The organism is Chryseobacterium viscerum (assembly GCF_002899945.2).
Classification (GTDB): domain Bacteria; phylum Bacteroidota; class Bacteroidia; order Flavobacteriales; family Weeksellaceae; genus Chryseobacterium; species Chryseobacterium viscerum.
Window position 1 is genome coordinate 115344 of the sequence record NZ_PPEG02000006.1, and the last position, 57671, is coordinate 173014.

At 36.1% G+C, this 57671-nt stretch carries 49 protein-coding genes and 1 tRNA gene (1 of these 50 only partly in view); 27 read left to right on the forward strand and 23 right to left on the reverse strand.

Going from position 1 to position 57671, the window contains the following annotated elements; genetic code table 11:
• The 11 genes from C1634_RS14995 to C1634_RS15045 form a co-directional block, all read left to right on the forward strand.
• Positions 1 to 683: the 3' portion of a hypothetical protein gene (locus C1634_RS14995; protein WP_228410086.1), read on the forward strand. The gene continues 160 nt to the left of window position 1, outside the view; 683 of the gene's 843 nt are visible here — the last part of the coding sequence; its start codon lies off the left edge, out of view; its stop codon occupies positions 681 to 683.
• Between the two features lie 141 nt (positions 684 to 824).
• Positions 825 to 2228 carry an MFS transporter gene (locus C1634_RS15000; protein ID WP_103232761.1) on the forward strand — a complete coding sequence of 468 codons (1404 nt, stop codon included), beginning with the start codon at positions 825 to 827 and terminating at the stop codon, positions 2226 to 2228.
• A 126-nt stretch (positions 2229 to 2354) separates the two neighbouring features.
• The gene (locus C1634_RS15005) at positions 2355 to 3230 is read left to right on the forward strand and encodes a pirin family protein (RefSeq protein WP_103232762.1); all 876 of its coding nucleotides are present in this window, start codon (positions 2355 to 2357) and stop codon (positions 3228 to 3230) included.
• 150 nt (positions 3231 to 3380) lie between these two features.
• Entirely contained in the window at positions 3381 to 3692 is a 312-nt protein-coding gene (locus tag C1634_RS15010; protein ID WP_103232763.1) for a GNAT family N-acetyltransferase, read from the forward strand.
• Between the two features lie 56 nt (positions 3693 to 3748).
• A complete protein-coding gene (locus C1634_RS15015) occupies positions 3749 to 4648 on the forward strand; it encodes a pirin family protein (protein WP_109738700.1) in 900 nt (299 codons plus the stop codon).
• 14 nt (positions 4649 to 4662) lie between these two features.
• Positions 4663 to 5202, forward strand: a complete 540-nt coding sequence (locus tag C1634_RS15020) for an NADPH-dependent FMN reductase (protein ID WP_109738701.1) — start codon at positions 4663 to 4665, stop codon at positions 5200 to 5202.
• On the forward strand, positions 5195 to 5773 hold the full coding sequence (locus tag C1634_RS15025; protein WP_103232766.1) for a TMEM175 family protein: 579 nt from the start codon (positions 5195 to 5197) through the stop codon (positions 5771 to 5773). The genes C1634_RS15020 and C1634_RS15025 overlap by 8 nt, the downstream gene beginning before the upstream one ends.
• Position 5774: 1 nt before the next feature.
• Positions 5775 to 5993, forward strand: a complete 219-nt coding sequence (locus C1634_RS15030; protein WP_103232767.1) for a (4Fe-4S)-binding protein — start codon at positions 5775 to 5777, stop codon at positions 5991 to 5993.
• Positions 5993 to 6388 (forward strand): OsmC family protein, encoded by a 396-nt coding sequence (locus tag C1634_RS15035; RefSeq protein WP_109738702.1) that lies wholly within the window; start codon positions 5993 to 5995, stop codon positions 6386 to 6388. The genes C1634_RS15030 and C1634_RS15035 overlap by 1 nt, the downstream gene beginning before the upstream one ends.
• A gap of 1 nt (position 6389) precedes the next feature.
• Positions 6390 to 6677, forward strand: a complete 288-nt coding sequence (locus C1634_RS15040; protein WP_185145137.1) for a GNAT family N-acetyltransferase — start codon at positions 6390 to 6392, stop codon at positions 6675 to 6677.
• 216 nt (positions 6678 to 6893) lie between these two features.
• Positions 6894 to 8453, forward strand: a complete 1560-nt coding sequence (locus C1634_RS15045; protein WP_109738703.1) for a sodium:solute symporter — start codon at positions 6894 to 6896, stop codon at positions 8451 to 8453.
• A gap of 69 nt (positions 8454 to 8522) precedes the next feature.
• Here the strand turns inward: C1634_RS15045 and C1634_RS15050 are convergent, their stop codons facing one another.
• Positions 8523 to 10760 (reverse strand): reprolysin-like metallopeptidase, encoded by a 2238-nt coding sequence (locus tag C1634_RS15050; RefSeq protein WP_103234045.1) that lies wholly within the window; start codon positions 10758 to 10760, stop codon positions 8523 to 8525.
• A 554-nt stretch (positions 10761 to 11314) separates the two neighbouring features.
• On the opposite strand from C1634_RS15050, the gene C1634_RS15055 reads away from it, so the two are divergent.
• Together C1634_RS15055 and C1634_RS15060 are read left to right on the forward strand one after the other, a co-directional pair.
• A complete protein-coding gene (locus C1634_RS15055) occupies positions 11315 to 12169 on the forward strand; it encodes a transketolase (RefSeq protein WP_262509920.1) in 855 nt (284 codons plus the stop codon).
• A 97-nt stretch (positions 12170 to 12266) separates the two neighbouring features.
• Positions 12267 to 13211, forward strand: a complete 945-nt coding sequence (locus C1634_RS15060; protein WP_103234047.1) for a transketolase family protein — start codon at positions 12267 to 12269, stop codon at positions 13209 to 13211.
• Between the two features lie 201 nt (positions 13212 to 13412).
• On the opposite strand, the gene C1634_RS15065 is transcribed toward C1634_RS15060, so the two are convergent.
• The 5 genes from C1634_RS15065 to C1634_RS15085 all read right to left on the reverse strand — a co-directional run bounded on the left by C1634_RS15065 (position 13413) and on the right by C1634_RS15085 (position 16134).
• Positions 13413 to 13928 carry a hypothetical protein gene (locus C1634_RS15065; protein ID WP_228410087.1) on the reverse strand — a complete coding sequence of 172 codons (516 nt, stop codon included), beginning with the start codon at positions 13926 to 13928 and terminating at the stop codon, positions 13413 to 13415.
• Positions 13906 to 14385 carry a hypothetical protein gene (locus tag C1634_RS15070; RefSeq protein WP_103235276.1) on the reverse strand — a complete coding sequence of 160 codons (480 nt, stop codon included), beginning with the start codon at positions 14383 to 14385 and terminating at the stop codon, positions 13906 to 13908. The genes C1634_RS15065 and C1634_RS15070 overlap by 23 nt, the downstream gene beginning before the upstream one ends.
• 73 nt (positions 14386 to 14458) lie before the next feature.
• Positions 14459 to 15010, reverse strand: a complete 552-nt coding sequence (locus C1634_RS15075; protein ID WP_123921470.1) for a hypothetical protein — start codon at positions 15008 to 15010, stop codon at positions 14459 to 14461.
• Positions 15011 to 15024: 14 nt separating this feature from the next.
• On the reverse strand, positions 15025 to 15561 hold the full coding sequence (locus C1634_RS15080) for a DMP19 family protein (RefSeq protein WP_103235274.1): 537 nt from the start codon (positions 15559 to 15561) through the stop codon (positions 15025 to 15027).
• A 39-nt stretch (positions 15562 to 15600) separates the two neighbouring features.
• Positions 15601 to 16134: a DUF4303 domain-containing protein gene (locus tag C1634_RS15085; protein WP_103235273.1), complete on the reverse strand. Its 534-nt coding sequence runs from the start codon at positions 16132 to 16134 to the stop codon at positions 15601 to 15603.
• Between the two features lie 810 nt (positions 16135 to 16944).
• Here C1634_RS15085 and C1634_RS15090 point away from each other — a divergent pair.
• From C1634_RS15090 to gwsS, 5 genes are all read left to right on the forward strand, one after another.
• Complete coding sequence (locus C1634_RS15090) at positions 16945 to 17145, forward strand: grasp-with-spasm system A modified peptide (RefSeq protein WP_103235272.1); 201 nt, start codon at positions 16945 to 16947, stop codon at positions 17143 to 17145.
• Positions 17146 to 17204: 59 nt separating this feature from the next.
• Positions 17205 to 18095, forward strand: a complete 891-nt coding sequence (locus C1634_RS15095) for a hypothetical protein (protein WP_109738704.1) — start codon at positions 17205 to 17207, stop codon at positions 18093 to 18095.
• A 37-nt stretch (positions 18096 to 18132) separates the two neighbouring features.
• Positions 18133 to 19035, forward strand: coding sequence for a grasp-with-spasm system ATP-grasp peptide maturase (gwsG, locus tag C1634_RS15100; RefSeq protein WP_103231615.1), 903 nt, complete (start codon positions 18133 to 18135; stop codon positions 19033 to 19035).
• Between the two features lie 264 nt (positions 19036 to 19299).
• Positions 19300 to 20112 (forward strand): GLPGLI family protein, encoded by an 813-nt coding sequence (locus C1634_RS15105; RefSeq protein WP_109738705.1) that lies wholly within the window; start codon positions 19300 to 19302, stop codon positions 20110 to 20112.
• A 49-nt stretch (positions 20113 to 20161) separates the two neighbouring features.
• The gene (gwsS, locus tag C1634_RS15110; RefSeq protein ID WP_103231617.1) at positions 20162 to 21232 is read left to right on the forward strand and encodes a grasp-with-spasm system SPASM domain peptide maturase; all 1071 of its coding nucleotides are present in this window, start codon (positions 20162 to 20164) and stop codon (positions 21230 to 21232) included.
• 78 nt (positions 21233 to 21310) lie between these two features.
• On the opposite strand, the gene C1634_RS15115 is transcribed toward gwsS, so the two are convergent.
• The 3 genes from C1634_RS15115 to C1634_RS15125 all read right to left on the reverse strand — a co-directional run bounded on the left by C1634_RS15115 (position 21311) and on the right by C1634_RS15125 (position 27153).
• A complete protein-coding gene (locus C1634_RS15115) occupies positions 21311 to 21688 on the reverse strand; it encodes a hypothetical protein (protein ID WP_103231618.1) in 378 nt (125 codons plus the stop codon).
• A 69-nt stretch (positions 21689 to 21757) separates the two neighbouring features.
• Positions 21758 to 22228, reverse strand: coding sequence for an Lrp/AsnC family transcriptional regulator (locus C1634_RS15120; RefSeq protein WP_034696982.1), 471 nt, complete (start codon positions 22226 to 22228; stop codon positions 21758 to 21760).
• 134 nt (positions 22229 to 22362) lie between these two features.
• On the reverse strand, positions 22363 to 27153 hold the full coding sequence (locus tag C1634_RS15125) for a translocation/assembly module TamB domain-containing protein (protein ID WP_109738706.1): 4791 nt from the start codon (positions 27151 to 27153) through the stop codon (positions 22363 to 22365).
• A gap of 4 nt (positions 27154 to 27157) precedes the next feature.
• On the opposite strand from C1634_RS15125, the gene tsaD reads away from it, so the two are divergent.
• The 3 genes from tsaD to C1634_RS15140 are packed head-to-tail and all read left to right on the forward strand — an operon-like array spanning position 27158 to position 29258.
• Complete coding sequence (gene tsaD, locus C1634_RS15130) at positions 27158 to 28174, forward strand: tRNA (adenosine(37)-N6)-threonylcarbamoyltransferase complex transferase subunit TsaD (protein ID WP_109738707.1); 1017 nt, start codon at positions 27158 to 27160, stop codon at positions 28172 to 28174.
• Positions 28171 to 28566, forward strand: a complete 396-nt coding sequence (locus C1634_RS15135; RefSeq protein WP_103231621.1) for a hypothetical protein — start codon at positions 28171 to 28173, stop codon at positions 28564 to 28566. Before tsaD ends, C1634_RS15135 begins: the two co-directional genes overlap by 4 nt.
• Positions 28563 to 29258, forward strand: coding sequence for an RsmE family RNA methyltransferase (locus C1634_RS15140; protein ID WP_109738708.1), 696 nt, complete (start codon positions 28563 to 28565; stop codon positions 29256 to 29258). The genes C1634_RS15135 and C1634_RS15140 overlap by 4 nt, the downstream gene beginning before the upstream one ends.
• A 74-nt stretch (positions 29259 to 29332) precedes the next feature.
• Here the strand turns inward: C1634_RS15140 and C1634_RS15145 are convergent, their stop codons facing one another.
• The gene (locus tag C1634_RS15145; RefSeq protein WP_103231623.1) at positions 29333 to 30013 is read right to left on the reverse strand and encodes a TrmH family RNA methyltransferase; all 681 of its coding nucleotides are present in this window, start codon (positions 30011 to 30013) and stop codon (positions 29333 to 29335) included.
• A 162-nt stretch (positions 30014 to 30175) separates the two neighbouring features.
• Between C1634_RS15145 and C1634_RS15150 the strand changes: the two genes are divergently transcribed.
• The 4 genes from C1634_RS15150 (at position 30176) to C1634_RS15165 (ending at position 32856) form a co-directional block, all read left to right on the forward strand.
• The gene (locus C1634_RS15150; protein ID WP_103231624.1) at positions 30176 to 31192 is read left to right on the forward strand and encodes an asparaginase; all 1017 of its coding nucleotides are present in this window, start codon (positions 30176 to 30178) and stop codon (positions 31190 to 31192) included.
• A 55-nt stretch (positions 31193 to 31247) separates the two neighbouring features.
• Positions 31248 to 31334: transfer RNA gene (locus C1634_RS15155), tRNA-Ser, on the forward strand.
• Positions 31335 to 31566: 232 nt separating this feature from the next.
• On the forward strand, positions 31567 to 31983 hold the full coding sequence (locus C1634_RS15160; RefSeq protein ID WP_103231625.1) for a hypothetical protein: 417 nt from the start codon (positions 31567 to 31569) through the stop codon (positions 31981 to 31983).
• A 138-nt stretch (positions 31984 to 32121) separates the two neighbouring features.
• Positions 32122 to 32856 carry a hypothetical protein gene (locus C1634_RS15165; protein ID WP_109738709.1) on the forward strand — a complete coding sequence of 245 codons (735 nt, stop codon included), beginning with the start codon at positions 32122 to 32124 and terminating at the stop codon, positions 32854 to 32856.
• Positions 32857 to 32925: 69 nt separating this feature from the next.
• Here the strand turns inward: C1634_RS15165 and C1634_RS15170 are convergent, their stop codons facing one another.
• A complete protein-coding gene (locus tag C1634_RS15170) occupies positions 32926 to 35397 on the reverse strand; it encodes a TonB-dependent receptor (protein WP_103231627.1) in 2472 nt (823 codons plus the stop codon).
• 452 nt (positions 35398 to 35849) lie between these two features.
• On the opposite strand from C1634_RS15170, the gene C1634_RS15175 reads away from it, so the two are divergent.
• Complete coding sequence (locus C1634_RS15175; protein WP_165835335.1) at positions 35850 to 36641, forward strand: DUF2490 domain-containing protein; 792 nt, start codon at positions 35850 to 35852, stop codon at positions 36639 to 36641.
• A gap of 118 nt (positions 36642 to 36759) precedes the next feature.
• Here the strand turns inward: C1634_RS15175 and C1634_RS15180 are convergent, their stop codons facing one another.
• Complete coding sequence (locus C1634_RS15180) at positions 36760 to 37455, reverse strand: hypothetical protein (protein ID WP_103231629.1); 696 nt, start codon at positions 37453 to 37455, stop codon at positions 36760 to 36762.
• 256 nt (positions 37456 to 37711) lie between these two features.
• Complete coding sequence (locus C1634_RS15185; protein ID WP_103231630.1) at positions 37712 to 39244, reverse strand: M20/M25/M40 family metallo-hydrolase; 1533 nt, start codon at positions 39242 to 39244, stop codon at positions 37712 to 37714.
• Positions 39245 to 39418: 174 nt separating this feature from the next.
• On the opposite strand from C1634_RS15185, the gene C1634_RS15190 reads away from it, so the two are divergent.
• The gene (locus tag C1634_RS15190; RefSeq protein WP_103231631.1) at positions 39419 to 40006 is read left to right on the forward strand and encodes an FMN-dependent NADH-azoreductase; all 588 of its coding nucleotides are present in this window, start codon (positions 39419 to 39421) and stop codon (positions 40004 to 40006) included.
• Between the two features lie 300 nt (positions 40007 to 40306).
• Here C1634_RS15190 and map read toward each other — a convergent pair whose 3' ends face one another.
• The 10 genes from map to C1634_RS15245 form a co-directional block, all read right to left on the reverse strand.
• Complete coding sequence (map, locus tag C1634_RS15195; protein WP_109738710.1) at positions 40307 to 41071, reverse strand: type I methionyl aminopeptidase; 765 nt, start codon at positions 41069 to 41071, stop codon at positions 40307 to 40309.
• A 735-nt stretch (positions 41072 to 41806) separates the two neighbouring features.
• Entirely contained in the window at positions 41807 to 42199 is a 393-nt protein-coding gene (locus tag C1634_RS15200; RefSeq protein WP_103231633.1) for a hypothetical protein, read from the reverse strand.
• 42 nt (positions 42200 to 42241) lie between these two features.
• Positions 42242 to 42751, reverse strand: a complete 510-nt coding sequence (locus C1634_RS15205) for a hypothetical protein (protein WP_109738711.1) — start codon at positions 42749 to 42751, stop codon at positions 42242 to 42244.
• A gap of 477 nt (positions 42752 to 43228) precedes the next feature.
• Positions 43229 to 46870 (reverse strand): DUF6443 domain-containing protein, encoded by a 3642-nt coding sequence (locus C1634_RS15215; protein WP_103231636.1) that lies wholly within the window; start codon positions 46868 to 46870, stop codon positions 43229 to 43231.
• 69 nt (positions 46871 to 46939) lie between these two features.
• Positions 46940 to 49387 carry a hypothetical protein gene (locus C1634_RS15220; protein WP_103231637.1) on the reverse strand — a complete coding sequence of 816 codons (2448 nt, stop codon included), beginning with the start codon at positions 49385 to 49387 and terminating at the stop codon, positions 46940 to 46942.
• Positions 49388 to 49397: 10 nt separating this feature from the next.
• Entirely contained in the window at positions 49398 to 51017 is a 1620-nt protein-coding gene (locus C1634_RS15225) for a T9SS type A sorting domain-containing protein (protein WP_109738712.1), read from the reverse strand.
• 274 nt (positions 51018 to 51291) lie between these two features.
• Positions 51292 to 52749 carry a TolC family protein gene (locus C1634_RS15230; RefSeq protein ID WP_109738713.1) on the reverse strand — a complete coding sequence of 486 codons (1458 nt, stop codon included), beginning with the start codon at positions 52747 to 52749 and terminating at the stop codon, positions 51292 to 51294.
• Positions 52721 to 55912, reverse strand: coding sequence for an efflux RND transporter permease subunit (locus C1634_RS15235; RefSeq protein ID WP_103232167.1), 3192 nt, complete (start codon positions 55910 to 55912; stop codon positions 52721 to 52723). The genes C1634_RS15230 and C1634_RS15235 overlap by 29 nt, the downstream gene beginning before the upstream one ends.
• A 21-nt stretch (positions 55913 to 55933) precedes the next feature.
• The gene (locus C1634_RS15240) at positions 55934 to 57016 is read right to left on the reverse strand and encodes an efflux RND transporter periplasmic adaptor subunit (protein WP_103232185.1); all 1083 of its coding nucleotides are present in this window, start codon (positions 57014 to 57016) and stop codon (positions 55934 to 55936) included.
• A 148-nt stretch (positions 57017 to 57164) separates the two neighbouring features.
• Positions 57165 to 57551 carry a hypothetical protein gene (locus C1634_RS15245; RefSeq protein ID WP_103232168.1) on the reverse strand — a complete coding sequence of 129 codons (387 nt, stop codon included), beginning with the start codon at positions 57549 to 57551 and terminating at the stop codon, positions 57165 to 57167.
• Between the last annotated feature and the right edge of the window lie 120 nt (positions 57552 to 57671).

The following is a 57671-nucleotide window of genomic DNA, read 5'->3' on the forward strand; positions in this document are numbered from 1 at the left end:
AAGATGACTACTATCAACAATTCTACTGGCTTGTAAAAGCAGAGCAGCTGAAAACGTATCCTCACCTTAAAGATATAAAACCAATCGTTTTATATGAGTTTGTAAAATATGTAAACCCTCAGAATCCAACCAAAAAATTGGACGGTAGAGCCAAAGAACTAAGGGCTACAGCAGAATTATCATTAAATCAATATTTTAAAAATAAAAAATTTGAAAACAATTCTGTTTTAATGTACAACCTTGAAACGTATGTAGATCCTTCAAAAGGTCAGTATTATACAAAGGTAGATCCTGAAAAAATCAAGGAGCTTGTACCGAAAGAACTATTTGCTTTCAACTCTGTCAACAGAAATGTTGGGGAAGAAAAAACATATTACCTTTGGATCGATAAGAAAAAAGACGATCTAAACATTGTAGATATCATTCCTAACGAAAAAGAAGATAAAGCTTTCTACGCTAGACTGAAACAATATCTTCCAAGCTATAAGTTTTCAAAATATGTTCCTTCTGTAAAAAAAGGAAACAAATCTGACAAAACGGATATCGATTATTATTACATCATGCCGTTTGAACAAAACACTGATAACATTGAATATAAAACAAAGGATTTCAAAACTTTCATCTTAAGCCAGTATAGAAAAGCCGGTGACGAATGGAAAGGAGTAGAAAAACCTAGAAAATAAATCAAAAAGTCCTGTGAAATCTCGCAGGACTTTTTTAATTTTATATGGATTTCCTGATCTAAAGATCAAACCGCTTAAAGCAAGCAATTTCTTCACATAAAAATAAGTCTGGAAGTTTTTTGACTGCCCAGCCTATACCCAATGACAGAAGTAAGCACACAAAAGACATCCATAAAGAAAATACTTCCCCTGATTCTCGCTACTGCTATTTTCATGCAGATGCTGGATTCCACAATTCTTAATACTTCCCTGCCTTCTATTGCAAAAGACCTGAAAGAATCTCCGCTCAATATGCAGAACGCCATTATCAGCTATGTTCTGACCTTAGCGGTTTTTATGCCTGCAAGCGGATTTCTTGCAGACCGGTTCGGGACAAAAAAAATATTCATCTTTTCATTGATATTGTTCAGCTTAGGTTCTCTGTTTTGTTCCTTGTCTCAAAATCTTACCCACCTGGTTATTTCAAGGGTTATCCAGGGAGTTGGAGGAAGTTTGATGACCCCTGTCGGAAAGCTGGCACTGATCAAAACGTTTGATAAAAGCGAATTGCTCAAGGCCATGAATTTTGCTATTATCCCAGCTCTTATTGGTCCCGTACTGGGTCCATTAGTCGGAGGTTATATGGTAGATTATCTTTCCTGGCACTGGATATTTTTGATTAATATTCCTATTGGCATTTTGGGAATTATTTTGGGGTTAAAATTTATGCCCAATTATAAATCTGACGATGTAGATTTTGATTTAAAAGGCTTTTTAATTTTTGCAGCCGCCTCTCTCCTGCTTTCCATTTCGTTGGAACTTTTTGGAGATATGCAGAATATTTCCCCCGTTTTACTTGTATTTATCATGGGCTTCCTGTTCCTGTACTATTATTATAAACATGCGAAAAGAGGAGGAAATCCTATATTTCCATTAAATCTGTTTCAGGTAAGAACTTTCCGTGTAGGTATTGTAGGAAATCTTGCCACCAGATTAGGCATCAGCTCTGTTCCGCTACTCCTTCCACTCATGATTCAGATTGCGTACAAACAATCTGCCGTAACTTCAGGCTGGATCATTGCTCCCATGGCTTTAACAGCTATCTTCGGGAAATCATCTGTTATTAAAATTTTAGATAAATATGGCTATCGTCAGACTTTAATGGTAAATACGTTCATTATTGGTACCCTGATCTGTCTGCTCGCTATTCCTGATATACACACTTCTTTATATTGGTTTGTGCCAATTATCGCTGTACTAGGTTTTTTCAACTCTATCCAATTTACCTCTATGAACACTATTTCTATTGCCGACCTCCGGAATTTCCAGACGAGCAGTGGAAACTCATTAATTTCGGTGAATCAACAGCTGGCCATCGGATTTGGAATAGCATTCGGGTTGATTGTTTTAAAACTATTTGAAAATACAGACCTGATCAAAGGTGAAATTCACAATGCATTCCGGTACACATTTCTCACCGTAGGAATATTGACGATTATATCTGGGTTTGTTTTCAGAAGACTCCATATTTCGGATGGAAAAAACATGAAGTCGAAGGAAGAATAGTCCGGTAAAATCACAATTCCGAACATCTGCCTTTTCACTCTTCATCCTACCTACGAACTTATCACAGATCAATGCTTTTCGTTGATAACTATGATATTTTTGCTTATATAAAAAATCAACAATGTGATGGCAACTAAAAAAGTAGAAATCGTAGTATCTCCACGACCTGCACATTTTGTAGGCGATGGTTTCAGGGTTCATAATTTTATTCCGGGAGTGCCTGGTTTAGAAATGAAAAGAATGGATCCGTTCATTATGCTGGATTACAATTCGAAATTTCATTTCAATGGATCAGAAATACCAAGAGGTGTGGGAGTTCATCCACACAGAGGTTTTGAAACAGTAACCATAGCTTATAGCGGAAAAGTAGAACACCATGACAGTGCCGGTGGCGGTGGCGTTATCGGAGAGGGTGATGTTCAATGGATGACTGCAGCAAAAGGTGTTCTTCATAAAGAGTATCATGAAACAGAATGGGCAAAAGAAGGAGGAATTTTTCAGATGGTTCAGCTTTGGGTGAATCTTCCGGCAAAAGATAAAATGAGCTGTCCAAAATATCAGGCTATTGAAAACTCTGCAATGGAAAGAGTCGATTTAGGGGAGAATGGTTTTATAGAAGTAATTGCCGGAGAGTATAGCGGTCATAAAGGTCCTGCTTCTACTTTCACTCCACTTCATATGATGAATGCAAAGCTTAAAGCAGGAGGAAAAGCCGAATTTAATTTTCCATCTCACTTCAATACTGCCGCTTTGGTTATTGAAGGAGGTATCATCGTCAACGGCGAGGAAAATGTGAAAACTGATCATTTGGCACTGTTTAAAAATGAGGGCGAAATTTTCACCATAGAAGCAAAAGAAGATTCTATTATTTTGATCATCAGCGGTGAGCCTATCAACGAACCCATCTTTCCTCATGGCCCTTTTGTAATGAATTCCAGAGAAGAAATCATGCAGGCCTTCGAAGATTTCAATACCGGAAAATTTGGATATCTGGAAGATTAAAAGATTTAAATTTATCTTAATCATTGATTATTCCTTTTTTTATTAACTTTATATGATGGCAAACCTTATAGGTTTTAGAAACCTATAAGGTTTAACTGTCATAATGAGCAAATCCTGTTAAAAAAACAGAACGCTCTTAATACAAAATACATGAAAGCAGAATTTGAAAATATTCCTCTTGTAAAAGCGGAAAAAAGATTTGAAATAGAATTCAACGGGCATTACGCATTCATCGATTATCGTGAGACTACCCACCAGATTGCTTTGGTACACACAGAAGCAGAGCCTGAATTGGCAGGAACCGGTGCAGCCGCTGCCGTAGTTGAGAAAACACTGAATTATATTGAAGAAAGTGGAAAAAAGCTTCTTCCATTCTGTCCTTACGTTTTTGCTTTTATCAAGAAGCATCCTGAATGGAAACGTATCGTGGATGAGAAATTTGAAGGATATGACAAACTTTAACCCTTCAGCAAAACCACCTATTTATTTAATAACATTTTAAAAAGTATCACATCATCATGTCAAATATCGGACTTATCATTGAAGAAAAAGCAGCAGATATCGGAAACTTTCTGGTAGGAAGGCTTCTTCCTTTCCGTGAAAAAAGAGCTGTTGGACCATTCGTTTTTATTGATCATATGGGCCCTTCGGAATTAAAGGATTATCAAAACCTTGATGTTCCGCCTCATCCGCATATCGGTTTATCTACGTTAACGTATCTGTTGGAGGGTTCTATTTTCCACAGAGACAGTATCGGAAGTGCTCTTGAAATAAAACCGGGTGCTGTGAACTGGATGACAGCCGGAAAAGGCGTTGTACATTCAGAAAGAACGCCTGAATATTTAAGACACAGTGATAAAAGACTTCACGGATTCCAGATTTGGGTAGGACTTCCGAAGCATCTTGAACAATCGGAGCCTACATTTCATCATAGTGAAGCGGATGATATTCCGGTTTGGGAAGAAGATGGCATTCAGTATAAATTAATTGCCGGTGAAGCATTTGGCAGAACATCTCCGGTTCCTGTACACAGCAAGCTATTTTTCATTGAGATCAAAACAAAAGACGCTAAGAAAATAAGCATTGGAAAAGATCTTTACGGAGAAGCTGCCATGTATGTGCTGGACGGAACCGTTACCACAGACGGAAACTCATATGGTTCAAAACAGCTGATGGTTGCTAAAGACACCAAGCTTTGTGAATTTGATATGAGCGAAAACGGAACAGTTTATCTTTTTGGGGGTGAACCATTTGATGAGGAACGTTTTATATTCTGGAATTTCGTTAACTCAGATAAAGAAAAGCTCGACCAGGCTAAAGTAAACTGGAATGATCAGAATCATGATGCTTTTCCTTTGGTTCCGGGTGACGAAAAAGAATATGTTCCGCTTCCTAAGGCTATTTTAAACAGAAAATAAATTCAGTTCAGATCATGAAAATATTAGCATTTGCCGGAAGTACTTCTTCCACTTCTATCAACAGGGAACTGGTAAAATTTGTTCTGAAAGATTTTCAGGATGAAGAAATCAATCTGATCGACCTCAACGATTTCACAATGCCTGTTTTCTCCGTAGATCTTGAAAAGAAAGGTTTTCCGGATGAAGCCCATCGGTTTTTAAAAGTTATTGAGGAGTGTGATGTGATCATCTGCTCTCTTGCGGAGCACAACCGTTCTTATAGCGCTGCTTTTAAAAATGTTTTTGACTGGTCTTCAAGGATTAATGTAAAAGTATTTCAGAATAAACCTATGCTTCTGATGAGCACGTCTCCCGGAGGTTATGGCGGCGGAAATGTAATGAATACAGCCAAAACATTTTTCCCACAGTTTGCAGCAGATATCAAGGATACTTTTTCATTACCAAAGTTTTATGAAAATTTTGATATGGAAAGCGGAGTGATCAATCCGGATATTCTGAAGGATCTGAAAGATAAAATACAAAACTTTAAAAATCAGATTACAACGAATGAATAAAGGAAGATTAGAGGCATTCAGCGACGGTGTCCTCGCTATTATTATCACCATCATGGTACTTGAACTAAAAGTACCTGAGGGATATAGCTGGACAAGTCTCAAACCTCTCCTTCCCAAGTTCCTGGCTTATATTTTCAGTTTTATTTATGTAGGAATCTACTGGAACAATCATCATCATTTGTTTCAGACGGTAAAGAAAGTAAATGGCAGTATTCTTTGGGCCAATCTTCACCTTTTGTTTTGGCTTTCCCTGATGCCTGTTGCCACAGAATGGATCGGCACTACAAGTTTTGCCAAAAACCCAGTAGCAGTTTATGGTATCGGGCTCATTATGGCAGCGATTGCTTACACCATTCTGGAGCATGTCATCATCAAATGCGAGGGTGAAGATTCAAAGCTGAAAGAGGCCATTCACTCGAAATACAAAGAATATATCTCTATTATATTTTATGTCCTCGGGATCGCTACTTCATTTTTTTATCCTTATATTGCCATAGGTTTTTATTATCTCGTGGCTCTCATATGGCTGATTCCGGACAGAAGAATCGAAAAAACATTAAAAGAAAATTGATATGGAAACACACGAATATCCCAATGGTAACATTACTGTCATCTGGCAGCCTGAAAAGTGTATCCACTCTGCTATATGCGTAAAAACACTTCCAAAAGTCTACAATCCTAAAGAAAGACCTTGGATAAAAGCAGAAAATGCAACTCCGGAAGAACTTAAAAAACAGGTAGACTTATGCCCTTCAGGTGCATTAAGTTATAAATTCAATACAGAAAAATAATGGCGGTAACAGTAAAAGCAAGTTTAGGAAAAACAAAATACTATACAGAAGTAACAGCGGGCGAAAATACGATCATCACTGATGAACCGATTGATAAAGGCGGACAGAATAAAGGTTTTAATCCTATGGAAATTCTGGCTACATCACTGGCAAGCTGTACAGCTGCTACGCTGAGAATGTACATTGAAAGAAAGGAATGGGATGTAGAAAACATCAATGTGGAAGTAGAACTTGAAAATTATCCCTTAACAAAAAGAGCTGTTTTCAAAAGAGATATCACCTTTGAAGGTGTTCTGGATGAGGAGCAGCTGAAAAGACTGCATACCATTGCTGATGCCTGCCCTGTTCATAAAATATTAACTAACGACATAGAAATACTAACTAAATTCTCATAACATGATCGAAGTAAAACAAAACAACGACGAAAAACACGGAAGTTTTGAAGCTTTCATAGATGGAAGACGCGCAGGAATGATGACCTATACCTGGGCAGGAGAAGAAAGATTTATTATAGACCACACGGAGGTGGAAGAATCCTACAACGGAAAAGGTGTAGGTAAGGAAATGCTTCTGGCAGCAGTAGATTTTGCCAGGAAAAACGGGAAAAAGATTATTCCCCTCTGTCCTTTCGCTAAAGCAAGTTTTCAGAAAAGTGAGGAACTTCAGGATGTATTAGTGAATTAGTCACTGTTTCCACCCTTACCATACAAACCTTTCAGAGTATTTCTGGAAGGTTTTTTATTTTTAATTTTTTAAACAAAATCTATATCCAGAGCACTTATCAAAATAAACTGTAAAGCAAATTAACGGTTCATCATTCACTATAAAACTGACAGCTTTGTAAATTCGCAATTCACGACTGATCTTTTTTATATATTTGCTAAAATTTAAAAATCAAGCATGAATCCAGGAACTATCCTTTTGCTATTTGTTTTCATTTATTTTATCGGCCTTTTGGTGATATCTTATTTCACTAGCAGGAACTCTGATAACCAGTCGTTTTTTATCGGTAATAAAAAGAGTAAATGGTGGCTCGTTGCATTCGGGATGATAGGAACCAGCTTAAGCGGGGTTACTTTTATTTCAGTTCCGGGAACTGTAGGTAAAATGACCGGCTCCGAATATATTTACGGAGGTTTTGAATACTATATGATGGTCATTGGGTTCTTCATTGGGTATTTTATTGTTGCAGCCGTACTGCTTCCCCTCTATTATAAGATGAATCTGACTTCCATTTATACCTATTTAGGTAGAAGATTCAATGTGGAGGCACATAAAATAGGCTCTATATTTTTTATTATCTCAAGAGCCATTGGTGCTACAGCAAGATTATATCTGGTGGTAAATGTTTTACAGATCTTCTTACTGCAGGGTCTGGGAGTGCCTTTCTGGGTGACTTCTCTTATTCTTTTGCTGATGGTCCTTCTGTATACTTTTGAAGGCGGTGTAAAGACTATTGTTATTACCGATACTCTGCAGACTTCTTTTATGATTATCAGTCTTGTAGCATGTATCGTTTTTATTTTATCAAACCTGAATTTATCTTTTGGTGAAGCGTATACGATTCTGGAACAGAAAAATTATACTCATTTCATTAATTTTGACCCTAATTCCAAAACTTTTTTCCTGAAAACCATTTTGGGAGGGATTTTTATTACGATTGCCATGACTGGACTGGATCAGGAAATGATGCAGAAAAACATTTCTGTAGACAATCTTAAGAATTCAAAGAAAAACATGCTGACCTTTGCAGGAACTCTTCTTTTGGTAAATCTTGCCTTCTTATTCCTTGGAGGATTACTTTATCTTTTTGCGATCCAGCACGGCGCTGAATATGGAACTCTGAACTCTGAAACGATAACTAATATTTTTGGATTTAAAGATTCAGCAGGAAATATTAAAAATATAATGGGAGACGACCTTTTCCCTGCTTTATCACTTCAGGGATATTTCCCAATGGCTATTTCCGTTATTTTCATTATCGGATTGATTTCAGCATTGTTCCCTTCAGCAGACGGGGCATTAACGGCTGTAACAAGCTCCTATTGTGTAGATTTATTAAACCTTAATGAAGATAAAACCAAAACTGAAAAAGAGAAAAAACGCCTTCGTATGAAAGTGCATTTAATTTTCACAGTAGTTTTCTTCATCCTGATTATGGTCTTCAAAGCATTGAATGACAAGTCTATTGTTTATCTGATCATGGAAATTGCAGGGTATACGTATGGACCGCTTTTGGGACTTTTTGCTTTTGGAATTTTCACCAAGTTTCAGATTTCCAGAAAATACTCTATTCTTGCGGTTACTCTTTTAGCTCCTGTATTGACTTATTTCATCAATCTGGCGGTTACAACTTATACTGATTACAGAATTGGGGTAGAACTGATTGTCCTTAACGGGCTTCTGACCTTTATTGGTTTATGGCTGGTGAAAAACAAACAATATTTAAAAGTTGTTTAATCTTTATACAAAATAAAAAAGGCTGTTTTCAATAGAAGACAGCCTTTTTTTTATTTAATGATGGATTATTTATTCTTTAATCCACTTGATTGTTTTCTCTAAATTCTTAGATTTAACCTTGATCAGATAATCTCCTTTTATCAGTTGAGATAGGTCAAAAGTACCTACTTTATCATGGTTCAATTTGTTATTTGCCTGGTTGAATACTAATCTTCCGCTTACATCATACACTGTAATATCATACACTTCATTTGAGTTGGTAAATTTGATATTCAGAAGTCCTTTACTTGGATTAGGATATACTACGAATACATCTTGATTAGCAGCTGCTTCACTCACACCCAACGTCTGAGTAATGGTAAAGTTAATAGGGTTAATGTTGTAGAAAACATTCGTCTCTGCTGCTACCATAATTCTTGCTTGTGTAGTAGTCACATTAGGAATGGTAATCGTTTGAGAACCGTCATTCGGAGTGGAAGCTAAGATCACGGTAGGATACGTAAGCCCTCCATCTGTTGAAAGGTAGATATTTACAGTAGCAGCATTCACAGGAAATGCTGTTGTATTTGCTACATCCCATGTTATCGTCTGAGTAGAATTACCTGCCCAGCTTACCGCTGTAGTAGGTGCTGTTACAATAAAAGGTCCGGAATTTCCATCAACAGTAATAATGGCATCATCATTGGATACTCCAGCACAGCCTGCATTATTATCTCTTACAGTTAGTCTGAATTCCATTGTTCTGGCATAAGATGGTAAAATTTCTCCTTTGCTTACTGTATTATTGATTACATCTGTAATTTTAGGGAAATATCTGTAAGGAACCGTTACAGGAACAAATGATCTGAATATAGCAGCATTTAATGTTGGTACGTTCCAGTCACTTGCCGGGCCTACATCATTCTGTTCCCATGAGTACGTAAGTGGATTGTTGTCTATATCTGAAGCCGATCCTTCTAATCTAAAAGGTGTACTCTTAGGTATGGTATAATCACCTCCTGCATTTACTGTAGGAGCAAAATTGTTAGAAGGAATCGTCACCTGACATGTTGTAGACTGAACTTTCGTCGTAATAGACTGGTATGATTTGGTATGGAAAGTAGGTATACTGTTGGCTGCTAAGTTATTAACACTTCCACAAATCCCTGCATAGGCCATAATTGTAATACCGCTTCCTGGTTCTACAGCATTGGCTGCACTACGGTTTCCTCCTCCACAGCTTCCTGTTGTTGCATTAAATGTATGTGGACCTCCAAACTGATGCCCTACTTCATGGGCTACATAATCAATATCGTAAGGATCTCCCACAGGATTCGGTGAACCAGTGATCCCTCTTCCTTTATTTCCATTGTTACAGATTACTCCTAATCCGGCTAATCCACCACCACCGGTACTGAAAGTATGTCCGATGTCATAATTGGCATTTCCTATAAGTAAATCAATCTGAGTCTGACTTTCGTTAATTAATGTACCCGCAGAATTATTTCCATTAAATGGATCTGTAGCAGCATTGGTAAAGACTACATTGGCTTCATTATCCACTAATACCAATCTTGAAGCTACTTCCTGCTCATACACTCCATTCACTCTGTTCACAGAAGTTACAATTGCTGAAAGCGTTTGTGCAACAGTAGGCGTAGCTGTACCGGTTGCCGCTACTGCATATTCTCCTGTACAGGCTACTGCAAACCTAAAAACTCTAATTTGAGTTCCTACGCTTGGAGCTGTGGTTTTTTGAGCGTTTTTTTTTCCCAGTGGAGTATCATCTTCATCTTGTACTCCGCAAGACCTTGGAGTTTTATCAATTAAGTCACTTTTTTTATAAATGATATAATTGTTAATATCCAGTTTTGCATAAGGATCGATATAAGTATCTCCAGCTACCACGGATTTTATCTGTGCATGGAATCCCAGCTCGGTAAAATCAAGTTTTATAGTAGCGTATTTATCATCCATTCCCTGTCCTGTAAAAGTAACAATTTGAGGGAATTGGCTGGCCAGTCCTGGAGCCATTACGGAAGATTTCCAGATTCTGAACTTTGCTTTTGTACCATCAGGCATTGGTAGTACAATAATAGGTGCGTTATCTTTACGATCACTGTCTTTCAGTTCCGGAACAGAATTAAAATAGCTTTTCATTCCAGCCACATCCAAGGTATACGTCAATGACTTTTCCGGTTGTACTGTTCTCTTTTTAGGATCTGCTTTAATGGATCTTTCACTGATGACTGTAAAGAAGTCCTGTGCTTTCCCTGAGGAAATGGATATGACGAATATCCCCAAATAAAATAATTGTTTAATTTTCATATATAATGGTATGTAATTTTTATTAATCCAAACAATAAGACCAAAAACTAAATAATAGTTAGTTAAAGATCAATAATTCAAATAAGCTAGAATTATAAAATTAGTTAAATTAATCCAATTATCACATATGAAAATTCAAAAAAAAGTAATATTCAATTGCAAAAAAACAACAATCAAGCTACCACAAAGCATTCAACTTAATAAGTAAATTTTTGATTTTTCTCTTTATCAAAATAACTGATTTTATAGACTTTAGCATTTTAATTATCTTTGAAACGGATAATATAAGTCCATTAGAATAAAAAAAACATAAATTAAAATAACAAAACGATTAAATATTCCGGTTATTTCAATCTGGAAGACAGCCAAGCGGGAACCTTATTAAGCTTTAAGTTTGTTACTAATATCGTTACTGAAATTTCCGTTTACCTTAACGAAGGCTGTTAAAAGCGGAAAAATATTCAAATTAGTCAAAATTTAGATTTTTATATCTGGATTTTTGCATTTCCATAAGCCGGTAAAAAATTGTAAATTCGCATGTAAATAAATCAGATATAATGAGTAAAAGTATTGAAGAGTTAAAAACTCTTACTACGCAGATCAGAAGAGACATTTTAAGAATGGTTCATGCTGTAAATTCTGGTCACCCAGGTGGAAGTTTAGGTTGTACAGAATTCTTCACAGCCCTTTACGGAAAAGTAATGAATTACACTTTGCCTTTTACAATGGAGGGTAAAAATGAAGATCATTTCTATCTATCAAACGGACACATTTCTCCGGTATTCTATTCTACTTTAGCTAGATTTGGTTTTTTCCCGGTACAGGAATTAAGTACTTTCAGAAAATTAGACTCAAGATTGCAAGGTCACCCTACAACTCATGAAGGTCTTCCGGGAATCAGAGTGGCTTCAGGGTCATTAGGACAAGGTCTTTCTGTGGCTTTAGGTGTAGCTCAGGCTAAGAAATTAGATGGAGACAACTCTTTGGTATATACTCTACATGGAGACGGGGAATTGCAGGAAGGTCAGAATTGGGAAGCTTTCATGTATGCTTCTGCTAAGAAGGTGGATAACATCATTTCTACAATTGACTATAACGGACAACAAATTGATGGAAGCACAGACAATGTCCTTTCATTAGGAAATCTTCGTGCAAAACTGGAAGCTTTTGGATGGACTGTTTTGGAAGAGAAAAATGGAAACGATCTTGAAGCGGTAATTGGTATTCTTGAGAGAGCAAAAACTGAAACTGGAAAAGAAAAGCCGGTTGTTATTCTTCTTCATACAGAAATGGGTTACGGAGTTGATTATATGATGGGTTCTCATGCTTGGCATGGTAAAGCTCCTAATGATGAGCAACTGGACACAGCATTCAAGCAATTGTACCTAGAAGCTCCGGCTGATTATTAATTATAAATGATCAATTATTAATGGTAAATGATGATCACAGAACTTTATAATATTGTTGATCAGCTTTCATTTATCAGTTATCAAAAACTTTAGTAAAATGAAATATACATATACAGAAAAAAAAGATACACGTTCAGGATTCGGAGCAGGATTAGCTGAACTTGCAGATAAAAACCCTAATGTTGTAGCACTTTGTGCAGACCTTATTGGTTCTTTGAAAATGGAGAAATTCATTGAAAAAGCTCCGGAAAGATTCTTTCAGGTAGGGATCGCTGAAGCGAATATGATTGGTCTTGCTGCAGGTCTTAGCATCACAGGGAAAATTCCTTTTACAGGAACTTTTGCTAACTTCTCTACTTCAAGAGTGTATGACCAAATTCGTCAATCTGTTGCATATTCTAATAAAAATGTAAAAATCTGTGCATCTCACGCAGGTCTTACCTTAGGAGAAGATGGTGCTACCCACCAGGTTCTTGAAGATATCGGGATGATGAAAATGCTTCCTGGAATGACGGTAATCAATACTTGTGACTACAACCAGACAAAAGCTGCTACATTGGCGATTGCTGACCATGAAGGTCCTGTATATTTAAGATTCGGAAGACCGGTAGTTCCTGTTTTCATCCCTGAAGATATGCCTTTCGAAATCGGAAAAGGAATCATGCTTCAAGAAGGTACTGATGTAACGATTGTTGCAACAGGACACCTTGTATGGGAATCTCTTCTGGCTGCTGATGAGCTTGAGAAAGAAGGTATTTCTTGTGAAGTAATCAACATTCACACGATCAAGCCTTTGGATGAAGAGATCATTTTAAAATCTGTTGAAAAAACAGGTAAAATTGTAACGGCTGAGGAGCACAACTACCTTGGTGGTTTAGGAGAATCTATTGCGGGTATGCTTGCAAGAAAAAGACCTACAAGACAAGAATTCGTAGCGGTAAATGATACTTTCGGAGAGTCTGCAACCCCTGCTGAATTGATGAAAAAGTATAAAATAGATGCTGCTGCAGTGAAAGAAGCTGTAAAGAAAATTTTAGCTTAAGATAAGTTATTTTATATAGACAAAACGCGGCGGTTTCTTCGAAACCGCCGCGTTTTTTTATTGTAGAAAGTTGATTGAGTTGCGTATATAACCACCCCATCAAAAATTCTTTGAATTTTCGCCACCCCTCCAAAGGATGGGAATGGTAATACTTATAGTCGTCATTTGAGCTTCAACCCTACTTTTCTTTACTAATTTTTATTATTCTTGCTGATTCATAGGAATTCCTACAGCGATCAGAACAGGAGATAAGATTTCCTGTATGTACTCATCTTCTCTTCTGCCGGAAGCTTTGGAACCGGAAAAATAGTTGCTGATTCTATAGTTTTTTACAAACTGATTTCTCTTTTTCCCGATGGAATAATAATACGTTCCTCTTTCATCATTCACAAAATAGATCATTTCATCAAAGTTCATGAGTTTTTTGGAAATTAACAGTTTTCTGTAAATACACTTCTCAGATTTATCAAATACATATTTCACAGGAACTCTGAAAATCAGATCAAACAGGAAGTAAATCATGTAAATTGCCCATATTACCAACGCAATATTAAACTGGTCTCTGGACATTTTATCCATAAAATAATAAATAATTACTGGAAGGGCAATCACCCCCAAGGCAAGCCACCACAACAAAGTACGCAGGAAATTGTAATTGGGCATAAAGCTTATTTCACTTCCGTTTTCTTCAAATTTATAACGGTCTGTTACGTTCATTGTCTGCTCCGTTGATGTTCATAATATCTTCTGTTTCGTTTACCATTTTCTGTATTCCTTTTTGGGTAATAGCCTGTCCTATTGTAAGTTTCTTCTCTTTACCCTCTACTTCAAAATAAATAGACAGCATTACATTGGTGGTAATAAAACCCATGTATTTTGTTGCCAGTACATGAAAATTTCTGAAATTCTCTATCGGATAGGTTCTTGCCGGAACAAAAATGGTGTGTTTTCCTGTAATGGTCATTCGGTCCATATCAATGATGAATTTCTTGGTGAAAAAATTAATCAAAATAAGCACTACCACTGCAATAAGAACATAGCTAAGAGTTCTTACACTATTAAAAAGTAATCCTGCTACGATCAGAAAGAAAATACAAAGCACCATTACAAATACGGGCTGATTTTTAAAGATATATTGGTTTCCTTCTTGTTTGTAAAATTTGTAATTGTTCATAATTAATATAATTGTTGTTGATAATTTGTTTTGGGGTGTACTGTTATAAAAATAGGTTTATCAAAGATTCCATCTATTCAAAACGCTGGGCAATTTCATCTTCATTAAGGGTTTTGAGAGTATTCAGATCTGTTCTGAAGTAGGTATCGTGAATGGAAAAATAGGCATCCATTTGTATGTTGGTTTGTTCCGATGCTTTTTTCCAGCATGTAAAAAACCACTGTTCAAACAGTCGGTATTTTTCATCATTATATTCATCCAGAATTTCATCAAAATCATCCTCTTCATAATCATCCTGAAAATCTGAAGCTTTCTGCCATATTTCTTCTGGAATCAATGCAGTCCACTTTTCATCATCATTCTTGTTTTTTTTTGCTGGCAGGGAGATTGTTTCTGTTGTGAGTTTACCTCTACTGTCAACACCCCAGAAGATGATATTCAGATATTCAAATTCATATTCAAAATAAAAAGCTTTGATATCGGATTGAGTATTGCCGTTAAGGTAATTAATTCCTTTACCTTCCAACAAGTGAATCAAATCTTCAGTAAGCGGGATACTAATTCCATTCAGATAGTGTTCAAGTTCAATATTAAGTTTCTTAAGGTCTTCCATAACTCTATTCATTTAAGAATTTAATATTATCTCTCAATTTCCCTTCCTACCCATTTCTCAAGCTCTGAAAACATGTCATCGATAGTCAGAACTTTCAGATCCGGATGATTTTTTAACCATTGGGCATGAAGCTCTGTTAAGTTTTCCTCAAGGCTGTAAAATGAATCATTTTTCAAGATATCTCTTGTGGGATTGGAACCAAAATATTCGTTTTCCAAAAACGTTTCCAATTCCACCTTATTCAAGCCCTCTACCTTTGAGGACTGTTCCAGAAAAAGATCCAAATGTTTTTGAGCTCCTATTTTCTTTAAACCACCTTCAATGATCTTGTTAAGTTCTGTCGACCATCCGGAGTTCCATACAAACTGAGAAAAGTTTCCGTTTTTATACTGACTGATGTAATAATCAACATAGTAACTGGTAATTGAATCTTCATGCATATTCTCTTCTTCTATTCCTTCTTCGTCTAAGAGGCTTACTACAGAAATATTGGAGCGGATTATATCATAAGGATCGCTGCTTTTATAAGAGGCTTCTGAGACAATTATTTTATCGGTCTTCATATGTATATATTTAAAGTGTTTTTTTAATTCCTCATTCTTTTAATTGCCCCAGGTAGCCATCCAGTCCAGATATTCACTTTTGTATTCGTTATCATTGAGTCTGATGATAATATCCTGCAGATCTTTTGTCTCAAACTCATACTCTGAAACCGTAAATATCAGGAATACCTCTTTGCCAGTGATTTGTGTAAAAAAGTTTTCATTTTTAAGTTTCTCCAACACTTCGATGCATGTAGAATAAAGTGTAGCCTGAAAACCTTCAAACCACTGATCATCCTCGTCATGTTTATCCAATTCTGTCCTCAATTGAGTACAGATTTCATTGAATTCTTTATCGGCTCCTTTCATTTCATAGATCCATTCTGCCGGTTCATATTTATAATAAAGAACGTCATCTTCATCTGCCGTTTCCATTACTTTCATTGTATTGGCAGCAGGACATACCGTCATTGCTCCCTCATCACTGTACAATGCAAAGCTGTACATCCCCTCAGCTCCATGTTTTTCATACACTTCTAAAAAAGCCTTCTTAGCAGCATTTTCTATCTGCTGTTTCAAAATTTCAAAATTCATACTTCATTTCTTTTTTAAAATGGGCGGTAAAATTACCTTTATCCTGCCAAATCAACGCATTATATTTTTTAGATGTCTAGCCAGTTTCATGATTATGAATAACTTATTTTAGAATTTTATAATCATCAGACTTGCAATTTCTTCGATCAATCCTCAAAAATGTTATTATGGTCAAGAATATATTCTGCTTCTCTGAGAATATTTTTTTTCATTGATATTCTGTTATATCATTTCTCAATCTAGTGATATTTCCGGGAAAATTTGTTTTTATAAGCGTTCATATTTGTTTCATGATAAGAATTATCAATGATTTTCTGAGTCCAAAATCTTCATTTCGATGACGATTACCCGAACCTTTTTTGTTAAATACTTTTCATTTTTGCAAAAGAATCCATAGAAATACAAAATTTCCTCACAAAAAAGGTACTAGAACATTGATTTTCAACACTCCTTCAACTTATTGTACAATAGAATATATTCCCGTGCAACATGTTATAATGATCTGATATTTTCTTTACATGATCAGACTTCACTTTATACTTTTCCAAATTTCAGATATTTCACCAATTCTACCTATAATCCAGTTCTAAATATGCATGTGTGCATAGAATAAAAAACAAATGAATTGCACATTTTATCCCACCGACGTGATCTAAATATTTATAGTTTTACTCCAATCAACGTTGACGAAATACATTCTCCATTTTTAAATTGTATGTGTACAGTGCATGATAAATAGAAGAATGATCCACCCCAATGTCAGGGATTATATGACACAAATGATTTCATACAACAACAAAAATTACCAACATGAAAAAATTAAATGGAATGAAGAGAGACTTCTCTTCTTTAGAAAACAAAAAATTAGCAAATACAAGAAGTATTATTGGTGGAGGAGCAACAAATGAAAAGTCGACCTGCGAGACCGGACCTAATGGTCAGCCAGGTAATACTGGTGACACTGTTATTTGCGTTGATGGAAAGCAAGTAGCCGTACTAACTATCGATTAAATATGACAGGAGGGGAAACTCCCCTCCTTTTTCAAAAAACCGGAATATAAATTTCAACAATGAATGGAAAAATAAATTTCATATTACTTATTGTGTTATTCTTCTTTTCCTGTAAAAGCAAAAAACTGAATTATATTGAATACTATAATAAAGTCTATGCTATTGATAGTACACTTAAAATAAATAAAGATACTCTTGCAACAATCAAACAATATAAAAAGTTGTTTAAAAAGTATCCTCCGTCACAAAATGAAAGAATAGAAGAATATGAAAACTACATTAAATATGCTGACCGCTATAATAAAAACTTCGGAGGGCATAGAAGTTTGGATAAATTAATAGCACAAGTTGCTCCATACTGGAAATATAAAAGAGAAGATGTGTGTTTTTTTAAACTTTATAAAAAATATGGGATTGATAGTATAACAGTAGAACGGAAAGTTAATCAATGGAAAAAGGAGTTAAATAAAACATTGATTGATTCTTTCACTATTGCATTTGAAAGAGATCAATATAATGAACGAAGTGGACCAATAGTTGAAATCAACGATAGAAAAAATGCCAATCTCCTCTTATGGACGTTTAAAAATTATGGTTTCCCATCAAAGCAAAAAATTGGACTGACAGGCAACAATAACAGATTTATGCCAATGGGTGTACTGCTCAATCATATGGGAGGGTCACAGAATTATAAGTATTTTGAGGTTAAGCTATTGGAATATGTAAAGTCAGGGGAATGTACCCCCAGAGAATACATTGAGATGGTGGATAAACATCAATATATTAACCATTTTGAAACTATTTACGGGATATTCATTCATTATTCTACACCTAATTTTAGTACATCAGATTCGGCACGCATAAACAAAAGCCGTAGAGCAGTAGGATTTCCAAGCCTAAAACAATCTTCAAAGATTACCAAAGATTTTCAACAGAAAATAAAGCAATAACATATCTCTACAATTATTCTACACATAAAAAACACTTATGATACTTATAATCTCCCAGAAAAATGAAACGGCAACTATAGAAGTAATCAGACATTTGATGGCCATGAAAAAGAAGTTTATTCGGATTCATGAAGATGAAGTATTTGAGATAAAAACTATAAAAAAAAGAATTTTGCTTGAAAGCAGCCGCAATAGATTTTTTATTGATGAAATTGAAAGTGTTTGGTATAGGAGGGGCGGATTAAATTTCAATCGTTTGAAATACCATAATCATTCAATTCTTCTTAATATGAATGAAACTCAATATTGGCTTGAAGACTATATACAACAAACTCTCGAATCCAAAAAGCATATCAATAAGGAAAGTACCTCACATGTCAACAAGCTTGTTGTACTTGATAAAGCTAGAGAATTGGGTTTTGACATCCCTGACTATTTTTTGGCAGAAAATACGAACCAGGTCGAACTTAATAAAACCATTATAAAAACAATCACTGGAAATGTAACTTTAGATGAAATAAAAAAAGACTTCAGTGGGTTTATGTATACAACTGTAGTTGAAGAACATGAAAATGATGATTTTTTCATCACTTTTTTTCAAGAAAAAATTGAAAAAGACTTTGAAATAAGAACATTTTATTTGAATGGTAATTGCTGGTCTATGGCAATTTTTTCACAGAATGATGAACAAACGAAAACAGATTTTAGAAAATACAACAAAAAAAAGCCAAACAGAAATGTACCATATGCTCTTCCCCAATATATAGAAGAGAAAATTGGATTATTAATGAAGTCTTTAGATATCAATTGTGGTTCTTTAGACTTTATAAAGATGGGAGAGAAATATTATTTCCTGGAAATAAATCCAATTGGTCAGTTTTCAAGCTTATCCCACACTTGTAACTATTCATTAGAACAAAAATTGGCCGAATATTTATGAAAAGATTATATAAAGAAAAAAGTAAACTTCCACTAACTTTCAAATATCTTGATATTTTTAAAACTAAGAATACAAGTAAATTAAATAGTAATTCCTTATACTATTTGAGCTCGGACAAATTTCAGACAGCAAATTATCCTAGAGAAAAGCCACTTAAATCACTAACCCGATTATTATGAAATATTTTATAGTTAAAAGAATCATAGAGAGAAATAATCCTATTGAGCTCAATCAAAAAGTTGAATACAGATAATTATGTAAAAAATGAATAAATTAAGTTTAATTATTGTATTACTAACCTCATTCTGTTTCGGACAAAAAATGAGGTTTATTTATGAAGTGAATTATCGGTTAAATCATCAAATATCTGATGAATTTACCACAAAAACAATGATTTTAGATTTTGTAGATAAAGAATCTGTCTTCAGAGAAAATATGGATCGGAAATCAGATTCATTGAAAATAAATAATCGCTCACCAATGCTTTCTTCAGGCTTTGAAAATCAATTTTATATAAAGAAAGATCTTTCAAAAAATAAAATATCAAAATTAATCACAAATGGGCAATTCTGCTATCTTCTCCCTATTGAAGAAACCATAAAATGGGAAATATCTTCAGAAAAGAAAAAAATTGGAATATATAATTCTCAAAAAGCCGTGACTACCTACGGAAATAGAGAATGGACAGCATGGTTTTCTAATGATATCCCTATTAATGACGGTCCTTATATTTTTAACAATTTACCTGGATTGATTATTTCTATAACAGACAGCAGTGGAGATTATAAATTCGACCTAATACAAATTAAAAAATCCGCCAACTTATTTAATGCCAGAGAAAAAGCAATAGTCATTGATTGGAATAAATATGATCAATTAGCAAAATCATATTATGAAAACCCCAATGCTGAAATGGAACAAAAAATCAGAAATGCAAAAAAGGTCATCATACAAGATGCTCACGGAAATGTTATTGATTTTGATATTAGGCAAATGAATAAAGACGAGCAAGAAAATATCAGAAAAAACAATAATCCTATTGAACTCAATCATAAAATCGAATATCATAAACTTTAAAATAATATAGATTCTCCAAGAAAGCAATTAATCTCTACTTAATTAACTTATGAACTATTTTAATCTATTCAGCAACATCCTGATCACCAAAGGAGCAACCCGGATACTCATCTCAGATCTGCAGAGAAATGCCTCAGAATTGTATCCATTGGAGCTGTATGAGCTTATAGCAGAGCTGAAAACTCATTCTATTGAAGATATCCTGGAAGATTACGATACAGAATCCGGAGAAATTGTTCAGGAATATATCAATCTCCTGCTGGAAAAAGAATATGGATTTGTTACTGAAAACGATTGGGACAGAAACTTTCCTCCCTTTTCTTATGATTACCATGACCCCAGTATCATTACAGATCTTTTTGTAGAAATGGAAGACATTGAGTTACTGAAAAAAATAAAACCGTCTATAGAAAACTTTGGAAGTAAGCATTTGGTTATTTACAGTATAAAACCATTAACAACAAAGGAGTTTATAGAAATTGATGATCTCTTTAAAAACTCAGTGTTATCAGGGATAGAAATATTTTCTCCCTTCCATCAGGAAACAAACCTATCTTTTATACAGGTTCTTCAAAAAAATACAGTCAGAATATACAGCCTCATTTTCTACAATTGTTCGAAATCTCCTTTCAAAGCTAAAGATGAATATAGATTCTCACTTCATTTTCTTGAAGATGATCTGAAACTATCTGCCTGTGGAAAAGTGGAACTGAAATATTTCAATACCAACCTTCCAAAAGTGCTGGAAGCAATGAACCACAATTCCTGCCTGTATAAAAAGATAGGCATTGACAGAAACGGTAATATCAAAAACTGTCCGCTGATGATTGAAAGTTTTGGAAATATCCATAATCACAGCCTTGAAGAAGCAATAACTCAACCGGATTTCAAAAAATATTGGGACCTCACCAAAGACAATATAGAAATCTGCAAAGACTGTGAGTTCCGGTATGTCTGCACAGACTGCAGGGCGTATACCGAAAATGCCGTTAAAAACAAAAAAGGAGCAGATGTATCAAAACCTTTAAAATGCGGCTACAATCCCTATGTAGGAAGATGGGAAAACTGGACAAAGAATCCTTTAAAGCAAAAAATTTTCCATTCGCTGGAACTCAGATAATATTTTTTCTATCCTGTGTTTACAAACCGCTTTTAAATTAAATTTTAAAGCGGTTTGTTATCTTATTCTAATTAGATCTTATTTGAAAAATTTCCATTTCGGGATAATGGCAAGCATTCCGAATCCTGTAAACAGGAAAAGATTGGTAACATCTGTATACAAAAATGTAGACAGATAGTAATTGTGCATAAAGAAGTGCATCACTAGTAAAGCCGGGAACATAAAGATCCCCACTTTTCTGTAGAAAAACATCAGTACCAGCCCCAGCATCATCAGTACATCAATTGAAAAAATAACGTAGAAATACCACCTCGGAATCTGCAGGTATTCATGCTGCAAATATTCATCCACATCAATTCCCAGGCCCATTATGGTAAACAACATCAAAGCTGCAAATGCCAGAACAAATCCCCATCCTTTCTTCGGATCTTCGTCAAAATAACTGTATTCTTCCATACCTACAAAAATAAAGAACTTATGAGAGATTTCATAAGTTCTTTTATAATTATTCGTTTAAAATTTGACTTACACAGAGATAGCGTTGATCAGTCTGTTTTTGTCACTTAAGAATTCTTCCATAGAAATCATACTTTCAGTTCTCATTACGTCCTGAATGTCATCTATCTGGTAAATAATTCTTTTAGCATCATCCGTATTCTTAGCTCTTACTTTACAGAAAATATTATATTTTCCGGAAATAACGCTAGCCTCAATTACGTTTGGTAAAGTTGACAATTCTTTCAATACTTCCTGAGTACGGTTTGATTTTGTCAAAAGGATACCTATGAAAGCTGTAAAGTGGTAATCTAATTTACCATAATCGATATTAAGAGATGATCCCAAAATAATACCTGCATCTTCCATCTTTTTCACTCTTACGTGAATTGTTCCAGCAGAAACGTCCATCTGCTTTGCAATTTCAGTAAAAGGCATTCTTGTGTTTTCTACTAAGAAATCAAGAATCTTCTTGTCTATTTCGTCCAGTTGATAGTTCATATTAGTTAAATTACAATTTCTTTAAAAAATCTATGTATTTTTTGCAAATTTACGAAAAATAATTTAACTAAAAAATATATATCAAATATTAACAATAATTAACACAGATGATAAAAATCATTAAAATATTCTAATTATTTAGCATTCGATTTTATAGAATCTGTTTTTATTTCACCTTTTGCATCTGAGGTTTTTTTGTCTTTTTTCTTCTTTTTAAACAAAGAATTGAAGCTTTTACTCCACACGACCCCTCCTCCATAGGCTTGGTTAGCAGAACCGTTTGTACTCACCATTCCGATGTTTGTAGGCTTGGAATAAGCACGTATAACCAGCGTACCGTCATTCTTTTTAGACAAATCATACTCTACAGATCCTTCTGTAGACAAATAATTGTTTTGTGCACCATCTGTTTTCGATAATGGGATCCCCAAACCGGTTTTTATATTTACTCTTGGAGAAAGAGCTACACTCAATCCGGCATTTGCTCTGTCACCAAAATTTGAATTCTGGTCCCCTTTTACATAGTTCAGGTCAATCTGAAATTCGTTACTCATGGTATTAAGTACAGATCCCAGCTGTTTCAGTAGCATATTATATCCGGAAGATTCCGCTACATTTCCTACATTCACATCCACCCCGCCGGAGTTTGATACGTTGAACGTACTTAATAGAAGGACAGAACCAAACTGAAGGACTTTCTCCCCTTCCTGGCTCATTTTCGCCGCAAGAGTTTCCCTTACCTGACTGGATACATCCATAGCGGTTACATTAAGATCAATATGAGGGTCTACCAACGACTGGGTAATATGGGCCTGAAGCAAGATACTGATCGGCTGCAGTTTCCCCATGCTTAGATATTCTCCGGCATTGGAAACCATCCTCATATAGTTGGCATTAATATCTAACGCGGGTTTCATGGCATCACCATCCCATCTGATACTACTGTTCCTTTCTATCTGGAAGGTTTTATTAAGAATGGCTTTAGAAACAAAGGTTCCGTTATCTACTTTATAGGTACCGCTCATCGCGATATTCCCCTGCCTGTTCATGTGGAACCTCAGCGGGTCCGCTGATCCTTTTACGGTAATATTTCCAACATCATCACCCACCAGTACATTTACAGTGGTTCCTTTATCCACAGCCAGATTGAAATCGATATTCATATTGGCTCCCGTTTTTTTCTTTTCTTCCAGCGTAATCAGACCGTCTTTTCCTTCTTTCAGGAATCTCAGCATTTTGAATTCCTCAACATTGGAAGTGGAACTGGAATTAAAGGTAAAGGTACTTCCGTTAAGTGCCTTCATATTAGGAGTGGTGATACTCAATCCCGAAACAGGTCCGTCCACGTAGAGATCTCCCTGCCCGTAGACTCTTCCCCAGAACAGGTCAAAATCTTTTTGTGAGGTATTCAGCATCAGAAGGTTATCGGCTCTCATTACGAGAGATACCCCCATTGAAGAAAGGGTTTCAAACTGGATCGCCCCGGAAATATTCCCTTTGGAATTGCTTCTTCCGTCATGCACCTCAATATTGTTGAGAATGGCAAGACCTTTCGTCAGCTGAATCACCGTGTCATCAAACGCGTAATCTACTCCCGTGAATAACAATTTTAATCCAAAATCTTTTAAAGCAATATCCCCACTGTAATCCAGATTGCTAAGTTTCCCATTGATTTTAAGATCTCCTGTAGCTTTACCTCGAATGTTTCCAAAAATAGTCTGTACAAACTGTTGTGTAAATGACAGGTCAAAATCACGCATTTCTGCAGTAAGATCAATGATCGGCGAAGAAGTATTATTGTTGACAGTTCCTGTCAGATTAAGGCTGTTATTTCCAAGTACTCCCGCAGAGTGTACTTTTACATCAATATCATACACATTCAGAGAGAATCCATTGGTGGCAGAAATAGAGATATCCCCCATATCATTGCCATTCATCTTAATATCATCAATGGTAAGATCTACCAGTGGCTGCAGTGTGCTTTTATCCATTTTGATTTTCACACTTCCGTTGGCAAGACCCTTTATATCCATGGTATTTCCTCCGGACTGCATTTCAAGAAGCTTCTCCACAGAAAAATCGTTGATATCAGCATCTACGTAGAAATCTTTTGCAGATTTAAACTGTGCTTCTTTAATAAACAAAGCACTTTTATCAGAATAAACCCTCAGGTTTCTAATATCAAAATCTCCAGTTTCTCTTCTATATGTAATGGAATGATTCAGTTCCGGACTGGTATCAATAGCCCAGGTAACTTCATTGAATTTTACTTCAGTAGGTTCAAACCTGAATACATAATCTCCTGCTGCATCCGTAGACTGATCTACATTGATGGCATATTCTTTAAGCTTTTCATTCAATTCATCATCAGGGCTTCCGTGTTTAAATACGGTCGCTAAATGAAGGGTATTTCCGTTTTCATTATTTCCTTTAAGCTCAAAATCTTTGATTACGTTTTTGTTGTAAACCACTCTGTTGATCTTGGCATACAACTGCTGGTTAAGGTCTGCTGTGTTAATTCTAACTTTAACGCTATCAACCATAGCACTATCTCTGTTGAGATTCTTGCGGTCATTCACTTTATAATCAGGATTGGAAGCTGCCAGCGCTTTATCAGCATCGGTAATTTCCTCTTCCTTCGTCATGATATATTTCAAAGAAGCAGCATCCAGATTCAGAATCAGGTTATTTGAATTTCCGTCATACTCTCCTTCCACCAATGCTCCGTTCGGCAATTTCAGGTCAGGTAAAAAGTAATTCACCAATCCTTGCTGAACATCAAACTTCAAAGCAAAATTCTGCCCATGGTATAATTTTCTCGGTGGCGGTCCTACCAAAATTCGTCCTACCCCGTTTTCTACCATTCCGACAAGATCTGCCAGGCTATATCTTCCGGATATTTTACCCGTAGCTGCTCCCGGTGCATCTACATCAATCACACGTCCTCCTGCTTCTACAAATGTTTTCAATTTAGCATTCGGAATATTATATTTTTGAGTAGCCGTAGCAAAGTGAAGATTATTGGCGTCGACATCTAAAGTAAGATCGTTTATGGAAGACATCGCCATCTTCCCATCAACCTGACCGCTCACCACCTGACTACCAGGCTTATTGGTAAAATAGTTCATGTTCAGGTAAGTAACGTCTGCATTCACATCCATTGCCACTCTTGAAGTACTGAAATCTATCAATCCTTTGATCGTAGCTTTTGCCTGCTCATCATTGACGGTGATAAGTCCGTTGTATTTTTTATGATCCAATAATCCGTCCAGATAGAGATTATTGATCGTTTTATTCATAATTTCAATACTCGCAATCTGAGATTTGGTTGTCAGACGCATTGTATTCACATCAAAGCTCTGTCCGTTCAGATCAAATTTACCGGAAATTAAGCCTACTGTTTTATTTTTTGTAATGACAGAGGTATTAAGATCTTTCACATCAAGATATCCTGAATATTTAGGCATCGCAGTACTATAGCCTGTCAATGTCAGCTTAGAAATTTTAGCCTGCCCGATTCCTGTCATCAAGTTTCCGTTATCCACATAGATCTGATCCGGATTTACTTTTGCCGTTCCGTTGTACTTTAACTTTCCGAAATCATCTGCAAAGTTCTTCATCTTTTTAGAGATAAAGGAAGGCATCATTGCTTTTAAATCTTTATACGTAAAATCTGTAGAAAGGTCTTTCGTTTCAATGGCAAAATGTCCTTTCAGCAGATTATCAACCTTCATTGTTTTGGTTGCAATATTGACATCAGGGTTTCTGATCAGAAAGTTTTCCAGGTGGAATTTATTCAAAGGACCCGTCATCGTTCCCGAAAGATTAAACGGTTTTATATTATCCCAGTTCGTCACAAAATAACTGATATCGTAACCGCTTACCTGGCTTCCCTGCTGAATATTCATATCCCATCGAACCCTGTCAGCAAAGTCTGACCATGAACCGTCATGAAGATTAAATTTAATATTCCCCTGAAGCAAAGTATGATCTGTATTCAGGGTAAGATCTTTTAACGATAAAAATTGTTTCGTTAAAGACAATTCTGTGGAAAAGGTATCTACAATATGAGATTTCCCCCATCTTGAAGTGACAAATGACATGTTATTGATCAAGGCTGAAACATTCGGGCCGTTGACCTTAACATTGGGTGCTTTTAAATTGAATTTAGTTGCCGTAAGCCATTTCCCTTCTTCTCCGGGAGAGTTTTCATTAACAATAGAAACTTTAGAATCAATGATCTGTATTCTGGAATTCAGCTGAAAAGGAGGTTTTTTAGGATCTCTTTTTTTCCCATCATCAAAGAGTTCTGTAAATCTTACAAAGTTGGAGATACTGTCACCTTTATAGGTAATAACTTTTACATCAGCATTTACAAGGGTAAGAGAATTGAAACTTAGAGAATTACTTTTTCCGGAGATGGCATTTACTGCAAGAGATATCCAGTCCGAATCTGCACGGAATTCACGCGCTGTAATAAAATCAAATCCTTTATAATCTTTTACTTTTAAGCCTTTTATGGTTACATCACCAAAGTAGTTTACATCTACACTTTCTGTGGAAAAACCTGATTTAAAGTCTTTGTTTACGATCTGAAGAGCCTGATCTGCTGCCCATTGTTTTGTGACCGGAAGATTGATGACAACAAGTACTCCTCCAACAAGAACAATCCCCAGCCAAAAGAGAATCAAAAGGAGTTTTGCCCACCATGTATAGCTGGTAACATCCTTCACCGCCTGCTTCCCAAACTCTTCAGCTGTTTCCACAGGATGATGTATGGCATCTGAAGCTAGCTCAGATGCTTCTTTCACTGTCTCCCGAACCTTTCCTTCTACATTTTCGACAGTTTTTTGTACCTGATCCCCTAGGTTTTCAGCTACTGATTTTTTATTCTTATTCTCGTTATTATTCTCTAACTTTGCCATTATTATGAGCGACTCTATAATTTTAGGTATTGAATCGTCCTGTGACGACACCTCAGCAGCTATCATCAAGGGAAATTCTATTCTTTCAAACATTGCCGCGAATCAGGCCATCCACAAAGAATATGGAGGTGTTGTTCCTGAATTAGCTTCACGGGCCCATCAGCAAAATATTATCCCCGTTGTTGAAAAATCTTTTTCTAAAGCAAATATACAACAAAATGCTATCTCTGCTATAGGATTTACACGTGGACCTGGACTTTTAGGATCTCTTCTTGTAGGAACATCATTTGCTAAGTCTTTGGCTATGAGCCTTAATGTTCCATTGATTGAAGTAAATCACCTTCAGGCACACATTTTAGCCCATTTCATCGAAGATGCAAATCCTGTGCCGCCTACCTTTCCTTTCTTATGTCTTACCGTAAGCGGAGGGCATACCATGATTGTATTGGTAAAAGACTATTTTGACATGGAAATCATCGGGAAAACCATTGATGATGCCGCCGGAGAAGCTTTTGATAAGATCGGAAAGATTTTTGATCTCGACTACCCTGCCGGACCTATTATTGACAGATTAGCCAAAGAAGGAAATCCTGACGCTTTTACATTCAATAAGCCAAAGCTGGAAAACTATGATTATTCTTTCAGCGGAATAAAAACTTCAGTATTGTATTTCATTCAGAAAGAAGTTAGAAAAAATCCGGATTTCATCAAGGAAAATTTAAGTGATCTCTGTGCTTCTGTACAAAGGACTATTATCGAAATTCTGATGAATAAACTTGAGAAAGCAGCCAAAGATCTTCATGTGAACCAAGTTGCTATTGCAGGTGGTGTTTCTGCCAATTCTGCACTAAGAAAAACAATGGAAGATAACAAAGAAAAGCTAGGCTGGGATATCTACATTCCCAAATTCGAATATACTACAGATAATGCTGCGATGATCGCCATGGTAGCGAAACTGAAATTCGAGAGAGGAGAGTTTACCGATTTGAGAACTTCAGCAACAGCAAAATATGATTTATGAAAATACTCTTAGAAGAAAAAGTACTGGGAACGCAGTCTAAAAAAAATTCAAAATATTACTGGGTATTAGAAACCATTACAGGAAAAAATGATAGCCAGGAAAATTCTTTAGATTATTTTCCATCCAATTCTGAAAAAGGATACATTCAGGATATAAAAGAAGAGATTTTAAAATCAATAAATTCTGAACATCTTTTTAGTTTTCCTTACACTCCCAAAGAAGGAGATTATTTGTCTATTAAAAATAATTTGAGAAAGCAGGAATACTTAAATCTGATTTTTATTAATAATAATTGGATTGAAGAAATATTTATGTGTTCTTATCGGGACTGTGATACAGACATCTATACAACCATCAAAACAGGAGTTGCATTTTTAACCCAGGATATATGAAATTATTTTACGGAGAAATAGCAGATCAAAAAGTGATCATCAACGATGAAGAGCAGCTGCATATCATAAAAGTTCTTCGGATGAGAGATGATGAAGATATTCATGTGACAGATGGAAAAGGAAAACTGGCTGCCGGAAAACTCTTTATAGAAGGTAAAAAAGCGGGTATTGAAGTTTCTGAGATCAAAGAAAACCTGCCGGAATTCAATCCAAAGCTTCATATTGCTATTGCTCCGACCAAAAATATTGACAGAATCGAGTTTTTTGTAGAAAAGGCTGTCGAGATGGGTATTTCTGAGATCAGTATTATCATCACTGAAAAAACGGAACGTAAGAACATCAATATTGATAAGATCAGAAAACAGGCTATTGCCGCATCCAAGCAAAGTTTGAGATTTCATTTTCCTGTGATCAATGATGCTGTAAAGCTGACAGACTTCCTAAAAAACATTGATCCGGAACATACTTTTGTGGCGCACTGTCATGAAAATCTGGAAAGAATTGATCTTAAAAATATTCCTCAACTGGAACAGCTTACTTTTTTAATAGGGCCTGAAGGTGATTTTTCTGAAAAGGAAATTGCATTTCTGGCAGAAAATAAAGTAAAAGCGGTATCTCTCGGAAATCAAAGACTGAGAACAGAAACTGCCGGAGTTTTCGTAGCAGCATGGAATTATTACAATATGATATAGATATTAAATCAAAAAAATAGTTTTCGAGCTATTGACAACAATAATAAAGGAGGCTGCTAACCTCCTTTTTTTATTTATTTCCAATCAATATTATTTTCTCTCAGATATTTTTCAAAAATCTGCTGTCCGCTTCTGATGGAATTGACCGTCCAAAGGATTTTCATTCTCAAAAGTTTCTCTTCATCCAATTTATACTCAATACCAGATTTTATAAGCTTTTGTTTCAATTCATACATACAGATGGAAGCCGCCACAGACACATTAAAACTTCTCGTAAAGCCATACATCGGAATTGCCAGTGTTTCATCAGCAAAATCCAGAATTTCCTGAGATACACCTTCCATTTCAGTTCCGAAAACCAAAGCAATAGGTTCTGTGATCTCATATTCGGGCAGCATTTTAGCATTATTTTCCAAAGAAACTACCACTATTTTGTACCCTCTGTCTTTAATATTCTGAAAGGATTCCATATTTCGGGGAAGCTTTTCAACCTCAACCCAGGTATCTGCCCCTTTTGTGACCCGAAGATTGGGTTCAAAGCTGTATTCTTCCTGCAAAGCCACTACTTTATGAAAACCACAAGCCTCCACAGAACGTACAATAGCTGCGGCATTTCTAAACTGGTAAACATCTTCTACAACCGGAAGCACAAAATCTGAACTTTCCTGGGAGAAATGTTCAATTTTCGCCAGTCTTTCTTCTGTTAAAAACTGTTTTAAATATTCAAAAGTAGGTGCTAAATCACTCATCTGCATTTAGTTATTTTTTTCAATAGCCTAATGTAACATCTACGATTATCATCCTATTATCATAAAATTTTACCGTAAGCGTTTCATTCATTTTCAAATCTTTGCAAATTAACGTAATTTTGGGCTATGAACCCTAATCGGGCTCCAATTCTTAATTAAAAATAGTACATGAAGCGAAAAGTCCTGCTCATCTATACCGGTGGAACCATCGGGATGGAAAAAGATTATGAAACCGGAAGTCTCCGTGCCTTTGATTTTGGTAATATATTTGAAAAGATGCCTGAAATGAGACTCATGGAATGTGAAGTCTTTGTTCATCCTTTCGAAACACCGCTTGATTCTTCGGATATGGGGCCTGAAGAATGGAGAGTTATCGCCAACTATATTCATAAAAATTATGATGACTACGACGGTTTCCTGATTCTTCACGGAACAGACACCATGTCTTATACAGCATCGGCATTAAGTTTCATGCTAAAAGGATTAAGAAAACCCGTGATTATGACCGGATCTCAGCTTCCCATTGGTGACCTGAGAACGGATGCCAAAGAAAACCTTCTGACCAGTCTTTATTATGCCAGCCTTTATGAAAATGATGAAGCAGTCATTCAGGAAGTTGCCATTTACTTTGAGTATAAATTATTAAGAGGGAACAGAACCCTGAAATATTCTGCTGAGTATTTTGACGCCTATTCAAGTCCGAATTATCCTATATTGGGACAGTCCGGAGTGCATTTGAATATTATCAAAGACAGCTTATTCCGTTGTGATCCTGAAGTAGAATTTCATGTTGACGAACATATTTCAGAAGATATTTTATTCTGGAGAATCTTTCCGGGTATGCATCTGAGCCATTTCAAAGAGATCCCAAAAATGAAGGTTCTTATTCTTCAGGTTTTTGGTTCCGGAACGATTTTCAGCAGTGCAAAAACGCAGGAAACACTTCAGGAAATCAGAAACAACGGAACTGAAATCGTGGTGGTAAGCCAGTGTATTTCAGGAGGTATCTCGTTCGGAAAATATGAAAACAGCAATATTTTCTCCAGAATTGGTGCCATCAGCGGAAGAGATATGACTGCGGAGACAGCGATCACCAAAGCAATGCACCTTATTGATAACCCTAGCTACTCCGGAAGCTTTGCCGATAATTTCACCAGAAGCCTTTGTGGAGAAATTACGGATTAAATTGCAAGAATAATTTGGATATTAAAGAAAATAGACTATTTTTGCAATCTCAAAAAGAGAGGTGTCCGAGTGGTTGAAGGAGCTACCCTGGAAAGGTAGTATGCGGGTAACTGTATCGAGGGTTCGAATCCCTTCCTCTCTGCAAAGAAAACTAAAGCCTGTGCTAACATTAGCACAGGCTTATTTTTTTGGTAAAACTCTTTACTTTTTTATCATTTTTTGATGGCAGATCTCTACCCATTTACAAAAGGGTTACCCGTTCTTCTTTAATAGGTATTTATACCCAACTCAATAATTGGTCATTTGTACTATACAATATCTGTTTCGTTCTTTGTTACTTTGAAATATAAAATAACCACAAAAACCAACTTAACATGACATCTACAAGTGTAAACGCAAATTCCTCAGGCAATGTGCAACTTGGAAACGGAGCACAGTTCTGGGTATATCTTTCTCCTCAAAACGAAACATCCAAGATGATTTCTACATGGAGAGTTACATTCTCACAGGGAAACTGGAGTGATTCCATTTCAAGTGAAAATCCTACCAAGCAAATTCACACCCCTAATCTTTCAGGGATCTTTGATATTAAGGTAGAATTATTAAGTGCATCTACCGGTACATGGCGCCAGATTCCGCCACAGGCCGGAAGTTATAATGAAATAGGCTGCAACTCCAATTGTGCCTCTATGGTAGGGATCGTTGCTGATAGCACAAAACCTCCTATCGGAGCGATCAATGCTCATTTTTGGACCACATGGGATGCTATGTGTAAAACAGGAAAAAACTAAACTAAAAATCACAGTCCACAGTTCCATAAATCAGATTTGCCACAGTATTTACTATTGTGGCAATTTGATGTTAAATAACAAAATTTCACCTATCCCATTTTTCACTACATTAGCTTATTAAAATATGATTTGATCAATATGTATAAACTACGGACAGCCTTCCCTTTGCTGTTATTTTTAGCTGTTTTTCTAGTTCCCCAGCTTACAAAAGCCAGTGCTTACTGGATGGAAATTCATGGATCGGGAAAATTAAAAGATCCTGTAAAAATTCAGGTCTGCTATGGCTTTATTAATGATCTTAGTGAGCGCCATCGTACTACCGGACCGGAATTTCATGAGATTAAGAATTTCAAATTTTATATTCTTAACATCAAAGGAGAAAAGTCAAAGCTTGAATTACAAATGGTGGGAGATCATTGGGAAGGAACTTTCACTCCTGATAAAGAGGGAAGCTACCGGATTTTAGGAATGAATGATCAGCTGCCTGTGCTGCTGCGTTCTAAAAACCCTCAGGAAAATGTACGTCCTATCGATTTTATGTGTGGTGATTACCATGTTGGACAGCATTCCAATATGGGATCCCCTACCCAGTTTATGGATATTATTCTTCAGGAAAAAAATGGTGTTTACACGGTTTATCCATATCGGAATATGAAACCCGTAGAAAAGGGAACTCCAATCAGAATATTCAACCCTGAAAACTGGGAAAAGAATATTTCAATTGATGAAAATAATCAAGCCGTTTTTAAACCGACTCTTCCGGGACTGTATGTAATCAGGCAAGACTGGCAAGACAATACTCCAGGAACATTCCAGGGAAACACCTATGGAAAAATACGGTATCGTAATAATTATTGCCTCTGGATCAACTGATCTTCTTTAAATCGGCAAAATAAAAATCCCGGACGTATGATCCGGGATTTTCAATGATTATCATCTTATTTAAAACTTTAAAGAAACACTTCCAAGAAAACGTGATGGAGCCTGAGGTGTCAAACGTACAGACCACGCTTTTTCATTGGTAATATTATCGAATTTCAATCCTACTCTATATTTTGGCTGATCATAGAATATGCCCAAATCAAACATTTTATAAGATGGAATAATGACTTTGGCCGTTTGTGTATTGGTTTGATAAGAAGATGATCCCATATTTCCACCACCACCTATTCCAAGGCCTTTCAATTTACCTTCAGAAATCCTGTAACTGATCCAAAAATTATACATATTAGCAGGTCCTGACAATGCAGGTCTTAAACCATTAACGGAAGGATTGGCATTGGTATATTTACTGTCATTATAAGCATATCCTGCTACAATATTCAATCCATCAAACGGATTGGCTGTAATTTCAGCTTCTATTCCTTTGCTTAGCTGTGTTCCATCTTGTATTGAATAGTTGATATCATCAGGATTGGTTCTTAAAATATTATCTACACGGATGTTATAATAGCTTAATGTTCCTACCAATCTGTGGTTGAAAATATCTGCTTTCACTCCAAATTCCAACTGATTGGCATACTCCGGTCTGAATGTATTTCCATTAATATCTACTCCGCTTACATTATTAAAACCATTCATATAATTTCCAAACAAGGAAAGTTTATTCTTTAATACTTCGTAAACAATTCCCATCTTAGGTGAAAGAGCCGTCTGCCCATAAGGTCCCGATTGGGTTCCACTATTGCTCAGTCCTCCTTTGATCTCCCCTGTTGTGATATCATATACTCCTTTAAACTGAAACCGATCTACCCTCAAACTGGCCATTACCATAAGCTGGTCGGTAATATTGAATACATCCGATACATACGCAGCATATGTATTATCACTATTATTTTCTTTTCTGAAAGCAGACGTTGTGGTAAGGGCATCAATTATATTTTGATTGACTCTAAAATCTGCTGAAGGATGAACAAAGTTGAATACTTTGGTGTTGGTATGATAACGGTCAAAATGATTTGAATTGTTATAATAATCCAATCCTACAACCATTCTGTTTCTGAAACGTCCGATATGGAAATCCCCAATAAAATTCTGCTGGATATTGGTTGCAATAAACGAAGTTGTACCAACCATCACCTGAGCACTTGCTGTAGAGTCTGTTTTCCCATTAATTGCAGAAATATACCCATTGATTGTAGATCTTGCTCGGGATAATATAGTCTGTGAGGTCCAGTTTTCAGAAACTTTATAATTCAATTGAGCAAAGATGTTCATCATCTGTGTTTCATACGCCAGATCATCACCCAGGAATTTTTTATAGTACGGAAACTTCATATCCGCAATAGACTGGGTTTTATTGCTTCCTGTATAAGGATTAAAACGAACAACGGATGTTCCCTTGGCCTGGTTAAATTCCACATCCAGAAGAAGCGACATACGATCATTGATCTGATAAGAAAAACTAGGAGCAATGGCTAAAGAATTGGTAAATCCGAGGTCCTGAAAACTCTTTTCAAACGTTCCTGCAGCGTTAAGACGGAAAAGAGCTGTTCTGTCTTTGTTTACGGGAGTATTCACATCCACTGTCAACCGGTTATAACTCCAGCTTCCTCCTACATAGCCTACTTCGCCACCAAATTTATTATAAGGTTTTTTCGTTACTCTATTGTATACACCACCATAGCTGCTGGCTACACTTTTCCCAAACAAGGTCGCCGACGGTCCTTTAATAGCTTCTATACGTTCAAGGTTCACAGGATCAATTACTGAAAATGCAGCTCCCGCTACACCGTTTCGTGCGTTGGGTTCTGTTTCGAATCCTCTTGAACGAAATGTTACTCTTCCCTGATTGGCAATCATAGGAACTCCAGCCCCTGGTACATTTTTGGAAATACTTCCAAGATCTACCGCCACCTGTTCTTGAAATAATTCTTTGGTAACCGTGTTGTAGACTTGTGGATTTTCTAAATTTTTCAACGGCAGTCTTGCTACAAATCCGCTTTCCTTTTTGGAAAACCTATTTGTATTTTTCATTATGACAACCTCCTGTATCGCCTGAATATTTTCTTTTGTCAGCTGATAGTCGAGCTTTATGTCTTCACCCGCTTTCACTTCAACAGAAAGACGGACTTCTTTGCTTCCAAGAATCTGGAATTTTAAAGTGTATGTTCCCGCGTTAAGGTTTGCAAAATGATAATTCCCATCATCATCTGTCAGGGTCTGGCGTTCTGTTTCCAACAATGAAACTGATATTGCTCTCAGAGGCTGCCCATCTACCATATTCACCTTTCCGGTTATGCCTCCCTGTAAATCCTGAGCATACAGAGTTGTAAAACTGAGCAAAGAGAATAAGAAGATTAAAAATCGTTTAAGCGATTGTATTTTGTGATGGGTTGCAATATCATTCCGTGTGGTAATTCCAGAATGAGTCATATGCCCCAATGAGGGCACACATTCATTAGATTGTATCATTTTCCAGCCTTATTTAAAATAATTATAAATAAAAGTGCAAAATAAAGAAATAGCAAATTCTCCTACAATATTAATTTGAACTATTCTAAATAAATTTTAAATCCTATTGAGCTTGTGCTTAAGTGAATGCCTGGAGATAATAAGTAAACCAAGTAGTGAGAGAGGTTCTTGCTTTAACTTATTTATAGAAGCACCGCTTTATATGAGTTGTTAACAAGTTATCAACATATTATCCACAATTTATTTTATTCCTAATTCTATCCTAAATCAGGTCTTTATTTTGTCTTGTTTTTAAACACTATTAAAAGATTTTGAATAAACATTCTATGAACAAAGCTTCTAAATTTGGCAGAATAAAGTATTCTTTCTGCGTATCGATGATATTTTTATCTATTCTATGGTTTCGCAGTCATTGTAAATCAATCATAAAGCAGTTATCTACACTATTGAGCATGAAGAAAATTTTTGCAGGTTTATTTTTATTGGGATGCATAGGAACATACATCAAGGCACAGATCAGTCCCCCGGGATTGGGAGATGCCCATAATGCATTCTGGGGTGCTTTCGGAGTGAAGCAACAGTTGGATTCTTTAGGTAAGAAACAGGCTTTAAGCTATGTTGCCATCGGAAGAAAAAGCAGTCCGGATAACCATAATTTATTTTCAAAGCAAGCTATCATTGTTTTAAATCACGAGGTTTATCATTCCTTTGCTCCTCATCAACAATACAGCTATGCGATCAGCTACCGCAGGCAGCCTCAGTATGAAAGCACGGCTCCTTATGAGAAAGAAAGTACAGAACAGGAATTCAGGATATACGGAAGATATGCCTATACTTTTGACCTTGGGCAACAATGGAAACTGAAAAATACGGTGCGACAGGAATTCAGGAAGTTTTTTGATGCAGACTTTCATAAAGTAGAGGAAGATTTTCAACTTCGAACCCGTATCAAAAGTCAATTGACTTACAATTTATCCCCTAAAAACAATCAGAAACTGGCATTGAGTGCTGAAGCTCTGTTTTCTATAAGTCATCTCAATGAACCGAATTCTGAGTGGAGTTCATTTGGATATCGTGAAATGCGTATTGCGGCTTATTATATGTTCACAATCCCCAATTCTCCTTTTACAGTAGATATAGGATATATGGATGATCTTATCAGAGGCAGCAAAAGTATTCATCATGGAGGTGTACATTACCTGGCAGCTGATGTGGTATGGAATATTCCTTATAAAAAAAGATAATCTATAAAGGACATATAGTATAACATAAACAAAATCCCAATCATCGCTGACTGGGATTTGTTTGAAAAACATAAGTTTTTCCGCAATATAATTAAGTATGAATGTTTGGTGTAAAATCTTAATTGCACAAGGTCAGAAACTGGCGGCTCATCTGTACTTTGAATTTCGCCTCTGATCTTGAACTGGCATAAATAGTATGTTTAAAAGCGTGCACATTTTTCAGCTTCTGATCTATGAATTCAGCAATCTGCACAATGGAGAAGAGAAAATCTCTATATACCGCCATATTAACCGTCTGGCCATAGTATGGAAGATAAGCCTTCAAAAAGGGAATTGCCTTCTGATGTCTATTGTAGCTGATACAAAACCCTACCCCTTCTACCGATGTGATGATAGTATAGTTATTGATATAGTCCAGAATATTTTTACTGCTATCCAGGGTATTGGCATTTTTGGAACAAAACTTATTGATTTTATCGAGAATATGCTGGGCATATTCCATCATCGAAATATTTTTAAATTCAAATACCTGATGAATCCCATTGGCTGGCGAAGTTCCGTTTTCACAATCAATACAAAAAGAAATTCCGATTTTCTCATGGTAAGGAAAAAAGCAGTCTTTAACTTCTATGGAAGCATCCTGCTTTAACCTGTCTTCTGCAAAATTGTAATAGACATAGGGGCTGTAAAGTTCAGCCAGCGCTTTCAGATAATCTGTTTCGCTGGTGTTATGATATTCTTCAAACCATTTTTCAAGGTTATCGTAATAATTACTTTCAAAGTCGTTAAAGTTTAAGTAAAATGGCAATTCCATAGCTCTGTAATTTTGATATGACAAAGCTATACTCGTAATGCGACAAAACTTGACGTAATATATTTTTTGTGGAAAGTTTTAGAGAGAGAATTAAGATGTAAGAACCAAGAGCCAAGAATCAAGATGCCAAGCAACGGTCAATTTTACTTTGTAAAATCAGTTGTCAATAGGCTACTAAATACAAATTTTAAAATAACGAATTGATGATTTATCATCACGAATCTTGAAACATCTAAAACATTATCATCCTCAAATATTACTTGTCATAATTTTTCATTATATATTCAAAATAATGAATCATTTTCAGGTAGTTTTCAATGCTGAGATATTCGTTGGTACTGTGAATGCTCTGCTGCTCTGCACTGTTGATCTTGATGGGCATAAATCGGTATACGTTTTTGCTCACAATCTCATATTTACCGGCATCTGTCCCTGCCATTGTTAGATATGGAGTGACAATCGCTCCAGGGTGAATTTCCTTCACTCCGGCTTCAATTAATTTAAAAGCCTTTGTATTGGTTGGAGAAATTGCAGAAGCTTCTCTTGTATTGTCAATTTCTTCTACCTCAACATCAAAGCCTTCAGTCGCTTTGGCAATATGATCTCTTACATCTTTCACCGAATTTCCGGGAAGCAGTCTGAAATTAACGACAAATTCCACTTCAGGAGAAAGTACATTGGTACCATCACTTCCTTTCATCATGGTGAGAGCGGTTGTTGTTCTTACTAGGGCATTGGTCGTATTGTTTTTGGTAAGCTGGGAAATCAGTACAGGCTTTAACAGCCATTGATTCGCCAGTGCCATTCTTGTCGTGAAGGGCATTTCACCTCCAATATTATTAAAAAACTCTTTAATGAGTGGAGTGATTACAGGTTTCATCTGATGATCTTCCAGACGCTGCATAATAACGGCCGCTTTTCCAATAGCGCTTTCCATAGGAGGCATAGAAGAATGTCCGCCAAGTCCTTTGACTTTTATTTTTGCGGAAAGAAATCCTTTTTCAGCACATCCCACAACAGCAACATCTGTATCTATTCCCGCTACATTTCCCTTTCTCATAATCAGTCCTCCTTCGTCATAAACGGCATCGAACTTCAGACCTTTTTTCTTAAAATAATCGGCAATCTGAATTGCTCCTTTTTGTCCGCCCACTTCTTCATCAAAACCGAAAGCCAGATAAATATCACGCTGGGGAATCTGTTTGTTTTTGATCATAGAATTCATAGATTCCATTAAGGAAAAAAGCATTCCTTTCATGTCTATCGCTCCTCTTCCATAGATCCTTCCATTGGCAACCGCTCCTGAAAAAGGGGCATATTCCCAATCTTCTGATACTTTTGCAACAGGATCCAGCGGCTTGTCATCCGGACGGAATATGTTTTCTTCATTATTTTTGATATCGGCATCTCCCGGAGGAACAACATCCATATGGGAAAGGAATAGAATGGGTTCCAGAGACGGATTGCTTCCTTTAAGTCTGAACACCAACCCATATTGGTTCACTTCAACATTTTCTGTATTCTGATAAACTAAAGGATAAGATGTTTTTAAATAGGTTTTGAACTGATCAAACGGTGCATAATTGAATTCACCCAAACTTCCGGTAGAAACAGTAGGAATTTTTATTCCGCCCGAAAATCTCATTACGGCAGAATCATTTTTCACAGGTTTCCACCCCTCACCTGCTCCGATATTATTTTTCTTAAATGGATAGGTGTAGGTTTTGATCAATACTACAGCAGCCAGAATAATAACGATTCCCAAAAGGAGTAAAAGAACTTTTTTCATAGCAGTTAAGTTTTTGTGAAGTGGTTTGATCCTATAAATATAGCAAAGTATTTGGTCTTTAACAATTCACTTTGAACTTTCATCTGTAAAATACTTTAAGAGTTTATAACGGATAAAACTATATGAACCTGTCCCCATGATGAAAATAAGATCGTCATTAGGACAAAAAATAGTATGAAGAATATTCTGCACATCATTTCCAGCGCGAGGGGAAGTCTATCCTACAGTAGGGGTCTCAGTTCGGCTATCGTTGACAAAATTTTACAACAAAACAGGAATTATCAAGTCACTGTACGGCATCTGGTGAAGGATATACCACCTTATGCAAATGAAGAGTCAATTTATGAGTTTTATAAACATCCTGGATTGTATGATGAAAAAAGTAAACTGCTTCTTTCATATGCCAATACGATTGTAGATGAAGTACGTGAGGCTGACATTATTGTCATTGGAACTCCTATGTTTAATCTGGGAATCTCAACCCCTTTGAAAGCATGGCTAGATCAGCTGATCCGGGCGGGAGTTACGTATGTTTTTGATGAACATTGGAATCGTGTGGGACAGTTTAAAGATAAAAAAGTGTATCTCGCTGTTGCTTCCGGCGGAAGAAGTGCTGAAGATGCTCCGGATTATATTTCTGCTTATCTCAAAGATGTTTTCAGAAGTTATACCGGAATTACGGATGTAGAAACGTATCGTGTAGAAGGGACTATGGAAAATGGTTTCAATCCAGATTATGCATCAGTTCTGAAAGACTTTTGATTATAGATACGACTGTTTTAAAATTTTATTTTTAACGCAAATTTTTTAATTGTGAATATTGAATAAAAGGAAGCAAAGATGGAATCAACAAGTTGATTGGATGAAGTTTTGAAATTAAAAAAATAACTTTTTTTAACGCAAAGACGCAAAGTTTTAATCCTGATATATTTTTTAAGGCGCAAGAAAATCAAAGATTTTCAGCAAGGAAATTAAGATAAAATTCTTGTGCCTTAAAAAACTTTTATTGTCATACCTATCTTGGTGGTTTATTCTGCATACAATGAACGATATTTCATTTTTCTAATTCAGGATTTCGTTCATTTGGGTTAAAATGATCGGTTTTCCGTCGGTCACTACAATGGTATGTTCGTGTTGAGCCATATACCCGCCTTTGTTTCCTACCATTGTCCAGCCATCTTTTAATTCTACAGCGATATTGGAATCGGTAGAAATAAAAGTTTCAATAGCCACGACAGAGTTTTTCTTAAAACGTCTGGAATCATAACGGTTTCTGTAGTTCAGCAATTCATCAGGCTGCTCGTGTAAGCTTCTGCCTACTCCATGCCCGGCAAGATTCTTAATGACTTTAAGACCTCTTTTCTTCGCTTCTGTTTCCATTAAATGTCCTATGTCTGCGATTTTCACTCCACCTTTTATGTTGCTGATCGCTTTTCTCAAAATATCTTTTGATGCCTCCACAAGATTTTGATGTCCATGAATATCTTTTCCAATAACAAAAGAACCTCCATTATCCGCCCAATATCCATCCAGCTCTGCAGAAACATCAATATTGATTAGATCTCCTTCTTTCAAAATCCTCTGATCTGTCGGAATACCGTGGCAGAATTCATTATCCACGCTGATACACGTCCAGCCAGGGAATCCATACGTCAGATAAGGAGCCGATTTTGCCCCGAAATCTTCTAGAATTTTAGCGCCATACTCATCAAGATCTTTTGTGGTCATACCCGGTTCAGCATAATCCATCATCTTCTTCAGAGTATAGGCAACGGCTTCACTTACTTTTTGCATTCCGATCATTTGATCTTCGTTGGTGATTGACATATTTGTTTGATTATTGTTGATTATTGTTGATTATTGTTGATTATTGTTGATTATTGTTGATTATTACAAAGTTAGGAAATTAAAATATTCCGATACGACCTGTTTTCATTACTCCGAAAATACATTTACTACCCCCTTCACCAACCCCTTCTACAAGCGGCTATAGGGACTTTTGAAACGGGCTAAAGGTGGTTCCTAAGGGGCTGGCCCACTTTGATAAGGGGTTACAGGCACTTATTGAACGGGTTAGAGACCGATGACTAAGGGTCTTTAGGCTGTTCTGAACTGGTTCTAGCCATTTGGGTAAGGGGCTGGAGAGGCTTGTTATAGTGGCTGGAGACTGTTTATAGAGTGGTTAGCGGGACTTTGATAGCCGGGTAAGAAGCTTTCTTAAAATAACAATTTAAGCCACTATAGTTACAATGATTTTCCATTAGCTGAAAGTCAAGAGACTTTGCATAACAGGTACTTTTATCAAAGCTTCCAAACTTAAAGACATTACTACACTTTAGTTCTGCTTTATATATGAAAGCAGAACACTATATTATATAAAACAAAACCCACCGCAATTGTGGTGGGTTATTTTTATCTACTCAAAGTCTCAGACTTTGCGCAGCAGGGCGCCTGCATTATTTATGGGCAAAAAAAGAGTATAAAAAACACTCCTAAAGCAATGGTTTTATTTATTGACACGAGTGAGACGCTCGCACTAGTGGGACTTTGCTCAGTGTTTTTTTATTCTATAATCTTTTTATAACAATTCTCCCCATCATGGTAGCCAAAGCAAAGTACAATATTCTTATCTTTTTTCTCAAAAAAAGTAGTATAGGTCATATCAGTATCATTCACATCTTCTGGAAAGGCAATTAAATCTTTATCAAAATTTAAATAAAAATCATTAAACTCTATTGTGTTACCTTCTAATTTGTATTTCGAATTGTAATTCAACAATTTCTTCCCTTTTATATTGTAAATTACTCTGTTATAAACCCCATCCTTGTTAATCGTTAAAGTGTCGTATGTATTCTTGTATGATATGGGTGAATATTTTCCATATATATCTTCATTACTAATATTTTGGCAAGAAAATAAAAAAGGTAATAAAATTAAACTTATACTTTTTTTCATATTTATTAAATTTAAGTTGTTCGATTTAAAATCTAGGTCTTGTTAGTATGGTGGTGTTATAGCTTGTTTAAAAACGTTCTTTAAGGTTGGGTTAATTACTTTTTTTTGAATTTCGGAATTGCTTTCAGTCCATATATAAGTCTGATATGTATTTCCAAAGCTTTTTAACTTTCCTTCGGTTCTTTCAAAATTATTTACTGGTAATCTATAAAACAATGACTCTTGTGACTTAGAATCAGTCATTAAAAAAAGTGTTTCATCTCCTAATTTATACCAAGACACATTTGATCTTCCCCACATTTGCTCATTCCAATCAAAATTTGCTGTGATGGGGTTAGCTTGAAGATAATCCATTTTAACAACTCCTTTTGAATCTTTTGAATTTAGTGCTTTCTGTCTTGCTAAAGAAGAATATGGAGACGATGGCTTATCTAGAGAAGCAAAAGGTCCATCATTAGAATCATTAAAATCACTAAATAGACTGCGAGCAGGTATCTCTATAATGCTAGATATAGCATTTTCTCTAGAAAAAGAGAGTAAAAACCACTGCAAAAGCAGTGGTTTTTACTCTTATTCACGGACACGAGCGAGACGCTCGTTACAGCGGGGAAGTTTTGTACACGGAAAGCAATTTATGCATTAACAAATTTTACTTTTATAAGTTTGTGAAAAAACACCCAAAATAAAATTGCACTTATAATAACATTATAAATCCCATTCCATAAATCCAATTGAGAAGCGAAATATGTATATAAACAATATTCAATACTTAAGATAATGATATTTATTAAAATGAAATATGGATATTTTCTTATTTTAAAGGAATAATATAAAGGAACTAAAAAAAGAATACAAACTATAACCGGAAAAAATAAAAACATCCATAAGTAGTAAAACAAATCAGCTACATCCCTAATACCTGGACTGATAAGATAAAAATTATCATTTTTAAACATCATAAAGATGTAGAATATTAAATATTTTACCAATATGTAAAATAATATATTTAAAAAATTAGCTTTGAACATATTAATTTCTTTTATAAAACTTAGATGGATAATTAGATGTATCAGTTTTAGGTACAGGTATTCCCCTCGGGGTTGATTGTATTCCTTTAACTGGTGGTATGGCATGCGATTTCATAAATGATGGCTGGTTATACTGCATAGCTACAGTCCCTTGAACATATAAAGTTGCAGAAGGAAAAATGTTGGTATATGCGTCAATAGATAAATTACCATTATTTTTATTATAATTAATATTTAATTTTTGAGCTACATCCACTATTTTTAAACCCATTGCATTTATTGCAAAATGTTCTTGCCAAGGAACACTTGCATGCTGTTCAAAGTTTACATTAATACCAGTTGACGTGGTTTTCATATTAAATACATTATTACTTCCTCCTTCACCTGGATAATAATCTCTCGCCGTACCAATAGGGGTCCAGCCAATTTCTATCGATGACCTTCCAACCAAACTAATCAATTCTCCTTTAGAGTTTTCTCTACCTGTTAGGATTATAGTACTTGTTAATTTATCTCCTGGAGCTTTACTATTGGGACCATCCCATAACTTTTCATCAATATAACTATTAAATGTCATACCTATTTCCTTACCTAAGTAAATTTCATCAATTTTTGTTGAATAATAATCATTTGCATTTTTATCCCAATAGATAGATCCATCTTTTCTCATAACCCAATCATATTTTCCAAAAGGCGAAGAACCTAAACCTGTAAAGTAATTACCTGATGAAGTTTCAGAACTTACTGACATAGTCTCCCTGTAAGATCTAAAAGCTTCTTGTGCTGCTTCTCCAGAATAACTTACTGCAAAATTTCCATCTGGATCGATGATCATTCCAGGGCTATTTAATGCATAATTGTATGGGCTTAGAGAACTAAACTTTTCAGCCATTGCATCCACAACACCCCATCTTCCCAGATCAGGCATATACATCCTTGCACCGTAATCATACATTCCTGTTTCCTGCAATTCTTTCCCGTTATATTTATAACTATAGAAACTTCCAAAATTAGAGGTACTTAGCATTTCTGAAATATGATTAAGACCAAAAGGATAATAATTATTGGTATCAATAATTTCAGGGGTACCCTCACTTCCTTTCGCAAAAGTTACTCTGGTATTTCCCAAGTGATCTCTGTATTGGTAAATATAGCGGTTTTCTGTGAAACTATAAAAGCCTTCTGCAGTGGCTACAAAATCTAATTTCCATTCCGGAGTACCTGGAAATAGGGGATTCAGGATTCCTTTGTAAGCCTGTTGTTCAAAAGCATTTCCTGTACGACAGGTAATACAGGGTCCACCACCTTCAACATAAGAATACTGAAAACCATCCAGATAATCTGTAATTCTAGTTGATGACTTAATCATTCTGTTTCCGGGACTAAAATGGGTCTTCCTAAGTTTGGCTCCATCTGCCCTATAAAGGTAGCTGATATTGGCTTCTGAAGTTTGTCCAAAAATAGTATTCTGCTGAACCAAATATTCATTAGAAAGATTAAGATAATTGTACTTAATGGATTTTATTCCTTTATCCAGCATATCTTTCATATTTCCGTTCAGATCATAAGAAATGGTATTATTCCCACCTTCATATCCAGTGTCATTTAAAGCGTTCTCTACAACTTTGACCAGACGGTTTCCTGTATATTCATACATCAAGTCATCTACCTGGGTTGCGGTGGTTCCAGTAACAGGGAAAGCATTCCTTTTTAATGTTTTAATATTCCCATTCACATCATAGGTAAGATGCTCATTATAATTATTATTAAATGGGGCTGTATCGTTAGGTTCGGAATACACCGCATCCTTTAACCTGCCTAACCCATCATAAACATAATTATATCGCTTTAATACATCTTCCGATGCATTTTTCCAGTCTATCTCTGCTATATTTCCATTAAACCTTCCGGGGGCTATATTCGGATTAACAGGATTATTGTATTTCAATTCATATCCAAATAGTTTTCCATTAAGATTAGCAGGGTCATTAATTTTGGTTAGACTCCCTCTGATATTGTAGGTATAATCAATACTTTGAAGTGGCTGAGCAATAGTAGTCCCACCCAACTTTTTGTTTTTTATCTGGGATAGTTCATTGTATTCATTTTGCACCAAGATCTCTTCTGGGTTAGTGTCTACCTGATGTTTATGAATCAATAATCTGTTTTGTCCATCATAAGTGAATGTTTGGGTAATCACTTTTTCAGTATCTGATGCCAATCTTTTATGATATACCTTACTTTGCTTTGTAACTCCTGCGAAATCAAGTTCAGACTCTGTTTTGGTATATCCGCCAAGATGGTTATTGGTGTAAGATCCTATGATTCTTCCTTTTTCATCATAATAGGTAAAAGCTTTTGTCCAGTTATCATCTTCTATATTTTTTATATAGGAAGCTACAGGAAGACTTACCGTATTTTTAGCGGTTGTACTTTGCCCCAATTGTTTCAATACTTTCTGCCCGGCAATAAAATTCGGTACTTCTGCCCCAGTAGGATAGGAGGGATAAGTATCATAATAATTTACAGACAGCATCGTTACCCAATTAATATTGGGATAAGTGCCGTTCGGATCATAAAAAACATCTAACCCCTGCCTGTTAAAAAAAACAAAATCAGTACGTTTTACATTATTATCTATAAATCCATCAGCTATTGCCTGTTCTATATTTCGATCTCCACCAGTTGAAATCCCAGTAAAACCTATTCTCCCAAACTTATCATATTTGGTATACATCCATTGCCCTTTCTCTCTTAAATTGATATCTTGTGTTGCCACAATTCTATCTTGTCTATCATATACAAAGTACTCCAAACCTTTTCCCGGCAATCTTTTCTCAGCCAGTCGATTTTTACTGTCATATACATACTGATAACAAAGATTATTTAGCGAAGTTGGATCCAGAACAGCTATTGAAGCCAAAGGAGGGACCACGTATGCAAGCTGCTTGTAATCATTATAGACATAATAGGTATCTGCATTTTTGGACGCATCTATGGCTTTTCTTACCAATACTGTCTGCCCGGAACCATCTTTAAATTCTATAGTCTTATTTTCATCTTCATCGGTAACAGTATTTTTTATCAGCTGCCCGGGAAGATATTCTGATGCAGGTAAAAGTTCATTAGTGTAGACTTTCAATGTAGGACTCCATGTAGTCACCACTTCATATTTTTTGACATGATCCTCAATATTATTCACATCATAACCAAAAACAACAGGTTTCGTATTCCAATCATTTCCAACCTGTTTCTGTTGTAAAACCCTCTGTAATGGTGATTTTTCAAGAATTTTCTCTGAATAAATCTTTTCGTTTCCATAAGTTGTCGGATAAACACCCAGTGGTCCGGAATAATAACTCCCTGAGCCTGTGGAAAGCTGAGGGACCGGAAGATATTTCTTAACCTGTCTTCCAAACTCATCATATTCGAGATGAGTAACAACATCTTTTCCTGATGGGGTGGCTTGAACATTAACAATCTGTTTAGGTCTTCCTAACAAATCAAAATATTGTACTGTATATGCTTTTTTTGTACAATCATCGTTAAGACAATCTATAGTAGATATATAGTTTTCAGTTGATGTTTGTGCTTCAGACAGACCAGCACACAAGAAACTGAATATTAGTAATAGTTTTTTCATCTTATTTAAGATATTAGAAATTAAAAGTTAGAATGTTGAACTTTGCTTTAAAGTATTCATAACTTATAATCAATGTTTGTAATTGTACTCGTATTTCTTCAATAACTTGCCATCCTCCTGCTGTATTTTTTCCAGTCTTCCAGCCGAATCATATTGATAAACAGCACGGATTCCTGTCGGAGGGGTCATTATTTTCATTCTTGCTAAAGAATCATATAAATACGTAGTAATCTGATAGCTGCTAAGGTTAGTATTATTTCTAAAGTCATCAAGAGCATTTTGAAAATTCTGTTCTGAATTGCCCGTTATTTCAGATATCAATATAATTCCTGCCACATACTGAGCAATCTGATCATAAGCAGCTCCTTCTACCTTAGCAATCGGCTGTGTTTTGTTATATCCCCACACTATGGAAACAGGAATTCCTTCTTTGGTTGTATATTGTTCTAGATTTCCTTTTATATCATAACGGTTGAAAGTTACTTCAGATGCCAGTATATTCTGCGAATCATAGGAAACTGCAGAAGATGGATATTTATTTCCGGCATTGTCATATTTAGTTTCTGATCTTGCCATTATTTTTCCTGTATCAGAAATATTTTTCTTAATAATAGAAGTTGTTTCTAAAGGAATTCCAGTCATATTAGCACTAATAAGCTTTTGGTTGTTTTTATCCTGGGCATATTGATATGTAGTCTCTTTTATGCTTCCATCAAATGAAGTTGATCTCTCCAGATTAGGCTTATTATTATGGTTATTTCTGAATACCTCATTCTTAGTTTCCATAACACCGGAATCAAAATAATTTTTAGAAGTTACTTTACTGTCTTTTATCCAGGTTGTTTTTATATAAAAGTTTGAGCCTACATAACTTGGAGCAACCAGATATTTAGGAGTATTATACTCAACAATTGTATAATCAAACACATCTTCAGATACTTTTTGATTTAAAGAGTTATACACTTCTTTTTTATCAATTAGCCCTCCACGGGTAAGATTATAGTTTGGCCAAATTCTATTAATATTATCAAAATCATAAGCATCAGGAGCTTTAAAATAATATTTGGTATACCCTATATTGCTTCCTTGGGATACCTTTACATTTTTATAAATAAAAGCAGGATTGGCTAATTCTAAATTATCAAGAACTCCCCCCTCTACCAAATATTTGGAGTCTCCGGAATTATCAAATTTATTATAATCATATTCTTCGATTCTCGCAGGAGTTATATTATAGAAACCCATAATATTATCAGGTAAATTATTAAAATATTTAATATTCTTAATTCTTGGAATTCCTTTTATAGCAGAATGCTGCATCATTTCAAAATTATATAGAATAGTTCCTCCTGTAGGTAATGTTATTTTATTTAAAAAAGTATATGTATTGTATAATTTACCATTAACATAACCATGAATATTATAATACGGAGTTTCATAACTAAATCCTCCATAATCAAAAGTATATTTTTCAATTGTTTTTCCATTGGAATCTATCTGGCTAAATGATTTTAAAATCCTATAGGCTATCGAAGTATTTTCCCAGGAATTAGGATAATAACCATCATAAGAATAATCAAATATATATTTTTTTATAAAATTATTATTTGCAGTTTTAAGAACCACATTATTGATTGCAAAAATATCATTGCCTTTTCTAAGCGATTCATTCTTGTCATAATTAATTTCTACAATCCCATATCCTTTTGTTTCGATACGAACTAGCTTATTGGTTTCAGTTTCAACAATTGGCATATTTGTACCAAGAGCATATTTAAAGTCCCTTAAATAAGTGTATTTTACCAACTCTTGCCCATTTTCATCAAGGATGGAAGAGAGATAGAAAGCACTTCTGTATTTTTTTTCTGTATAAATATCTCCCACCGCAGGATCAGGATGATACCAAACAAAAACATTCATAAGTCCTATATCATAGTCTTTAAATACATATTTAATCCCGGTTTCACTTGTTATGGTAAAAGAATCTAAAATAAGAGTTGCCTGATTATTGTTACGGTTGTATTCAATTTTAGAGGTAAAGGGCGTAAGCTTTACCATTTCAAAGGTATTATGCAATGTATCTCTTACAAATCTGAATTTTCCAGACTCTCCAGGAATATTAAAATTATAAATATCATCAAATTCGTTTTTCTGATAAGCATGAAAGTTAGAGTCATCAAAAGATTCATCAAAATCCTCAAAAATCTCTCTGGAAATAGAGCCTCCTGATAAAAATGCCCATCCTTTTCCTACTTCACTTGTTAAATCTTTAGCAGAAGTATTAGCCGCATGGTAACTAAGACCTAAATTGACACTGACAGATTTATTTGCCGTTTCCAGACTAATTAATGGATAGGAAATCTCAGGGATCCCTGTTTGTATAGAAACAGGTACTGTATTGTAAGTAGACAATCCTGCAATGGAAGGAGTTGGTCTTATAACCGCATCATTTTGGCTTTGCCCGTTATATAAAGCATAGTATAAAAAAAATACCAGCCATAAAAATGTTTTCTTCATAGTCCTCAGTTTATTTCTTAATCAGTTTTGCATTTGCGGTTTTATTCGTATCCGTTTTTATCGTCACCAGATAAGCTCCCTGAACAAAAGCTTGGGTATTGATCTTGGTTACTCTGTTCTTGGTTTTTATATTTTGCAGCTGTCTCCCACTCATGTCATACAATAGAATATCAGCCTCTTTAAAATCAAAACCGATTTCTATATAAGCATACTCTGAAACAGGATTTGGATAGATTTTGATATCGTATTTTTCGATTAACTGATCAACCTGCTTGTCTCCCAATTTCACAATCTTCCAGTTCTCTTTTCCCAATTCTTCGGCACTGGTTCCTGCCAGAATAATGGAGCCATCTCTATTCAATTTTAAATCAGAAAGTCTTTCTTCCTTCTTTCTGGATTCTCCGGTGATATGCTTTCTCCACTGTTCATTGCCATTCTGATCCAAGTACAGCATCCAGAAGGTTTCGTCATCGGTTTCTATTCTTCCTTCTGCCTGAGTGTAACCTCCCAATAATATTCCTTTGGAAGATTTATCATCTGCAGAATGAAGGACACTCATACTCATTAAAATATCACGATTCTTGAAGTTGTAGGATTTCTGCCATTGTTCTTCCCCTCTTTCGTTTAAAGAAACTAACCAAAGGTCTGTTCCTTCTTCAATGCCTACGGTTTTGTTTCCTGATCTTTCTGATCTGGATTCTCCACCAATGATGAAACCACTTGAAGTTAAAGCCAGAGTTCTGATATGGTCATCTCCTTTACCACCAAAGTTCTTTTCCCATTCTACTTTTCCGTTCTTGTCTAATTTGACAATCCAGTAGTCGCCTTCACCGAAGTTATCAGTTTGTTTTGAGGTTGCAGATAGCAGGTTGCGGGATGCAGGGTTCGTGGCAGTAGTTTCACGGGTTTTAGCTTCAGATCCCGAAACACGAACCTCGGAACTTCTGGAGTAGATTCCCAATAAGGCTCCGCCGTCCTTTGTTGGAATCATTTTCTCTACTTCATCTAAGCCCTTTCCCCCTAAAATTAATTGTGAAAGTTCTTTTCCATCCTTATCCAGTCTCGTAATCAAGACGTCTTTGGAACCGTAACCTTTGGCAGCATTCTGTACATTTCCGGCAACAAAGAATCCTAAATCGGTCGTTTGAATCACAGCTCTGGCTTCTTCATCAGAAGAACTTCCAAAGGTTTTCTGCCATAGTTCATCTCCGAATTCATTAATTCTGATCAGCCAGATGTCTGATCCTCCTTTGGAATCCTCTTTTTTATCCAATCCTTTTCCTGAATAGGAGGTTCCGGCTAAGAGAAATCCACCATCCTGCGTGGTAACTGTGGCTGATAAATAATCATGATTGGATCCGGAGAAGTATTTTTCCCAGACTTCATTTCCTTGCTGGTTGAGTTTTACCAAATGGAAATCATAACCATTGTTTTGCTTACTTCCTGAAGTCTGCTGTTTATTGCTTTGAATAGAGCTTCCAGTAATAAGATACTGCTGGTCGATGGTTGTGGTGACCTGGCTTAGAAAATCCTGAGTAGAGGATTTGATGTCTTTCTGCCATACCACTTCCTGGGCAGAGATGCCCAAGACCGTGCATAAAGTGAATGCACCGATATAGAATTTTTTCATTCTCTCGTTGTTGTTTTCTGAGTTAGTAATTAGTTTATTAAAACTGCGCGAATTTAATATTTTTTAAGACATTGAAAAATATGTTTATATCATTTAACATTAACCATACTATTCATAACTGAATATCAATTACAAAAAATATAGATATGTATTTTTCTCATGCAAAATTATCTCTACACAGCGACAAGAACTGTCGTATAAAAATAAAAAAGGGCCAATCCTAAAAGAATTGACCCTAAAACATTAACTGTTTATTGATTGAATTATGATATTTTTATTTCCAGCCGCCGCCTAAACTTTTATAGATATCGACGACTGTACTAAGCTGTTTCTGTTTTGCTTCAATAAGCTCCATTTTAGCATCCAGCGCATCTCTCTGGTTCAAAAGAACTTCAAGATAATCTGCTCTTGAATTACGGAACAATTGATTGGCAATATCAATAGATTGATCCAGTGCTTTGGTTTCCTGTGATTTCAATTGATAATACTGATCTATGTTTTTAACCTTTGACATGAGATTCGCAACATCCAGATAAGCATTCAAAATCGTTTTATCGTATTCGTATAATGCCTGAATCTGTTTTGCATCTGCAGTCTGGAAATTGGCTTTTATCGCACTTTTATTAATCAGTGGTCCTGCCAGCTCCCCTGCCAGATTATAAGCAATGGATTCCGGTAACTTAACAAGATAAGATGGTTTGAAAGCCTCCAACCCTAATGTTGCAGAAATTTCCAAAGAAGGGTAAAATTCTTTTCTTGCCGCTTCCACATCCAGCTTTGAAGCCTTTAATTCCAGCTCTGCCTGCTTGATATCAGGACGGTTTGCCAGTAACTGCGATGGAATTCCCGTATACACTGTCGGAGGAATGGTAGACATAAAGTTTTCCTTTGCTCTCACAATTGGCTGTGGATATCTTCCCAGCAAAGCATTGATTTCGTTTTCCTTCTCAGTGATTTGCTGGCGGATCGTATATTCTGCAGCTTTGGATTTCGCCAATTCTGCTTCAAATTTCTTTACAGCCAGCTCCGTTGCAGCAGCAGCTTCCTTCTGAATTTTAGAAATTTCTAATGCTCTTTGCTGAAGCTTGATATACTGTTGTATGATATCCAATTGGTTATCAAGAGCCAACAATTCGTAATAATTGTCTGCCACTTCTTCAATAAGATTAGACAATACAAAGTTTTTACCTTCTACTGTAGAAAGATAATGGGCTACTGCAGATTCTTTTTCAGTTCTGAGTTTTTTCCAGATATCAATTTCCCAGCTTGCATTTAACCCTGCTTCAAAATTTCCCAGCGGATCCGGCATTTCCTTTCCGGGTTCTATTTCCGTAGTGGCATCACCGGCTCCTTCGCTTGTATAACGGCCTGCTTTTTTCAGCCCCGCACCTATTCCTGCGGAAACGGTTGGAGTAAGTCTACCTTTTTTAGCTAAAACACCACTTTTGGCAATTTGAATCTCCTGAAGAGTGATGAGGAGTTCCTGATTATTTTTTAAAGCTGTTTCAATCAGGGTTACCAGGTTTGGGTCAGTAAAGAACTGTCTCCAGGGAGTCGTTCCGCTATTGTTGTTAGCATCCTGCTGTTCTTCCTGATTAAAGTTCTGAGGAATATTTTCTTTTACCTCGTCTTTTATGACAGTCGCCATCGGCGCCTTACAACTTGCAAGAACAAGTGATAAGGCAATGGCTGTGATTATATTTTTAGTCTTCGAATTTTCCATCATGTTCATAAGGTTCAGTTTGTTCTGTTAAAGGATTCTCTTCTTCATATTTTGCCAGTCTGGATTTGTCTGCAATGGTTCCGAAGATGTAATACAATCCTGGGATAATCATCAATCCGAAAATAGTTCCGATCAACATCCCTCCTGCTGCTGCAGTACCAATCGTTCTGTTACCAATTGCTCCCGGTCCTGTTGCGATTACCAATGGAATCAATCCGGCAACGAATGCAAATGATGTCATTAGAATCGGACGGAAACGAATAACGGCTCCTTCAATAGCAGCTTTTGCTACAGGAATTCCTTCTTCGGCTTTCTTCTGTACGGCAAACTCTACAATTAATACGGCATTCTTACCTAAAAGTCCAATTAGCATGACCATGGCCACCTGTGCATAAATGTTATTCTCCAATCCTAAAAGTTTTAAGCATAAGAATGCTCCGAAAATACCTACCGGAAGAGATAAAATTACCGGAAGCGGAAGGATGAAACTTTCATATTGTGCAGAAAGGATCAGATAAACGAATCCTAAACACACCAGGAAGATAAATACCGCTTCATTTCCACGGCTTACTTCATCTTTGGAAATACCCGCCCAGTCGATCCCAAAACCTCTCGGAAGGGTTTTATCAGCCACTTCCTGAATAGCCTTAATTGCCTGTCCACTACTGTATCCAGGTGCCGGAGTTCCACTCACCTCTGCAGAGTTATACATATTGTGTCTGGTAATCTCAGATAATCCATATACTTTCTCCAGTCTCATGAAGTCTGAGTAAGGAACCATCTGATCTTTATCATTTTTAACATACAGCTTCAGTAGATCTGTTGGCAAGGCACGATATTGTGGTCCTGCCTGAACAATTACCTTATACGGCCTGTCGAAACGGATGAAACTCGTCTCATAGTTGGACCCGATCAGCGTAGATAAGTTATCCATCGCTTTTTCAATGGTCACTCCTTTTTGTTCTGCAAGATCATTATCAATCTTAAGCATATATTGCGGGAAACTCGCCGAATAGAATGTAAATGCAGATCCCAGTTCCGGGCGCTTCTTAAGCTCCTTCACAAAATCATTACTCACCTGCTCCATTTTATGATAATCTCCACTTCCTGCTTTATCCAGCAAACGAAGTTCAAAACCTCCTGCAGCTCCATATCCCGGAACGGAAGGCGGTTGGAAGAATTCAATATTGGCACCCGGAATATTTTTGGCTTTTTCTTCCAGCTTTTCAATGATTTCTGCCGCAGATTCTTTACGTTCTTCCCAGCTTTTAAGGTTGATCAAACATGTTCCTGAGTTGGATCCTGTCCCTTCGGTCAAGATCTCATATCCTGCAAGAGAAGAAACAGACTGCACGCCATCAATATCTTCAGATTCCCTCAGAAGTTCTTTGGCAATCTGATTGGTTCTTTCTAATGTAGATCCCGGTGGAGTCTGAATAATCGCATAGATCATCCCCTGATCCTCTGCCGGAATAAATCCTGTAGGCAAAGAGTTACTCAGGAAGAATGTACAGGCACAAAATGCTAACAATAACGGCAATGTTATTGTCTTTTTTGTCACTGTTTTATTCAGCATCTTCTCATATCTTCCTGCTCCTTTTGTAAATACGTTATTGAATTTATCAAGGAAAACAGTAATCGGAGTTTTCTTTTTGGCTTTTCCGTGGTTATTTCTTAAGATCAACGCACACAATGCAGGTGTCAAAGTAAGTGCCACAACCCCTGATAAAATAATAGATGAAGCCATTGTGATAGAGAACTGACGGTAAAATACCCCTACCGGACCAGACATAAATGCAATCGGAATAAATACGGATGCCATTACCAGCGTAATTGCGATAATTGCTCCACTGATCTCATGCATTGCCTCTTCAGTCGCTTTCAATGGGGAAAGATGCTTCTCTTCCATCTTGGCATGAACGGCTTCAATCACTACAATCGCGTCATCTACCACTACCCCGATCGCCATTACCAAGGCAAAGAGGGAAATCATATTCAGGGTAATTCCAAAGGCTGACATGACCGCAAATGTTCCTACCAAAGAAACCGGAACGGCCAAGGCTGGAATCAAAGTTGAACGCCAGTCTCCAAGGAATAAGAATACCACGATGGCAACCAAAATGAAGGCCTCAAATAAAGTATGGATTACTTTTTCCATGGAAGCATCCAGGAATCTTGAAACGTCATAACTGATGTCATAATGCATTCCTTTAGGGAAGTTATTTTTTTCAAGATCCTTCATCAATGCTTTTACGTTTTTGATAACGTCACTTGCATTGGATCCATAGGATTGTTTTACGGTAATCGCTGCGGAAGGCTTCCCATTCAATGTAGAATAAATATCATACATGGAACTACCGAATTCTATATCCGCTACATCTTTTAATCTTACCGATTCTCCATCGGGTTTTGCTTTTAAAATGATATTTCCGTAATCTTTTTCGTTGTTGAAACGACCTGAATATTTTAAGATGTATTCAAATGACTGAGAGCGCTTTCCGGAGCTTTCTCCCGTTTTACCCGGAGATGCTTCCAAACTTTGCTCATTCAGAGATTCCATTACTTCATCAGCTGAAATATTATAAGCCGTTAATCTATCCGGTTTAAGCCAGATACGCATTGCATATTCACGGGTTCCCAGGATATCGGCAAAACCAACACCTCCTACTCTTCTCAATTCAGACATTACGTTGATATCTGCATAGTTGAAAAGGAATTTCTGGTCAGCTTTAGGATCATCACTATACAAGTTGATGTACATCAACATATTGGGTTCCTCACGGGTGATCTTTACCCCTTCACGTACTACAAGAGGTGGCAGCTTATTCACTACTGAAGATACACGGTTTTGAACGTTTACTGCAGCTACGTTAGGATCTGTCCCCAGATCAAATACAAGCTGGATGGAAGCTTCTCCATCATTTCCAGCATCCGAGGTCATATATTTCATACCCGGAACTCCATTTAGCCCCCTTTCCAAAGGGATCACTACGGATTTAATCAACAATTCGTTGTTAGCTCCTGGATATTCTGCGGTAATATTTACTTTAGGCGGAGAAATGGATGGGAACTGCGTCACAGGTAGTTTTACCAATGACAGGACTCCCATAAATACAATAATCAGTGAGATTACTATAGACAGAACTGGTCTGCGAATGAATTTTTTAAACATACTACTTCACTTTAGAGACCACTACTCTGCTTTTAATTTCAATGACTGAAGAACTTTCTTAGGATCCTGGAATTTTGTTTTCACCTTCTGGTCATCCTTCACTTTCTGTACTCCTTCCAGAAGGATCTGATCTCCTTTTGATATTCCTGAACCTATTACATACAGATCTGGAAGCTCATAAGCCACTTTAATGTTTCGGGATTTTGCCACTCCGTTTTTATCGATGACGAATACATATTTCTGATCCTGAATTTCATAAGTCGCTTTCTGTGGAATGATCAGTGCATTATGAACAGGCATTGTCATCTGGATCTTCCCTGTTTCTCCATTTCTCAGAAGCTTATCAGGATTTGGAAACTTCGCTCTGAAAGCAATATTTCCTGTTTCGTTATCAAATTCTCCTTCGATAGTTTGAATTTCTCCTTTCTGCGAGTACATTTCTCCGTTTGCTGTGATCAAAGACACCTGATTACTGCCTCTGTCTGCAGCATGCGTCTGATAACTTAAATACTCAGGTTCAGAAACGTTGAAATACGTATAGATACTTGTGTTATCTGATAACGAAGTCAACAAATCACCTTCATCTACAAGACTTCCCAGTTTCAAAGGGATTCTATTGATAATACCCGAGAACGGTGCTTTGATATCCGTAAAAGAAAGGTGGATCTGAGCGAGTTTCATTTCTGCATTGGCAGCATCCAGTTTTGCTTTTGCCATGGCTTTCTCATTCTTGGAAACGATATTGTTTCCTGCCAGCGTACTTGCATTTTTAAGTTCGATAGAAGCTTGTTCTACCTCTGCTTTTGCTTTTAATAATTCTGCCTGATACAGTTTAGGCATAATTCGGAACAAGGTCTGTCCTGCCTGTACATATTGTCCTTCATCTACAAAGATTTTTTCCAGGAAACCTTTTTCCTGAGCCCGAACTTCAATGTTTTTTACAGATTGAATCTGGGCTACGTATTCTTTGTTGATTACAGTATCCATTACTACAGGGGATGTCACCGGAAAGATGGTAACTTCTTCTTTTTCTTCTTTTTTCTTATTGCAGCCAACCGCCAACAGAAGGGCACTCAGCGCAATTCCCGAAGCAACTCTTTTTATCATAATTCTAGAGCTTATATAAATCGTTAATGTTTTGAATAGAAATAAAACGGTAATAAAAGGGGGTACGATGTAATGATTACCAACATATACAACGCAAAGTATATCCACCTGGAATCAGGCAGAAAATGAATAGATCGATAAAATTTTAAATTCTGATAGAACGGATAAGAATAAATCTTTTGGCAGTAAGGCCAAAGACAAAACCGTGAATATCTGATTGGAATCGTTTGTAGCTTTTTAATCCAAAAATATAAACAAGACTAAAAACTCCTGCGAAAACAACAACAGCCTGCCATATATCAGACAGTTGGAAATCATTCTCGGCAAGTTCTAAAGTAGAATTATCTACATTGTCGGACATTTGTTGAACAGAAAGTTTTTCAAAAGTCTGATTCAAACGGTTAGCTTTTTTGGGTAAATGATGAGAAACATGACCGTTATAGTCATTTCGAAGAGTTTTAACGTCGAGTCTACTTTCTACTACAAAGAGCAGAAAAAGACCGGTTAAAAAGTATACTATAAAGTTTCTCATTTTGAAGTTGCAAATGTACACCCAGATTATGACATTATCATCATGGATTAACAAAATTTAACTATCCTTTAAAATACCTGAATATAAAAACCTGATAAATATTAAATATTTCCTTTATTC

What these genes read in the sequence shown, in the direction of transcription:
- C1634_RS15000 (WP_103232761.1), top strand. Translation starts at nt 825, where the DNA reads ATGACAGAAGTAAGCACACAAAAGACATCCATAAAGAAAATACTTCCC.
- C1634_RS15005 (WP_103232762.1), top strand. Translation starts at nt 2,355, where the DNA reads ATGGCAACTAAAAAAGTAGAAATCGTAGTATCTCCACGACCTGCACAT.
- C1634_RS15010 (WP_103232763.1), top strand. Translation starts at nt 3,381, where the DNA reads ATGAAAGCAGAATTTGAAAATATTCCTCTTGTAAAAGCGGAAAAAAGA.
- C1634_RS15015 (WP_109738700.1), top strand. Translation starts at nt 3,749, where the DNA reads ATGTCAAATATCGGACTTATCATTGAAGAAAAAGCAGCAGATATCGGA.
- C1634_RS15020 (WP_109738701.1), top strand. Translation starts at nt 4,663, where the DNA reads ATGAAAATATTAGCATTTGCCGGAAGTACTTCTTCCACTTCTATCAAC.
- C1634_RS15025 (WP_103232766.1), top strand. Translation starts at nt 5,195, where the DNA reads ATGAATAAAGGAAGATTAGAGGCATTCAGCGACGGTGTCCTCGCTATT.
- C1634_RS15030 (WP_103232767.1), top strand. Translation starts at nt 5,775, where the DNA reads ATGGAAACACACGAATATCCCAATGGTAACATTACTGTCATCTGGCAG.
- C1634_RS15035 (WP_109738702.1), top strand. Translation starts at nt 5,993, where the DNA reads ATGGCGGTAACAGTAAAAGCAAGTTTAGGAAAAACAAAATACTATACA.
- C1634_RS15040 (WP_185145137.1), top strand. Translation starts at nt 6,390, where the DNA reads ATGATCGAAGTAAAACAAAACAACGACGAAAAACACGGAAGTTTTGAA.
- C1634_RS15045 (WP_109738703.1), top strand. Translation starts at nt 6,894, where the DNA reads ATGAATCCAGGAACTATCCTTTTGCTATTTGTTTTCATTTATTTTATC.
- C1634_RS15050 (WP_103234045.1), bottom strand. Translation starts at nt 10,760, where the DNA reads ATGAAAATTAAACAATTATTTTATTTGGGGATATTCGTCATATCCATT.
- C1634_RS15060 (WP_103234047.1), top strand. Translation starts at nt 12,267, where the DNA reads ATGAAATATACATATACAGAAAAAAAAGATACACGTTCAGGATTCGGA.
- C1634_RS15065 (WP_228410087.1), bottom strand. Translation starts at nt 13,928, where the DNA reads ATGAACGTAACAGACCGTTATAAATTTGAAGAAAACGGAAGTGAAATA.
- C1634_RS15070 (WP_103235276.1), bottom strand. Translation starts at nt 14,385, where the DNA reads ATGAACAATTACAAATTTTACAAACAAGAAGGAAACCAATATATCTTT.
- C1634_RS15075 (WP_123921470.1), bottom strand. Translation starts at nt 15,010, where the DNA reads ATGAATAGAGTTATGGAAGACCTTAAGAAACTTAATATTGAACTTGAA.
- C1634_RS15080 (WP_103235274.1), bottom strand. Translation starts at nt 15,561, where the DNA reads ATGAAGACCGATAAAATAATTGTCTCAGAAGCCTCTTATAAAAGCAGC.
- C1634_RS15085 (WP_103235273.1), bottom strand. Translation starts at nt 16,134, where the DNA reads ATGAATTTTGAAATTTTGAAACAGCAGATAGAAAATGCTGCTAAGAAG.
- C1634_RS15090 (WP_103235272.1), top strand. Translation starts at nt 16,945, where the DNA reads ATGAAAAAATTAAATGGAATGAAGAGAGACTTCTCTTCTTTAGAAAAC.
- C1634_RS15095 (WP_109738704.1), top strand. Translation starts at nt 17,205, where the DNA reads ATGAATGGAAAAATAAATTTCATATTACTTATTGTGTTATTCTTCTTT.
- gwsG (WP_103231615.1), top strand. Translation starts at nt 18,133, where the DNA reads ATGATACTTATAATCTCCCAGAAAAATGAAACGGCAACTATAGAAGTA.
- C1634_RS15105 (WP_109738705.1), top strand. Translation starts at nt 19,300, where the DNA reads ATGAATAAATTAAGTTTAATTATTGTATTACTAACCTCATTCTGTTTC.
- gwsS (WP_103231617.1), top strand. Translation starts at nt 20,162, where the DNA reads ATGAACTATTTTAATCTATTCAGCAACATCCTGATCACCAAAGGAGCA.
- C1634_RS15115 (WP_103231618.1), bottom strand. Translation starts at nt 21,688, where the DNA reads ATGGAAGAATACAGTTATTTTGACGAAGATCCGAAGAAAGGATGGGGA.
- C1634_RS15120 (WP_034696982.1), bottom strand. Translation starts at nt 22,228, where the DNA reads ATGAACTATCAACTGGACGAAATAGACAAGAAGATTCTTGATTTCTTA.
- C1634_RS15125 (WP_109738706.1), bottom strand. Translation starts at nt 27,153, where the DNA reads ATGGCAAAGTTAGAGAATAATAACGAGAATAAGAATAAAAAATCAGTA.
- tsaD (WP_109738707.1), top strand. Translation starts at nt 27,158, where the DNA reads ATGAGCGACTCTATAATTTTAGGTATTGAATCGTCCTGTGACGACACC.
- C1634_RS15135 (WP_103231621.1), top strand. Translation starts at nt 28,171, where the DNA reads ATGAAAATACTCTTAGAAGAAAAAGTACTGGGAACGCAGTCTAAAAAA.
- C1634_RS15140 (WP_109738708.1), top strand. Translation starts at nt 28,563, where the DNA reads ATGAAATTATTTTACGGAGAAATAGCAGATCAAAAAGTGATCATCAAC.
- C1634_RS15145 (WP_103231623.1), bottom strand. Translation starts at nt 30,013, where the DNA reads ATGCAGATGAGTGATTTAGCACCTACTTTTGAATATTTAAAACAGTTT.
- C1634_RS15150 (WP_103231624.1), top strand. Translation starts at nt 30,176, where the DNA reads ATGAAGCGAAAAGTCCTGCTCATCTATACCGGTGGAACCATCGGGATG.
- C1634_RS15160 (WP_103231625.1), top strand. Translation starts at nt 31,567, where the DNA reads ATGACATCTACAAGTGTAAACGCAAATTCCTCAGGCAATGTGCAACTT.
- C1634_RS15165 (WP_109738709.1), top strand. Translation starts at nt 32,122, where the DNA reads ATGTATAAACTACGGACAGCCTTCCCTTTGCTGTTATTTTTAGCTGTT.
- C1634_RS15170 (WP_103231627.1), bottom strand. Translation starts at nt 35,397, where the DNA reads ATGATACAATCTAATGAATGTGTGCCCTCATTGGGGCATATGACTCAT.
- C1634_RS15175 (WP_165835335.1), top strand. Translation starts at nt 35,850, where the DNA reads ATGAAGAAAATTTTTGCAGGTTTATTTTTATTGGGATGCATAGGAACA.
- C1634_RS15180 (WP_103231629.1), bottom strand. Translation starts at nt 37,455, where the DNA reads ATGGAATTGCCATTTTACTTAAACTTTAACGACTTTGAAAGTAATTAT.
- C1634_RS15185 (WP_103231630.1), bottom strand. Translation starts at nt 39,244, where the DNA reads ATGAAAAAAGTTCTTTTACTCCTTTTGGGAATCGTTATTATTCTGGCT.
- C1634_RS15190 (WP_103231631.1), top strand. Translation starts at nt 39,419, where the DNA reads ATGAAGAATATTCTGCACATCATTTCCAGCGCGAGGGGAAGTCTATCC.
- map (WP_109738710.1), bottom strand. Translation starts at nt 41,071, where the DNA reads ATGTCAATCACCAACGAAGATCAAATGATCGGAATGCAAAAAGTAAGT.
- C1634_RS15200 (WP_103231633.1), bottom strand. Translation starts at nt 42,199, where the DNA reads ATGAAAAAAAGTATAAGTTTAATTTTATTACCTTTTTTATTTTCTTGC.
- C1634_RS15215 (WP_103231636.1), bottom strand. Translation starts at nt 46,870, where the DNA reads ATGAAAAAACTATTACTAATATTCAGTTTCTTGTGTGCTGGTCTGTCT.
- C1634_RS15220 (WP_103231637.1), bottom strand. Translation starts at nt 49,387, where the DNA reads ATGAAGAAAACATTTTTATGGCTGGTATTTTTTTTATACTATGCTTTA.
- C1634_RS15225 (WP_109738712.1), bottom strand. Translation starts at nt 51,017, where the DNA reads ATGAAAAAATTCTATATCGGTGCATTCACTTTATGCACGGTCTTGGGC.
- C1634_RS15230 (WP_109738713.1), bottom strand. Translation starts at nt 52,749, where the DNA reads ATGAACATGATGGAAAATTCGAAGACTAAAAATATAATCACAGCCATT.
- C1634_RS15235 (WP_103232167.1), bottom strand. Translation starts at nt 55,912, where the DNA reads ATGTTTAAAAAATTCATTCGCAGACCAGTTCTGTCTATAGTAATCTCA.
- C1634_RS15245 (WP_103232168.1), bottom strand. Translation starts at nt 57,551, where the DNA reads ATGAGAAACTTTATAGTATACTTTTTAACCGGTCTTTTTCTGCTCTTT.